The sequence below is a fragment of the Streptomyces sp. NPDC059454 genome (genome assembly GCF_042749965.1).
Taxonomy (GTDB): domain Bacteria; phylum Actinomycetota; class Actinomycetes; order Streptomycetales; family Streptomycetaceae; genus Streptomyces.
Genome location: NZ_JBHYVC010000021.1, coordinates 1 through 56,893 on the forward strand (window position 1 = coordinate 1; position 56,893 = coordinate 56,893).

Here is a 56,893-nt window from a genome sequence, read left to right on the forward strand (position 1 = left end):
TTGAGTTCTCAAGGAACGGACGCTTCCTTTGTACTCACCCTCTCGGGCTTTCCTCCGGGCGCTTCCCTTCGGTCTTGCGTTTCCGACTCTATCAGATCTTCCCGACCCGATTTCCTCGGTGCTTTCCAGGTTCCCGCTTCCGCGTTTCCCTTTCCGGCGGCTCCGACTCTATCAGATCCTTTCGGGCCTGATTCCCGGTCAGAGCGGGTTGCCTTCCCGGCCGTTGGGCCGTTCCGACGTCTCAAACCTTAGCGGACTCTCTCCGCGTTTCCCAAATCGAGGGTTGGAATTGAATTCGGGCACGCCGAAATCGTTCCCACCGGGAGATCGTGCTGAGGTTTTGAGTGCCGCAGTCGCGGCGGAAGGTGCTACCGAAGAACCGTTACGGCCCCGTGGCAACCCGAAGAACCTTACGGATCGACAAGGGGGCTGTCAAGCACCCCTGGCCAAGATCTTTCAGTCCAGGTCGCTGAGGCGTCCGCCGGCGTCCGGTTGGGCGTGTTCCACCCGGCGCAGGAGACGGGTGAGGACCTCGCCCAGCATCGCCCGCTCGTCCGGGTCGAGGTCCTGGAGGAGGTCCTCCTCGAAGACGGTGGCGAGGCGCATCGCCTCGAGCCACTTCTCGCGGCCGGCGGAGGTCAGCTCCACGATCACGCGGACCCGGTTGGTCTCGTCCCGCTCGCGGTCGACCAGCCCTTCGGTGACCATGCGGTCGATCCGGTGCGTCATGGCGGCCGGGGTCAGGCCGAGGCGCTTGGCGAGGTCACCGGGACCCATGCGGTAGGGGGCGCCGGAGAGGACGAGGGCCTTGAGGACCTCCCAGTCGGCATTGGTGATGCCGAGCTCGGCGGTCTGGCGGCCGTAGGCGACGTTCATGCGGCGGTTCAGACGGGACAGTGCGTTGACGATCTTCTCGACCTGAGGGTCGAGGTCCTGGAACTCGCGCTGGTAAGCGGCGATCTGCTCTTCGAGTGTCGGCTCGCCGAGGCCGCCGGAGGTATCGCCCATGGCCGCAGTATGGCACGCCCCTCCTTTGCCTCGAAGTCCTTCACTGTGTACTCTTTAGTATCGAACTTTAGCTTCTAAGTCTTCATTACTAACTACTTGAGAGAGGTGAACGTGACCAGGGCGATGGGCGCGGCGATGCGCCGGATCCACGTGGGCAGCGCACTCAGCTCGTTCGGGCTGGGCTTCACGGTCCCGTACCTGTACGTCTACGTGGCGCAGGTGCGAGGGCTGGGGGCCATGACGGCGGGTCTCGTACTCGCCGTCTTCGCCGTGGCCGCACTGATCGTGCTGCCGTTCACCGGACGGGCGATCGTCCGGCGCGGCCCGCTGCCGGTGCTGCTCGTCGCCCTGGTCACGGCGGCGATCGGGGCACTGAGCCTGGGGCTGTCGAGTGGTGCGGCGACCGTGCTGCTGTCGGCGGCGGCGCTGGGCGCCGGGCAGGCGGTGACGCAGCCGGCGCTCGCGACGATGATCGTGGACTGCTCGACCATGGAGAACCGGTCACGTGCGTTCGCCATGCAGTTCTTCCTGCAGAACCTCGGACTCGGCGTCGGCGGTCTCATCGGCGGTCACCTCGTGGATCCCACGCAAGCGAACTCCTTCGTTCTCCTCTTCGCGATCGAGGCGGCGATGTTCCTGCTGCTGGTCGTGGTGATGGCGACGGCGCGGATGCCGCACGCACCGCGCGTCGAGGGCGTTCCGGCACAGTCGGTCAAGGGCGGCTGGAAGCAACTGCTGGGCAACCGGGCCATGGTGCAGCTGTGTGTGCTGGGCTTCGTGCTGTTCTTCGCCTGCTACGGACAGTTCGAGTCGGGGCTGAGCGCGTACGGCGTCGAGGCCGCCGGGATCTCCACCTCCGCGCTGGGAACCGCCCTGGCCGCGAACACCCTGGTGATCGTGGTCGCGCAGTTCGCGGTGCTGCGGTTCGTGGAGCGGCGCAAGCGCTCGCGCGTGATCGCGTCCGTGGGGCTGATCTGGGCCGTGGCGTGGGCCGTGGCCGGGTACGCGGGGCTGGGCGGCGGGAGCCAGACGATGGCGACCGCCGCGTTCATCTCGACGTACGCGCTGTTCGGGCTCGGCGAGGCGATGCTGTCGCCGACGCTCGCGCCGCTGGTCGCCGATCTCGCGCCGACCGGGATGGTGGGGCAGTACAACTCGGCGTTCGCCTTGGTGAAGCAGCTCGCGCTGGCCGTGGGGCCGGCGGTGGGCGGGCCGCTGGGCGCCTCGCTGCACGCGCCGTACGTCGTGGTCTTCCTGCTGTTCTCGCTGGGCATCACGGTGCTGGCGGTGCGGCTCGGACGACAGCTCACGGACGTGCAGAACCAGCCGTCGGTGGCGCGGAGCCGTGTGGTGGTGCAGGGGGGCGCGACAACGGGGCAGGCTCCGGCGCACGCCTGAGGCACGCGCCGCGGCCCCACTCCTGTACGCCCGGCTCGGCTACGAGCCGGGCGTCTTCGGCAGGAGGAACTCGCACCAGACCGCCTTGCCGCCGCCCGGGGTGCGTCTGCTGCCCCAGCCGGAGGCGATCGTCGCGACGATGGCGATGCCCCGGCCGGACTCGTCGCCGGGTTCCGCGCGGCGGCGCCTCGGCAGGTGGTCGTCGCCGTCGGTGACCTCGATGATCAGGCGGCGGTCGGTGCGGCGCAGCCGCAGCCGCATGGGCGGGGTGCCGTGCTGGAGGGAGTTGGCGACCAGTTCGCTGGCGGCCAGGACGCCCAGGTCGTGCAGCTCGACGGGGAAGCGCCAGCTGGTCAGCACGCCGGAGGCGAAGGCACGCGCGCGTGGGGCCGCCTCGACTCCGCCGAGCAGTTCCAGCGCGGCGTTGCGGAAGAGCTCGCTCTCCGCGCCCTTGCGGGCGGGGTGCTGGAGGACCAGGACGGCGACGTCGTCGTCGTGCTCCGGGGTCACGCCGGCCGAGCGGACCAGGCGGTCGCAGACGACCTGGGGACTGCCGGTGGCTCCGGCGAGGGCGCGCTCCAGGGCGGCGATGCCCTCGTCCAGGTCCTCGTTCCTCCGCTCGACCAGGCCGTCCGTGTAGAGGACGGCGGTGGAGCCGGGGCCGAGGGGGACGGAGCCGGACGTGTGCATCCAGCCACCGGTGCCGAGCGGGGGGCCGGTCGGTTCGTCGGCGCGCCGGACGGTGCCGTTCTCGTCGCGGACCAGGATGGGCAGGTGGCCGGCGGAGGCGTACACCAGGCGGCCCTCGTTGGGGTCGTGGATGGCGTACGCGCAGGTGGCGATCTGGTTGGCGTCGATCTCCATGGCGAGGCCGTCGAGCAGCTGGAGCACCTCGTGCGGGGGGAGGTCGAGCCGCGCGTAGGCCCGTACGGCCGTACGGAGCTGCCCCATGACCGCCGCCGCGCGCACCCCTCGTCCCATGACGTCGCCGATGACGAGGGCGGTGCGGCCGCCGCCCAGGGTGATCACGTCGTACCAGTCGCCGCCGACGGCGGCCTCGGTGCCGCCGGGGTGGTAGGTGGCGGCGACGCGCAGGTCGTCGGGCTCCTCCAGTTCCTGGGGGAGGAGGGAGCGCTGGAGGGTGACGGCGGTCTCGCGCTGACGGCGTTCGCTGGCGCGCAGGCGCTCGGCGGCCTCGGCGTGGTCGGTGACGTCGGTGGCGAAGACCAGCACGCCACGGCCCTCGACCTCGGTGACCGGGGTGCAGGTGAAGGTGTAGGAGCGGCCGCCGGGGGCCTTGCGGGACTTCACCGTGCGGGGCTTGCCGCTGCGCAGGACCTGGTCGAGGAGGGGCAGCAGGCCGAGTGCTTCCAGTTCGGGCAGTGCTCCGCGCGCGGGGGCGCCGATCGGGCGGACGCCGAAGGCCGCCGTATAGGCGTCGTTGACGTAGGCGATGCGGTGGTCGGGGCCGTGGACCAGGGCGACGAGGGAGGGGACGTGGTCCAGGACCTCGCGCGCCTTGAGCTCGTCGACGGCGGGCACGGGTCGTACGTCGTCGGTGAGTTGTTCGGCGCGGGCCCCGGGCACGGAGCCCTCTCCCCGCCGGTCCGGGGAGACCGTCTGCTCGTTCCGCGCTGCGGCGCGGCGCTGCGTTCCGGGGAGCCGGGCGCTCCAGCGCGTGAAGTTCACGAATCCTTGCCTCGTGTAGTGGTCGGCGGCCGGAAACCGGGACCGGCCGGGGTCCCGGGGGCCGCACCGGGGTGGGCGGGGGCCCGCCCGCGGTGGTGGAGCCAGTCTGGCAGGGTGCCGACCGGGCCGGCATCCGTCAGACGCCGGGCCGGCCGGTGGAGTTCCTGGGTCCGGTCAGGACGACCCCTTCGGGTTGCGCGGGGGGCCTTGCGATGGCTTCCCACCGGCCGCCAGTTCGAATTCCGCCCGGGGGTGTTCGAGTGAACCGAGCGAGACGATCTCCCGTTTGAAGAGCCCGGCGAGCGTCCACTCGGCGGCGACCCGGGCCTTCCGGTTGAAGGTCGGAACCCGGCTGAGGTGATAGGTCCGGTGCATGAGCCAGGCGGGGTAGCCCTTGAGCCTGCGCCCGTACACCTGGGCGACGCCCTTGTGCAGCCCGAGGGAGGCGACGGAGCCGGCGTACTTGTGGGCGTACGTCTCCAGCGGTTCCCCCCGCAGGGAGTGGACGACGTTGTCCCCGAGGACCCGCGCCTGGCGGAGCGCGTGCTGCGCGTTGGGGGCGCACTCCCGCCCCGGCTCCCGCGCGGTGACGTCGGGGACGGCGGCGGCGTCCCCCGCGGCCCATGCGTGCGCGGCCCCGTCCACGGCCAGCTCGGCGGTGCACTTCAGCCGCCCTCGCCCGTTCAGCGGCAGATCGGTGGCCGCGAGGACGGGATGCGGTTTGACCCCGGCCGTCCACACGACCGTACGCGTGGGAAAGCGCGACCCGTCGCTGAGCACGGCGACCCGGTCGGCGCAGGACTCCAGACGGGTCTCCAGACGTACGTCGATGTTGCGCCGGCGCAGCTCGGTGACGGTGTACCGGCCCATCTCCTCCCCGACCTCGGGCAGGATCCGTCCGGACGCCTCGACGAGGATCCACTTCATGTCCTCGGGCCGGATGTTGTGGTAGTACCGCGCGGCGTAACGGGCCATGTCCTCCAGCTCGCCGAGTGCTTCGACGCCCGCGTAGCCGCCGCCGACGAAGACGAAGGTCAGGGCGGCGTCCCGGATGGCGGGGTCACGCGTGGAGGAGGCGATGTCCAGCTGCTCCAGCACGTGGTTGCGCAGGCCGATGGCCTCTTCGACGGTCTTGAAGCCGATGGCGTGGTCGGCGAGGCCGGGGATCGGGAGGGTGCGCGACACGGAACCGGGCGCGAGCACCAGTTCGTCGTACACGACCTGCCGCCCTCCCGTGCCCTCCTCGCCGGTGGCGAGCGTGCTGACGGTGGCGGTGCGTCGGGCGTGGTCGATGCCGGTGGCCTCGCCGATGACGACGTGGCACCGGTCGAGGACACGACGCAGCGGTACGACGACATGACGAGGAGAAATGGCACCGGCGGCCGCTTCGGGAAGGAAGGGCTGGTACGTCATGTACGGATCCGGGGTGACGACCGTGATCTCGGTCCCGTCCCGCCCGAGTTCCCGTTTCAGTCTCCGCTGGAGGCGCAGGGCCGTGTACATCCCGACGTAGCCGCCGCCGACAACGAGAATGCGCGCACGTTCCTTCACCATCCCATGACGCACCCGTCGCTCGCGTTTGTCCACAGCCTCGACGAATTGTGTGACCGGAAGACCCGCGCACCCCGGGTTGGCCGATTCACCGCCCTTGCCGGAATCCGCACAGGTCAGCAGTGGTGAACCTGCCCTCGTGCAGGGGTACATTCAGGACGTACACGACCCGTACTCCGATCGAGGGGCGCTCCGTGCGGAACCTGCCCCTTCTGAATTGACTCCCTCTCAACTATGTTCGTCTGTCGACGGGGTGTAGGGGGATGCGCTCATCGGGCTCGCGACGGGCGGGGCCGACAAGCCGGACCCGTTCCACACGCCCCGGCCATCAATGGCGGGGAGAAGTCTCCGGGGGGAGACGTCATTACCGGGGGAATACATATGCATGTTCAGGACTCTCATTGGTCTTCCGCTCTCGCGGCCGGCGCGACGATGAGCACGCCCACGGGCGGCGGACATCCGGGCGGAGCGCGCACGACACCGCTGCGCGTGGACGCCCAGCGCAATCTGGAGCACGTGCTGCGTGCCGCGCGGGAGGTCTTCGGCGAGCTGGGCTACGGCGCGCCGATGGAGGACGTGGCGCGCCGGGCACGGGTCGGCGTGGGCACGGTGTACCGGCGCTTCCCGAGCAAGGACGTCCTGGTGCGGCGGATCGCCGAGGAGGAGACCTCCCGGCTGACCGAACAGGCGCGGACGGCGCTCGGCCAGGAGGACGAGCCGTGGTCGGCGCTGTCCCGTTTCCTGCGCACGTCGGTGGCGTCCGGCGCGGGGCGGCTGCTGCCGCCGCAGGTGCTGCGGGTGGGCGTGGCGGAGGATCACGTTCTGCCGGACCACGCGCGGGTGCCGCAGCAGCGGACGCAGGCCGCCGGTGAGCTGCGGCTGGTGCCGGAGGCGCCGGCGGCCGTGGCGGCGGACGACGCGGGGGCGGCGCAACTGCTGGAGGTCGTGGGGCAGTTGGTGGACCGGGCGCGGGCCTCGGGCGAACTCCGGCCGGATGTGTCGGTGTCGGACGTCCTGCTGGTGATCGCGACGGCGGCGCCGTCCCTGCCGGATGCGGCGCAGCAGGCTGCGGCGTCGGCGCGGCTGCTGGACATCCTGCTGGAGGGTTTGCGTTCACGCCCGGCATAGGGGGTGTTCGGCGGTGCCGGTGGGGCTGCGGCCCCGGCGCTATCGGGTGCTCCGCGTCGGTGTGAGCCGGGGGTGTTCGCGCGTCCCGGCGCCTGCGAGGGGCCTGCGCGGCGGTGTGGACCAGGGGTGGGGTCGCGCGACCCGGCGCCTTCCGGGGTGCTCTGCATCGGTATGGGCCGGGGGTGTCTGCGCGGCCCGGTGCCGTACGGGGTGCCCCGCGTGGGTGCGGGCCGGGGGTGGGTTGCGCGGCCCGGCGCTTGCGGGGCGCCGTCGCGCCCACCCGTGCCGCCCCAGCGGCACGACTGCCCGCGGATGCGGCGGGGACGCGGCAGCGGCAGCCCGCGGATGCGGCGGGGACGCGGCAGCGGCAGTCCGCGAGAACGGTGGCGGTGATGGTAGGTGGTCGCGTACGGCGGGAAGGGGACGGGGCGGGGGTGGCCGCCCGCAGTGGCTGGCGCGTCCGCGCCGTCCAGCCCTCCGAGTCACCGATTTCGCGCCAGTCCGAGGACGGACACCCCGACCCGGCCCCGACCCACCCACCGGCCGTGGGCGCTGCACCAGCCCTCACCCAAGCCGCACAGGCGCCGCAGGCACCCCACCCACCGGACCGGACGCTGCGGCGCGGATGAAGCTCAGCGGGTGCCGGCCGTACCGGCGCCCAGGGCGCCGCGCTGGGGGGCGATTCCGCCCGGCACCGCGCGCTGGCGGGCCGGGGTGCCCGTCCAGCAGGTTCCCCTGCGGGCCAGCAGACGGCGTAGCCACACCTCCAGGGCGACCAGATCCGCCAGGCCGTCCAGTGGCAGCGGCTCGCCCTCCGCCGCGCCCCGCAGCGCCTTCCGCACCACCCGCGCCTCGACCAGTCCCGCCTCCGCCAGCAGCGGCGTGTCGAACAGCGCCACCAGCGAGTCGGCCGCCACCCGCAACCCCGTCCGGGCCGCCGCCGTCGAGCCGGCGGCCCCGGGGGCTCCCCACCCCGCCGGCAACTCCCGCACCCCCGCCCCCTCCAGCACCGACCGCAGAATCGACGCCCGCGCCCCCGGCCGCACCCGCAGCGCCTCCGGCAGCGCCCGGCACGCCCGCACGACCTGGTTGTCGAGGAACGGCGCGTGCAGCCGCTGGGACCGGATCTCGGCCGCCTGCTCCAGCACCCGCAGATCCGCCGCGTGCCGGGCCAGCGCCGCCCGCGCCCGGAAATCACCGGGCCGCTGCCCCGGTCCCACCTCGGAGCGCCGCGTCGACGCCTGCAGACGAACCGATACTTCAGCCAGTGCCTCACCCGTCAGCCAGCGCGCCGCCGGACCGGGTCTCCCCCAGGTCAGCGCGGCCAGCGAGGCATCCGCCGCACCCCCGGGCCCGTCATCGTCCAGCCGTCGCTGCAGCAGCCGCTCGGCGAGGCTCTCCAGCCCCGCCCGGTACGGCGTACGCGCCAGTCGGCGCGCAGCCGCGTACACGCGCGCGGGAACCATCACGGACCCGTCCGCCCTGGCCAGTGCGGCGACCGGCCGCACCAGATGCCGCCGCTTGCGGTCCATCAGCAGATCGGCCAGCCGCGCCGGATGCGCGTCCAGCACCTGCTTCGCCCCGTACCCGGTGAAGTGGTCCGCGCTGCCCGCCGCCAGCCGCGCCCGGTGCCGCGCGGCCGACACCAGCGAGGGCCCGGGCTCGTCCGTCAGCGGCCCGTCCAGCTCGACGTACGGAAGTGTCGACTCCGCACCGGCCACCACCACATGGTGCAACCGCGGATTGGCGGCCAGCGCACCCGCCCGCTCCAGCTCGTCGTCGTCCCGCCCGCCACCGGACCCGGCCGCGAGGTCGTTGAAGGTGACGGCCAGCAGCCGCTCCCCCGCCCCCGTCCCGTGCCCCAGCACGGTCCCCGGCATCCCGGGCAGCCCCGCGGCCAGCAGCGCCAGCGCCCCGGACGCCGGCCCGCCGGACAGATCGGCCCCGATCCCCGGCACGGGCGTGCCCCGGGCCGCCCGCCGCTCGGCGGGCCCCATCCCGGGCACGGGCCCGGGATCGATGCCGGCGCCGGGAACGTGCCGGGGCGCGGCCAGCCGCGTCCGTACGGCCTCGACCAGCGCGTCCCGCACGGCGTCCACCGCGTGGTCGGGGTCGGCCGACGGCGCGGCGACGGCGAGCGAGGCGACGGGTTCGTACCCGGCGATCTCGCGCGCCCCGGCGCGCAGGATCAGCGCATGCCCCGGCGGAATGCGTTTCACGCCGTCGTACGGGGTGGAGTCGTGGAGCGCGGCCGGCACGTCGGGGGCGGCGAGCAGCGCGGCGAGGTGCCCGAAGTCGAGGTTGGCCTCGATGAGGTCGGCGAGCGGCAGCGCGGCGGTCGCGTACGCCGTACCGCCCGCCCACGGGGTGTGGAAGACCGGCCGGGCGCCGGCGAGATCACCGCACACGGTGACCCGGCGCCCCACCTGCACCACCGCCGTATAGCTTCCCGGCCAGGCGGTCAGGTGCCGCAGCGCCCCGCCCCGCGCGGCGAACAGCGCGACGCGCAGTTGCTCGTCGGAGGCCCCGCACGTGCCGAGGACGGCGATCCGGGTCTGCTCGTCGGCCTTGACCACCCGCACCTCGTCGGGGCGCCAGTCGCCGACCGCCCAGAGCGGGTCGGGGTCACCCCACAGCAGCTGGGACCCCACGGGATGCACGGTCTCGCCGTCCGCCCCGGTGGCGCCGGCGGAGCCGGCGGGACCGAAACCCACGGCTCCCGCGGCGGTGCTGCTCCATCCCACCAACCACCGCATCGCCGCCTCCACAGACCGTGGACAAACCAGTGCACCGTACGAACCGGTTCCCCATGCTGCCATGAAGGAGGCGCTCAGGAGGGGTGCCGGAGCCGTATGCGCTCCGTCGGACGCGCCCCGGCGGAGACACTCGCCCCGCTCCGAACAGGCGCCCGTCGCAGAGGAGTCACCGTACTGGCGCCACATGACCGACCACGCCGCCACGACGTGAATGCGCCCCCACAACGCGCCCCCATAACCCCCAACGCGCCGTCAACTACCAGGGTAGAAGCGGGGATACACCCGAAAGAGTGGGGTTGATTTTCGGCCAAATCGAAGCGGTGAGATCCGTCTCGAACACGCTCCGTACAGGCTCTGCGCACCGCTGGGCGGTCGTGCGGTCCGGGAGGCGGAGCACGCCTCCCGGACCGTTCCGCCGCCCGCGGGGATGAAGGCGGCGGTGTCCCCCAGCCCGCTGGATCCAGTACAGCGGGCCGACCCACGCACCGACCATGGAACCGCTCCCGCGATGGCCGGAGAAGAGCGCACGCACGGGCGCACGGCCACACACCGGGAGCGCGCCGCAACTGCGCGTATCGGACCCGCACTTCAGTACGGACCACAATCCCGCCATCCGGAAGAATGCCCCTTAACGCTTGGGATGCGGCGAACTACGCTGGGTTTACGAATGCCGCATGGTTATGCCAGTGCGGCAGCCGTCTGTGTCGAGGGGTGGCGCATGTCCAGGGAGCAACGCGGGCCGAACGAAAAACTCGGCGCCGTTCTCGCCCTCGCGGGAATCTCCAACGCAGGCCTCGCGCGACGCGTCAACGACCTTGGCGCCCAGCGAGGACTGACACTTCGCTACGACAAGACGTCGGTGGCGCGCTGGGTGTCGAAGGGCATGGTGCCGCAGGGCGCCGCCCCGCACCTGATCGCCGCCGCCATCGGCCAGAAGCTGGGCCGGCCCGTGCCGCTCCACGAGATCGGCCTGGCGGACGCGGATCCCGCACCCGAGGTGGGCCTCGCCTTCCCCCGTGACGTCGGACAGGCGGTGCGCTCCGCGACGGAGCTGTACCGGCTGGACCTGGCCGGCCGCAGAGCCGGCGCGGGCGGCATCTGGCAGTCGCTCGCCGGATCGTTCGCGGTGAGCGCGTACGCGACGCCCGCCTCGCGTTGGCTGATAACCCCGGCCGACAGTTCGGTGGCGCGTGAGGCGAGCCCCGCCGACGGCTCCGGCGCACCGGCCAAAGTCGGCCACAGCGATGTGCGGAAACTGCGGGAGGCCGCCGAGGACGCCCGGCGCTGGGACTCCAAGTACGGCGGAGGGGACTGGCGTTCGTCGATGGTCCCCGAATGCCTCCGGGTCGAGGCGGCCCCGCTGCTGCTCGGCTCCTACTCCGACGGCGTCGGCCGCTCCCTCTTCGGCGCGGCGGCCGAACTCACCCGCCTGGCCGGCTGGATGGCCTTCGACACCGGCCAGCAGGAGGCCGCCCAGCGCTACTACATCCAAGCCCTGCGCCTGGCCCGCGCGGCGGCCGACGTGCCGCTGGGCGGCTACGTACTCGCCTCGATGTCGCTGCAGGCGACCTACCGCGGCTTCGGCGACGAGGGCGTGGACCTCGCCCAGGCCGCGCTGGAGCGCAACCGGGGCCTGGCCACCGCCCGCACCCTGAGCTTCTTCCGCCTCGTCGAGGCACGCGCGCACGCACGCGCGGGGGACGCCCAGGCGGCCGGGGCCGCCCTGAAGTCGGCGGAGAGCTGGCTGGAACGCTCCCGCCCCGGTGACAGCGACCCGACCTGGCTCGGCTTCTACTCCTACGACCGTTTCGCCGCCGACGCCGCCGAGTGCTACCGCGACCTGAAGGCACCCCGCCAGGTCCGCCGCTTCACCGAGCAGGCGCTGTCCAGTCCGACGGAGGAGTTCGTGCGCTCGCACGGACTGCGCCTGATCGTCTCGGCGGTCGCCGAACTGGAGTCGGGCAACCTGGACGCGGCCTGTGAGCAGGGCGTCCGCGCGGTGGAGGTCGCGGGCCGCATCTCGTCCGCCCGCACCACGGAGTACGTCAAGGACCTCCTGCACCGTCTGGAGCCCTACGGCGACGAGCCCCGCGTGGTCGAACTGCGCGAACGCGCCCGCCCGCTGCTGATGACGACCGCCTGACCCGATCCGCGCCGAGAACCCGCCTCCCGGGTTTGAAGGCATTGTCAGTGGCGCAGTGCACTATCGGACGCGGGAGGTGGTGCGGGTGGTGACGGGGCGGTCGTACGACTGCGACGTGCTGGTGATCGGCGGCGGGATCGTCGGCCTGTCGACGGCGTACGCGCTCACGCGTGCCGCGCCGGGCACGCGGGTCACGGTGCTGGAGAAGGAGCCCGGTCCCGCCCGGCACCAGACGGGACGCAACAGCGGCGTCATCCACAGCGGCGTCTACTACCGTCCCGGCTCGCTGAAGGCCCGGTACGCGGTGTCGGGCGCCGCGGAGATGGTCGAGTTCTGCGCGGAGCACGACGTCCCGCACGCCGTGACGGGCAAGCTGATCGTCGCCACGGCCCGCGAGGAGCTGCCCCGGCTGCACGCCCTGGTCCAGCGCGGCCGGGAGAACGGCATCGCGGTCCGCGAACTGTGCGGCGCGCAGATCGCGGAGTACGAGCCGGAGGTCGACGGACTGGCGGCCATCCACGTCGGCACCACCGGCGTCTGCGACTTCACCGCGGTGGCCCGTCGGCTCGCGGAAGCGTCGCAGGCGGCAGGCGCGGAGATCCGCTACGGAGCCCGGGTGATACGCGTCGACCGCCGCCCCGACCGGGGAGTCGCCGTCCTGACGGCCGGCGGTGACGTCGTCCGCGGCCGGGTGCTGGTGAACTGCGCGGGTCTGCACTGCGACGAGATCGCCCGCCGCACCGGCGACGAGCCCGGCGCCCGCATCGTGCCGTTCCGCGGCGAGTACTACGAACTGGCCCGGCCGGAACTGGTGCGGGGCCTGGTCTACCCGGTGCCCGACCCGGCGTTCCCCTTCCTCGGCGTCCACCTCACCCGGGGCGTCGACGGCGGCGTCCACGTCGGGCCCAACGCGGTCCCGGCACTGGCCCGCGAGGGCTACGACCGGCGCACGGTGCGTCCGCGCGAGCTGGCGGCGACCCTTGCCTGGCCGGGCTCCTGGCGGCTGGCCCGCCGCCACTGGCGGTACGGCACCGGCGAACTGCACCGCTCGCTGTCCAGGGAGGCCTTCACCCGGGCCGTACGCCGGCTGCTGCCCGCGGTGCGGGAGGACGACCTGGTGCCGGCGGCGGCCGGGGTGCGGGCCCAGGCGGTGCTGCGGGACGGCACCCTGGCCGACGACTTCCTGATCCAGGAGACCACCCGCGCGGTCCACGTGCTGAACGCCCCCTCACCGGCGGCGACGGCATCCCTGCCGATCGGCCGCGAGGTCGCGCGGCGGGCACTGGCGGCGCTGGAGACAGCGGGGCGCTGAGGGCACGGCGGCCGTTTCCCGCGCCCCCGTAAAATCGACAGCATTGTGTCTGACTCCGTGAACGTCTCCGAAGCCCCGCACCCGGCGCACACACCCGGTGTGCCGATCCCCCACACCCGGACCAAGGGGGAGCCCCGGTTCCCGGACGGGCCGAAGGCCGATCCCGCCGGATCGCACTTCGAGCGGCGGATCCGGAGCTTCCAGCCGCGGCGCAGCCGGGTGACCGCCGGACAGGCGGACGCCCTGCAGCGGCTGTGGCCCGCCTGGGGCTTCGACATCGACGGCAGCCGGCGCCTCGACCTCGCGGAGTTCTTCGGCAACGACCACCCCGTCGTCCTGGAGATCGGCTTCGGCATGGGCGAGGCGACCGCGCGGATGGCCGCCGCCGACCCGGCCACCAACATCCTCGCCGTGGACGTCCACACACCCGGCCAGGGCAATCTGCTCAACCTCGCCGACCGGCTCGGACTGACCAACGTACGGGTGGGCAACGGTGACGCGATCATCCTGCTGCGCGAGATGCTCGCCCCCGGCTCGCTCGGCGGGCTGCGCGTCTACTTCCCCGACCCCTGGCCGAAGAAGCGGCACCACAAGCGGCGGCTGATCCAGCCGGAGTTCCTCACCCTCGCCGCGACCCGCCTCGCGCCGGGGGCGGTGCTGCACTGCGCCACCGACTGGGAGCCGTACGCGGAGCAGATGCTGGACGTGCTCACCGCACACCCCGGCTTCGAGAACACCCGGGCGGACGGCGGTTTCGCGCCGCGTCCCGCCTTCCGGCCGCTCACCCGTTTCGAGGGGCAGGGACTGGAGAAGGGTCATGTCGTGAACGACGTGCTCTTCCGCCGCGTATCGCGGGACGAGCAGGCAGCAGACCGAGCCTGATACAGCCCCGCCTCGTTAGGGTCGATCCCGTGGCCACCAGCCCTCCGTACCCGACGCCTCCCGGCGCCGCCCCCGGTGGAGCGCCGCGGCCTGCGCACTGGTGGCAGCGGCCCTGGGTGCGGTACGGGGCGCTGATCACGCTGCTCACGCTCTCCGGGCTGGTCATCCTCGCGCTGGTCAGGGAGCAGACCGGGACGCGGGGGTTCCTGGTCGGGCTCGGTCTCGCCGTCCTGCCCGTGCCGCTGCTCGTCGCCGCCTTCCGGTGGCTGGACCGGGTCGAGCCGGGACCCTGGCGGAACCTGCTGTTCTCCTTCGCCTGGGGTGCCTGTGCGGCGGCGCTGATGGCGATCGTCGCGAACAGCTTCGCCACCCGGTGGATAGCGACGGCGACCGCCGACCCGGCCGGCGCCGACACCCTGGGCTCGACCGTCATAGCGCCGGTGGTGGAGGAGTCCGCGAAGGCCGCGGCCGTCCTGCTGGTGTTCCTGTTCCGCAGACGCGACTTCACCGGGATCATCGACGGCGTGGTGATAGCCGGGGTCACCGCCACCGGCTTCGCGTTCACCGAGAACATCCTCTACCTCGGCACCGCCTTCGGCACCGACCGGCTCACCGGCGACAGCGGCATCGCCTCGGTCACCGCGGCGACCTTCTTCGTCCGCATCGTCATGTCGCCTTTCGCGCATCCCCTGTTCACCGTGCTCACCGGGATCGGCTTCGGCGTCGCCGCGCTGTCCACGGACCGGCAGCGGGCCCGGCGCGTACTGCTGCCGCTGTGCGGACTGCTCCTCGCGATGGGCATGCACGCGCTGTGGAACGGCTCCTCGGCACTCGGCCGGTACGGCTTCCTCGCGGTGTACGCGGCGTTCATGGTGCCGGTGTTCGGGCTGCTGACCTGGCTGGTGGTGTGGACGCGGCAGCGGGAGCTGCGGACCGTGCGGGCGGAGCTGCCCGCGTACGTGGCCGCCGGATGGCTCGACGCGACGGAGCCGTTCGCACTGGGCTCGATGCGGGCGCGGCGCGTCGCCCGGCAGTACGCGCGCCGCCGCGGCGGGAAGGCGGCGGCGCGGTCGGTCGCCGCGTACGAGGCGTACGCGACGTCGCTGGCGTTCCTGCGGCACCGGGGGCGGCTCGGGCGGGCGGGGCCGGACTTCGTCACGCGGGAGCGGGAGCTGCTGCTGGAGCTGTGGCACCGGCGGGGAGCGGCCCGGCCGGCCCTGGAGCACGCGGCCCGTGTCACCGCGCCCCGGGTCCCGGTCGCCGCGGCGCCGTGGGCGGTGTACGGCGGGTACGGGAATCCGTCGTACGGGCACCCGTCGTACGGGCACCCGTACACCGCGTACGACTCGGACGCCCGCCGGTCCTGACGGGTCCGCACCGCCCCGGAGAACACCTGACCGGCAGCCCTGACGTCGGGGGGTCGTCGTCGGGACTGCCGGGGTTCAGGAAGCGGCGGGGCTCAGGGGGTGAGGCCCTTGTCGCGCAGCCACGCCATCGGGTCGATGCCCGAGGCGGAGCCGCCGGGGTGGACCTCCAGGTGGAGGTGGGCCCCGGTGGAGTTGCCGGTGGAGCCGACGCGGCCGATCACATCGCCGGTGTTGACCTTCTGGCCGACGCTGACGCTGATGGAGGACTGGTGGGCGTACCAGATCTCGGTGCCGTCGTCGAGCGTGAGCACGGTCTTGTAGCCGTAGGAGCCGTCATAGCCGGCGGAGGTGATCGTGCCGGTGTGGACGGCCTTGATCAGCGTGCCCGTGGGGGCGGCGAAGTCGAGGCCGGTGTGCTGGCCGGAGGACCAGTAGGCGCCGGCCTGACCGAAGGTCGAGGTGATGGTGTACGAGGAGGTCGGCAGCGCGTACTGCTTGGCCAGCTCGGCGAGGCGCTCGGCCTCGGCCTTCTGCCTGGCCTCCTCCTCCGCCTTCTCCTTGGCGGCCTCGGCCTTGGCCTTGGCCTCCTTCTCCGCCTTGGCGGCGGCCTCGGCGGCCTGCTTCTCGGCGGCGGCGACGGCCTCGGCCTGGGCCTTGCTCTCGGCCTGGTCCTGCTGCTGCTCGACCTGCGCCATGATCCGGGCGCGCAGTGCCTCACCGGCGTCGGCGGCGCCCTGCTCGGTGTCGACGGTGGTCATGCCGAGGGTGCTGAGGGGGGTGGACGATCCCTCGGGGGTTTCCTCGTCGGAGATGAGGGAACCCACATTGGGGAGGTCGGGCACGGAGATCGAGACCGGCGGCTTGCCGGTCTGGGCGCTGGCCATGCCGCCGGCACCGACGGCCGCGATGACGCCGACGCCCAGGACGGTGGAGCTGCGGGCGAGTCCCCCGCCGCGCTGCTTGGAGACGCGATGCCGGCCGCGCACGGGGCGAAGGGACTCCGCGGTGGGGTTCCACTCCTCGAAAGGGCCCTCGTCGGTGTGGCCGGCGCCGTAGGCGAAGGTGTCGCTCGGCTTGAACGGGGCCTCGGGGGCAGGCGGGTTGGACGCCACGTGGGCGCGCTCCTTTCCTTCCGTCTTCGCCTACCGGGTTAGCTGACGGGTTCGGAGCGGGAAGGTCTCCTACGCGCGTATACGCGCCGTGTTGCCACGGCGGTATCCGCGTGATTCACCCCATGGTGGTGGTTCCCCGGTTCCCTTGCGGGATTCGGCGCGTGCGCACGGAGCCGACTTCTGTGACGGCTGGGACGACCGCGCTGCGTTATCGAACGTTAATAGACGCGAGGGCCTGATTCCAAGCTGTTCCTCTTGATCATTAACGATTTCCACGGGGACTTAAGCGCCACGAGCGGCCAAAAACGGGCGAGTTGACCGCGCCCCGAACCCCGGACGGTTTCTGACCGTGCGTCAATTGTCATGCGCTGCGGGGTGGATCGCTCACGTTGAGTGAGAACGGGGAGCGGGGGAACGGGGAGCGGGGGAACGGGAAACACCGAGGGCCGGAATCCTTTGGATTCCGGCCCTCGGCCTTCAGTAGCGGGGACAGGATTTGAACCTGCGACCTCTGGGTTATGAGCCCAGCGAGCTACCGAGCTGCTCCACCCCGCGTCGTTGAAACCAGTGTACGCCATCCGCGGGACATGGCGCACACCCATTACGGGCGGCCCGGTTTCAGCCGCCGAGCAGGTGGCCGTTGGGGGCCTTGGCGCGGTCCTCGTGCTCCGGCAGGACGACGACGACGGCGCCTCCGGCCGCCAGTACCGCGCTGCCGTCGGCTCCCGGCACGAACGTGTCCGGCTCGCGCCAGGCCGTGACCACCCGCCGTACCCCCGCGTCCAGGATCAGCCGGGCGCAGGGCGCCGGCCGGGACGCGCGGCGGGCGCAGGGTTCCAGGCTGGAGTACACGGTGGCGCCGGCGAGCCGGGGGTCCGTGGGATCGGCCTTGGCGAGCGCGGCCTCCTCCGCGTGCACCACCGGGTCGGCGCCCTCCCGGGAGTGGCCGCGCGCCAGCTCCGTACCGTCGGCGGCCACCACGACCGCGCCCACGCTGAACGCCGTCTTGGAGGGCGGGCACTCGGCGGCCAGCTCGCAGGCGAGGGCCAGCCAGTGGTGGTCGGCGGCGGAGGGCAGCGGGCCGGTGCCAGGGGCGGTGGGCTCGTAGCGCATCAGGACGACGTCGCCGATCGGGCGGGTTTCCACCAGCCGCAGCCGGCCGCCCTGGTAGGAGCCGGGGCCGAAGAGGCGGGGGGCCTCCGGGGCGCCGACGAACAGCGGGGCGAGGACCAGCTGGAGCTCGTCGGCCAGTCCTTCGGTGAGGAGCTGGGTGTGGATCGTGCCGCCGCCCTCGACCATGAGCCGCCGGACCCCGCGCTCGGCGTGCAGGTGCTCAAGGAGCCGCCGCCAGTCGAGTTCGGTGCCGAGCGGGACGACGTCGGCGGCGAGACCGAGGGCGTGGGCGCGCCCGGCGCCCTCGTCGGTCGTGTAGAGGACCTTCTCGCCGCCGGTGTGCCAGAACCGGGCCGCCGGGTCCAGGTCGCCGGAGCCGCTGACGGTGACCTTGAGCGGGTACTCGGCCCGGCCCCCGGCGAGGCGGGCGGCGCGCCGCTCGGGCGAGTTGACCAGCAGCCGGGGGTTGTCGGCGCGGATCGTGCCGGCGCCGACCAGGATGGCGTCCACGGATGCCCGTACCTCGTCGACCCGGTCGAAGTCGGCCGGGCTCGACAGCAGCAGCCGCTCGGGGCCGGTGTCGTCCAGGTGGCCGTCGAGGGAGACGGCGGCGGACAGCAGGACGTACGGGTGGGGCATCGGTTCCTACTCCCAGGGGGCGGGCGGGCCTGCGGGGGTCCAGTCTGACAACGGGCGCGACCGGCCCGGGTACCGGTTCAGGGCTCGATCAGCCCCACGCGGATGGCGTACCGGGTGAGTTCCAGGCGGTCCTTCAGGCCGAGCTTGGCCAGCAGGTTGGCGCGGTGCCGCTCCACGGTCCTGGGGCTGATGACGAGGAGACCGGCGATCTGCTGCGAGGTGTGGCCCTCGGCGACCAGCTTCAGGATCTCCTCCTCCCGGTCGGTGATCGCCTTGGACGGCAGGGTGCGGCCCTCCCGCACGAGGTCGAGGTAGTGGTGGATGAGGGCGTTGACGGCGCCTGGGTAGAGGAACGGCTCGCCGCGCATGGTGGCGTGGCAGGCCTCGACGAGGTCGCGGTCGGCGACGGACTTCAGGACGTAGCCGGAGGCCCCGGCGGCGAGGGCCTCGAAGAAGAACTGCTCGTTGTCGTACATGGTCAGGATGAGGACGCGCGTCTCCGGCAGGTCCCGGGAGATCTCACGGGCCGCCTGAAGACCGGTCCGGCGGGGCATCGCGATGTCGAGAATGGCCAGGTCGGGGCGGTGCTCACGGGCCTGTTCGAGGGCTTCGGCACCGTCGGCGGCCTCGGCGGCGACGGTCAGATCCGGTTCGCCGTCGAGGATGAGGCGAACCCCCCGGCGGACCAGCGCGTGGTCGTCGGCGAGCAGGATGCGGGTGGGGGCCGGGTCGGTCATGTGTCAGCGTTTCCGGTCGGGGGACGTCGGTCACGGGGGCGGGGCGTGCGCGGATTCCCGTACGGGGACGAGGGCGTGTGCGGGGAAACGGGCCGGGACGGGAACGGCCAGGCGTACCTCGGTGCCGCCGCCGGCGGCGTGGTCCACGGTCAGCCGGGCGCCGACCAGCAGGGCGCGCTCCCGCATCCCGCGGATGCCGGCGCCCTCCTGGGCAACGCCGATGCCGCGGCCGTCGTCGCGGACGCGGAGTTCGACACCGCCGGGCACGCGGTGCAGGGCGAGCTCGGCGCGGCGGGCCCCGGCGTGGCGGACGGTGTTGGTGAGGCCCTCCTGGGCGACCCGGTAGATGACCAGTTCCGTCTCCCGGTCCAGTTCGGGCAGGTCCGCGTCGAGGCGGTGCCGGACGCTCAGCCCGGGTCCGCCGAACTCGGTGGCGAGGGCCCTGAGCGCGCTGGCCGGCCCGAGCTCGTCCAGCACCCCGGGGCGCAGCCGGCGGGCGATGCGCCGGATCTCCTCGAGACTCGCCCGGGTGGTCTCCTGCACCTGGCGCAGTTCCTCGCCCAGGCCGGGCGGGGCGTGGTCGGCGGCGCGCTTGAGCTGGAGCAGTACGGCGGTCAGGGACTGGCCGACCTCGTCGTGCAGTTCGCGGGCGACGCGACGGCGCTCGGTCTCCTGCGCGGACAGGGCGCGGGCGCTGCTCGTGGCGCGCTCGTCCTCCAGCCGGTCCAGCATGGTGTTGAACGTGGTGATCAGCTCGGCGATCTCGCCGCGCCCGCCGACCGCGGGGCGGTGTCCGGGGCGGAGCAGGTCCGTCGTCGTCATCGCGCGGGCCAGGCGCCGCAGCGGGGCGAGACCCACGCGGAGCAGCAGCGCGTTGGCGACGAGCATGGCGGCCAGCCCCACCGTGAGGACCGCGGCCTCGGTGAGCAGCACCGGCGTGGACACCGTGACGGGCCCCAGCAGCAGGGCCGTGGCCACGGTGAGCACGACGGCGTTCAGCAGGAAGATCCGCCAGAACAGAGGCACCCGTACCGCCTCCTCGCCGTCGGCCGCTCGCCACGGGCTCCCGGTGCGGGGGAGCCGACGGCCCGCGGTCCGGGGGCGCGGCGCGGGCCGTCACCCCCAGCCTGTGCGCCGGTCGAGCCTCGCGCCATCGGTGACAGCCCCCATTTTCCCCCGGAACCACGGCCGGCCGGGCGGCTCGTGTACGCACCGGCACCCAGGGGGGATGGGGCCCGCGACGGATGGCGGCGGGCGGTGGCGGTGGGCGACGCTGGAGTCTGCCGTACCGGGTGGGTGACGACATCGGCACACGGGCAAACTCCCTTGTACCGGGCCGAGTTCATGGCAGGCCGACGGTTCACCCTGTGACGCCCGGCGTCACGGAGCGATGGCCGCCGGCGGTGCCACCGGGTGACCGCCCCCTGGGAAGGAGGAGCCGTGCCCCAGTCCGACGACGAGCGCCTGGTCGACCTCGCGGCCCGTCTCGAACACGAGGACCCCCGTTTCGTCCGCTCACTCTCCGAAGGCCGTCCGGCGCGCCCCCGCGAGTACCGGCGCACGAGCGCCTGGTGCGCGCTGGCCATCGGGGTGACCATGCTGACCGCGGGTGTGCTCGTCCCCGACGGACTGCTCATCGCGGCGGGCCTGGTCCTCGCCGGGATCGCCGTGCAGCTCCTCGACCCGAACCGGGACGAGCGCCCCGTGAAATGACGCGGCGGCCGAGCCGGCCGAAGCCGATTCGAGCGCCGCGCCGCAGGTCAGCGGTGATGTGCCGCTCCTGCGAGCGAAACGCCGGTGGAATCTCCTTCTCGTCCTCGTCCCCGCGCGCCACAGCACGGCCGTGCGCGGGTGCGAGGGTCCGCCGATACCGGCGGGCACGCTCACCTCGGACCGCGGCCGACGCACTGGACGATCCGCGGGCGCGGCGGTGTTCGGCGTTGCCGCGCTGGGCTCCTTCGAGCTGGTCCTCCAGGATGATGACCCGGCATACGGCCTCGATCGGGGTGTCCTGGTCGACGAGCTCACGCGCGCGGGCCGCGATGCGCAGTGGGCGGCGGGAGCAGCGGCGGTGCCCGCCCTCGGAGCGTGGAGGCGTGATCAGTCGCGCCTCGCCGATGGCGCGGAGAAAGCCGGGAGCGGTACCGAGCGACTCGGCGGCCCGGCCCCTCGTGCGGTCGGGGTGGTCGTCGTCGAGACGGCCCGGCGACTCGCCTCTCCGTGGAACACGTGGAGGGGCCTTGGTGCCGTACGACACCAAGGCCCCGAAGGAACTACGACACCATCTGCCGGCCCTAGTGCTGCGCCGGCCTTCTGTTTCCGCACAGCCGCCCGATACTCCGACGGGGGTGCGGGGATCGCGTATGCGTGACCGGAGACCACCTGCCTATCGATGTCCTGCGGTACCCGGGCTCACGTCCTCCGCCCGGGCGATCCTGATGGCGCTCGACTCCTCCGTTCTTCCCTCTGAACCGATCACTTGCAAACGGGGGACTGCGTACTGCTTGTACTGCTGATACCGCAACCGCGGTCCTGCTCACGGCGGCCCCTCATCACTGCGGGCCGCCCGGTCCGGTCGTCAGTCCCGTCGCCGTCATACGACAACCTGGCTTCGAAACTCCACCACCGCACCGTCACGCGGGTACTGCTGCCCGGCAGTTCGTGTCTGCCGGGCCTTGCTCGATCTCGGCTACGAGAGAAACCATAATCATGGGATCAGCGAATGTCTACTCCAGCAAGCACAGATTTCGGTGCGCCCGGCGATGAGGTGTCTCCCCGGCCCGGCCTGTGAACGCTTGGGCCGTCCGCGGCGCGGGCCCGGCGCACGGGTGGGCCCCGGAGCCGCCCGCCTGGCTTCCCGTGACGCCGCCGACCGGCGCGGCGACTGCGCTCCTCAGCCCCTCCGCGGTCCTGATCGTGTCCGGAGCCCGTCACCAACGCCCTGCGCCGCGGAGGAGACACCTGCACACCGGGACCGAAGGCCCGCCCCTTCACCATCGAGGTGGCCGTCCACGACCCCGGCTCGCAGGCGCCGCACATGCTCACCCCCCGGCCTGTACTACGGCACCCGGGGAGCCGTGTGCGCCCCGTCCCGCCCGGTGGTGCCACCGGGCGGGACGCCCGGACGGGCCGGCGCATAGAATTCGCTCTCATGCCGAAGCCTGACGAGCTGATCGTTGACATCGCCGCCCTTGTGGAGTCCGGACAGAGCAATCAGATGTCCCTGACCGTGGTCACCGGTGGTGCCGTCATCACCGGTCGCCTGGCTCCCGAAGCCGTGTGGAGGCAGAGGGTGTCAGAGGTGCTGACGGACTCCGCGCACCTGGGCGATTTCTCCGCCGTCTTCGAGACCCCCGCGAAGGAGGACGGCCCACCCACGCATCTGCACTTCCATGTCGCCCGGATCCTTCAGGGCACGGTGGGCATCCCGGAGACGGGCGGAATGTACCGCATCGCGATCGAGGACGTCAGTGCCTGGACCGTGGGCGACTTCAGCTACTCCGACCACTGACCCACCGCCGCGCCGGGAGCGGCGCGGCACGCAGTGAGGGCCCTACCGGCGTACGCCGGTAGGGCCCTCATGCTCTGTTCGGCTCCCGCCTGCCCTGCCGGTCAGCCGGACAGGGGGGTGCCGAGCATCGCGGAAGCCCGCTGCAACGGGCTTTCCACGCGCGCGGGTGCGGCCTCGGGAAGGGCGCGACAGGTGAAGCCGAGCCGGGACATGGCCCGGAGGACTTCACCGGCGCTGAAATCGCGACGGTCCTGGCGGGTGACGACCTCGCCGACCTGCTTGACGGGGTAGTGGCGTCGCCCGATGATCACGGACTCGCCGGTGACCGGTTCGGGCTTGATGCCCTTCATCGATTCCAGCACTCCGCTCTTGGTCAGGTCGAACGGGAAGCGGGCGATGACACAGCGCATGATGCCTCACGGGGAGAAGGAGGGACGGGGCCGACCGCCGTGAAGCGGTTCAACGGGAGAGAGCGACGACGCCCAGAGCGTTGCCCTGTTCGTCGACCACGGGCAGGGTCCCGAGCCGGCGGTGCCGCATCGCACGTTCGGCTTCGGCCCTCGTGGTCAGCGGCGAGGCGAAGGGAGCGATGACGTCGGCGATGTCACGCAGCCGGATCCGGTCCGTGTATCCGGAGTTGTGACGAACGGCCGTGAGCCGGGCCCGGGTGACCAGGCCGGTGCACAGACCGTCATCGTCGCAGACGACCAGATGCCCCGTACGGGCGGCGGCCATCACGGACAGTGCCACCTCTACGGTCATGTCCTCCCAGACCTGCGGTCCGGCCGCGTCCATGGTGTCGGCCACCGTGCCGTGCGCGGAGTGGGCACTCGCCGGGCGGAACTGCGTCTGGACCAGCGTCAAAGGGTGCCTCCTGCGGAGATGGGCCGGCTTCCTGATCACGGAGGTTCTATGCCGCCGTACCGGCGGTGGACTGCCGTGCGGACGCGCGGCGGGCCGCCGAGGCGGGGCCGCGCCGGCCGCGTGAGGTCCCGCCGCGCTTCTTGGGGCGTTCGGCCACTGGCGCGGTGATGACGACCGGGACGCCGGAGGGGGTCTGGGCGCCGGTGATGCGGTGCAGGGCCTCCTCGCCGGCGCGGACCTGCGTGGTCTGCGGGACGATGCCGGCCGCCGCCATGAGGCGGGTCATGGCGCGGCGCTGGCTCGGGACGACCAGGGTGACGACGCTGCCGGACTCCCCGGCGCGGGCCGTACGGCCGCCGCGGTGCAGGTAGTCCTTGTGGTCGGTGGGCGGATCGACGTTGACGACCAGGTCGAGGCTGTCGACGTGGATGCCGCGCGCCGCGACGTTGGTCGCCACCAACACGTTGACGTGCCCGGTCTTGAACTGCGTCAGTGTGCGGGTGCGCTGCGGCTGTGACTTCCCGCCGTGCAGGGCGGCGGCCCGTACCCCGCTGTTCAGGAGGTGCTCGGTGAGGCGGTCGACAGCGTGCTTGGTGTCGAGGAACATGATCACGCGGCCGTCGCGTGCGGCGATCTCGGTGGTGGCCGTGTGCTTGTCGGCGCCGTGGACGTGCAGCACATGGTGTTCCATCGTCGTGACCGCGCCGGCCGAGGGGTCGACGGAGTGCACGACGGGATCGCTGAGGTAGCGGCGCACGAGCAGGTCGACGTTGCGGTCGAGGGTGGCGGAGAACAGCATGCGCTGGCCCTCGGGGCGGACCTGGTCCAGGAGTGCGGTGACCTGCGGCATGAAGCCCATGTCGGCCATCTGGTCGGCCTCGTCGAGGACGGTGACGGAGACCTGGCTCAGCCGGCAGTCACCGCGGTCGATGAGGTCCTTGAGGCGTCCCGGTGTGGCGACGACGACCTCGGCGCCACCGCGCAGCGCGCTCGCCTGCCTGCCGATCGACATCCCGCCCACCACCGTGGCCAGCCGCAGCTTGACGGAGCGGGCGTACGGGGTGAGCGCGTCGGTGACCTGCTGCGCCAGCTCACGCGTCGGTACGAGGATCAGCCCCAGCGGCTGCCGGGCCTCGGCGCGCTGCCCGGCCGTACGGGCCAGCAGCGCCAGACCGAAAGCGAGGGTCTTGCCGGAACCGGTGCGGCCACGGCCGAGGACGTCCCGCCCGGCGAGGGAGTTCGGCAGGGTCGCGGCCTGGATCGGGAACGGTACGGTCACACCTTGCGAACCCAGCGCGGCCAGCAGCTCCCGGGGCATGTCGAGATCGGCGAAACCCTCCACGGCGGGAAGCGCGGGAGTGATCGCCTCGGGGAGGGCGAACTCTCCGTGGATCGCGGCAGGCCGGCGGCCGTAACCGCCGGAACGGCTCGGGCTGCCCGACCGGTTCGGGGCCGACGGGCCGAATCGGCTGCCACCCCTTCCGGAGTCGGCACTTCCCTTACGGGTACGGGCGAAACGGTCGTTCGTACGTGTGCGGTTCATGCGGAACCTTCCTCGATGCGGCACATATCAAGGAACTCCCGCAGCGATGAGCAGCACGGAGAATTGCAAGAATGGGCCGGTGGAACGCGACAGCGAATCTGGCCGGCGGGAAATACGCGCGGGCGCAGGAGCTTGAATGAGTGATGCGATGCGGACGCACTGTTCGGGCGTCCACGGCGATGCAGCCGTGAAGGGATGCGCCTGCACCCCTGAAGGACGATCCGTGTGCGGTGAGCCCACGGATTCCCTGATCGTTGTCCGCAGGTGAAACCACTGCGGAAAACGCGAGCAGCTGGGACCCGCACCCCAAAGGATGCGGGTCCCAGCTACGAATTACGCGCCGGCGTCAGGCGAGAACGATGTTCTCGGCCGTCGGGCCCTTCTGACCCTGCGCGATGTCGAAGGTCACCTTCTGGCCCTCGAGCAGCTCGCGGAAGCCCTGGGCGGCGATGTTCGAGTAGTGGGCGAACACGTCAGCGCCGCCACCGTCCTGCTCGATGAAGCCGAAGCCCTTTTCCGCGTTGAACCACTTCACGGTACCAGCAGCCATGTCATTTCTCCTTTGGGGCAGTGCATCGGGGTCCGCACTGCGCGGACACCGTGTCGCCGCGATGATCACCCCATCCGGAAAAAGACCGGATATGCAAAAGCGCTTCCAGCGGCACAGAAACCGACCGAAGAGCATTTGAAATTTCGGGAACCACAACTGCAACTGAGATCGACAGTAGCATGCCGCAACGGCCTGTGCGTGGTGAAGAATCCCACCCCTCTTATTGCAGCAGAGAATCTGTCTGCATGTTCCGTTAAAATCTCAGCTCCCGGGCACAGCTATTGATTAATCCGGAGCGCAACGTTTCGGGGAGCATGGGCGTGCTCAGCGCAAGGACCGTCCCCCGAAGGGGTTCTGTCCGCCTCGCGGGAGAGGGCCCGGAAGGGAGGGCCGGTCCGCTGCACCCCCGCCACGACCGACCTGCCTCCCGTCCCCCTGCGTGACCTGCGCCACGTCTCCGCGACGCGCACACAGGGAGGCGGCGACATCCATGCGGTGGAGGAGATGCTCCGGCACTCCACCATCACGCCGGCCTTAGACACGTGCACGAGCCCGCTCCCCGCGCCGGACCGCGAGATCGCAGCAGAACTCGTCCCTCGGTCGCGTCCGGCGGCTGCCGGATCGTCCGCCCGAACCGCAGCCGGTCCGCCGGCACCTCCGCTCACGCAAGGGCCCGAAAACGACGCGGCGCCCGGGCCGACCGAAGCCGGCCCGGGCGCTGCACAGCAGGTCGGAGAGGGTGTCCTCTCCCCCGCAACGGTAGGCCCTGTGGGACTCGAACCCACAACCAATGGATTAAAAGTCCACTGCTCTGCCAATTGAGCTAAGGGCCCTTGGCGATGTTGCTTCCCCGAGCATAGCCGGACGTGGCCGGGACTCCGATCGGGTATCGCCGAGGTGGGTCCGGACGTGTCCCGCGCGGAACGCGGGAGGGCCCGCACGACGGGTGTCGTGCGGGCCCTCCCGGCCGGCCGGGTGAGGCCGTGTCAGCCGTTGCGCTTCCAGCGCGGCTTGTCGTCGCGGCGGCCGAAGGAGCCGCCGCCGCGGTGCTCGTCACGACGGCCGTACGGGCGGTCGTGGGAGCCGGAGTGGAAACCGGGGCGGTCGCCCTGGCGGTCACGGTTGAACGGACGGTCACCGCCGGGGCGGTCGCCCTGACGGTCACGGTTGAACGGACGGTCACTGCCGGGACGGTCGCCCTGGCGGTCACGGTTGAACGGACGGTCACTGCCGCGGTGGCCGCCGCGGTCGTCACGGCGCTCGTCACGACGGAAGCCGCCACGGTCGTCACGACGGTCACCGCGGTCACGGTTGAAGCCACCACGGTCGTCACGACGCTCGAAGGAACGCCCACCGCGGTCGTCACGGCGCTCGTCACGACGGAAGCCGCCACGGTCGTCACGACGGTCACCGCGGTCACGGTTGAAACCGCCACGGTCGTCACGACGCTCGAAGGAACGCCCACCGCGGTCACCGCGGTCGTCACGGCGCTCGCGCCGCTCGTACGGCGCCGGTGCCTCCGTACGCTCCACGCGCTCGGTCCGCTCGACGTCCCGCGCGGTCGGCTGCTCCGGCAGCGAGACCTCGGCCTCGGCCGCCGCCTCGGCGACCACCGTCTCGACGTCCTCGCCCCGCTCCCGCGCCACCCGGGCCAGCAGCCGGTCGGCCTCGTCGCGCAGCTCGGAGGCGCGGCGCTGGGCCCGCTCCAGCTCCTTGGTGAGCTGGGCGACCTCACGCTCGGCCTGCTGCGCCGCGTTGCCCGCGGACTCGGCCTGGACCTCGGTCATCGACCGGGCCCCGGTGATCTCGGCGACCTCGGGCTCGAAGGCCGTACCGGAGTTGATGATGTGACGCCCGGCGTCGACGCCCGCATCCTCCATCAGCCGGAAGATCTGGCGGCGCTGGTGCGGCAGGGAGAGGGAGACCACGGTGCCGGTGCGGCCGGCACGGGCGGTACGGCCCGCGCGGTGCAGGTAGTCCTTGTGGTCGCCGGCCGGGTCCACGTTCAGGACCAGGTCGATGCCGTCGACGTGGATGCCGCGGGCGGCGACGTCGGTCGCGACGAGCGCGTTGACGTAGCCCTTCTTGAAGTCCTCCAGCACACGGGTACGCGCGCCCTGCGTCATGCCGCCGTGCAGCGCGTCGGCCCTCACGCCGGAGTCGCGGAGCTGCTCGGCGATGCGGTCGGCGCCCAGCTGGGTGCGGACGAAGATGATCGTGCGGCCCTTGCGGGAGGCGATCGCGGCGGTGACCGGCGCCTTGTCCTTGGGCTTCACGATGAGGATGTGGTGCGACATGGTCGTCACGTTGCCCTGGGCGCTGTCGACCTCGTGCGTGACCGGGTCGGTCAGGTAGCGCTTGACCAGCGTGGAGATCTCGTTCTCCATCGTGGCCGAGAACAGCATGCGCTGGCCGCCCGCCGGGATCTGGTCGAGCAGTTCGGTGACCTCGGGCAGGAAGCCCAGGTCGGACATCTGGTCGGCCTCGTCGAGGACGGCGATCTGCACGTTCTCCAGCGAGCAGGCGCCGCGGTTGATGATGTCCCGCAGCCGACCCGGGGTGGCGACCAGGATGTCGACGCCGCGCTCCAGGGCGTAGATCTGGTTGCCCATGGACGTACCGCCGCAGACGACCTTCATCTTCAGGCCGAGGACGTCACCGTACGGCTGGAGCGCGTCGGCGACCTGCATGGCCAGCTCACGCGTCGGCGTCAGGATGACGGCGCGCGGCTTGTGCTTCTCGGTCCGGCCGCCGGCCAGCGTGGCCAGGGTCGGCAGGCCGAAGGAGAGGGTCTTGCCGGAGCCGGTGCGGCCACGGCCGAGGATGTCCTTGCCGGCCAGGGCGTCCGGGATGGTCGCGGCCTGGATCGGGAAGGGGGTGGTCACGCCGTTCTGCGCGAGCTTGCGCACGACGCCCTCGGGCAGGCCGAGGCCGGTGAAGGTGATCTCGGGGGCCGCCGCCTCGGTGGTGACGTCGGTGTCGGTCTCGGTGGTGACGTCGGTGATGGTGGTGGTGACGTCGGTGTTGGTGTCGGTGTCCTCGATGTTCTCGGGCACGACGACGTGATCAGTACTGGCGATGGGCATACGAATGCGAAACCTTCCGGAGTCTCTTCGGCACGCGCCCGTCAACTCCGTGATTCGCAGTTCGCAATTACGACCGCCTCGATGCGGTCCACCACGGTAAGGGAGAGAGTACGCGCCACACGGCGCGCTCTGCAGTGGCGCCGGGCAAATAGGATCAAACGATCTGCCACCATACGCACCCGGGACCCCCTAAAGCAAACCCGCAGGTGAGCGCGGGGTCCGACGGGTGGGGAAGCACGGAGGACGATGCCTAGACCGGCTCCCCCGCTTCCGGCGCCGGCTCCCGCTGCGCCAACTGCGTCTCGGGCGGCTGGTGCGCCGACGAGGACGGCTCCGCCTGTGTCGGCTCCGGTGTGACCGACGGCTCGGGCGGCGTCGGCGAGGGCTGCGGATCCGGCGTCCCAGAGGGCTCGGGGGGATCGGGCCGGTCGTCCGGAGTCGGCTCCGCGGGACCGTCCGGCCCGCCGTCGGCCGGCGCGGGCCGGCTCGCCCCCGCGGACGGCGAGGCCTCGGCGGACGCCGTCTTCCCCGCCCCGTCCTTCTTCCCCTTGTCCTTGCGCCCCTCGCCCTTGCCGTCCCCGCGTGACCCGTCGGCCGACACGGCGCCGTACCCGGCACCGTCGCCGGACACCGCGGTACCCCCGTCCGGCGCCTCACCGCCCGGCCTCCCCGCGGAGCGCGACGGTCCGGCGCTCCCGCCCGCACCGTCCTCACCCACGCTCATGCAGCCGGCGGCAGCGGCGACGGCGACGACCGTGGCGGTCAGGCGGACGGGTACGTACAAGCGGCGCACGGGGCCACCTCCGGTTGGAGTACAGGGTCAACAACCCCAACTCCCACCACCCGCAAGAAGACACGCGCACGGCCTATCCGTAGCCGAGCGCGTGCAGCCGGGCGTCGTCGATCCCGAAGTGGTGCGCGATCTCGTGCACCACGGTGATCTCCGTCTCCGCGACGACGTCCTCCCGGGACTCGCACATCCGCAGCGTCGGCCCCCGGTAGACGGTGATCCGGTCCGGCAGCACCCCCGCGTACCACTCGCCCCGCTCCGTCAGCGGAGTCCCCTCGTACAGCCCGAGCAGCTCCGGATCGTCCGCCGGCGGCTCGTCCTCCACGAACACCGCGACGTTGTCCATCAGTCGCGTCAGCTCCGGCGGGATCCGGTCCAGCGCCTCGGCGACCAGCTCCTCGAACATCTCGCGCGTCATCTCCAGCACGAAGCCATTGTCGGGCACGAGCCGTCCGTACGAGTTGCGCGCGGGCCCCGCATATCCGGCCATCGGCTTGGGCATACGGGACCAATGGTCCGCGTCCCCTCCGCCGCCCTGAACGCCCTCCATCGCCTCCCCCGGGTCCCGCGGGCCCTCGTCCCCCGCCACCGCTCCCGCCGGCCCGCCACCGCGACGCTCACCCTCACCCCGCAGCCGCGCCCCTGGACGCGCGCGGCCGGCCTCGTCGCCGTGGTCGTCCTCGGCGCCTGGCTCGGCCTGCTGATCGTCGGCAACGTCCGGGTCCCCGTGGGCCCCATGAACACCACCATGACCCTGCGCCCCTCCGTCACCGGCGGCACGAAGATCAACATTTCCCCGCTGGGCGCCCTCCAGCTCGACAGCCACATCGCGCCCGTCCGCCTGGACGTCAACGTCGACCAGCTCGACCCCGAGCGCTCCCAGGCCCTCGTCGACCACCCCGAACGCCTCTCCGGCCTCCAGGACGAGGTCACCGAGGACATCGCCCACGGCACCGCCGATCTCGCCGTACGCTCCTGTGTCGCCGTGGTCACCGGCGCCACCGCCCTCGGCCTCGCCGTCTACCGCCGCCCCCGCCGCGCCCTCGCCGCCGGCGGCCTCGCCCTCGGCCTGCTGGCCGCGTCCGGCGGCACGGCGTACGCCACCTGGAACCCCGACTCCGTCCTGGAACCCAGGTTCTCCGGCCTGCTCTCCTCCGCCCCGTCCCTGGTCGGCGACGCGCGCAGCATCGTCACGGAGTTCGACGTCTACCAGAAGGAACTGGCACGCCTGGTCACCAATGTGACCAAGCTCTACGACGCCACCTCCACCCTCCCCACCTACCAGCCCGACCCGACCACCATCCGCGTGCTGCACGTTTCCGACATCCACCTCAACCCGGCCAGCTGGAAGATCATCGCCTCGCTGGTGGAGCAGTACCGGGTGGATGTGATCGTCGACTCCGGCGACACGATGGACCACGGGAGCGCCGCCGAGAACGGCTTCCTGGACCCCGTCGAGGACCTGGGCGCCCCTTACGTCTGGGTCCGCGGCAACCACGACTCGCTCGTCACCCAGCGCTACCTCGAAGGCCTGAAGAACGTCCACGTCCTCGACGACGGCAGGGCGAAGACCATCGCCGGCCTGCGCTTCGCCGGCATCGGCGATCCGCAGTTCACCCCCGACCGCTCGGAGAGGACCGGGGCCGAGCAGTCCCAGGAACTGGCGGGCGCCCGTCTCGCCTCCGCCCTGCGCGACCAGCGGGCCGCCGGCACCCCGGTGGACGTGGCGATCGCCCACGAACCGTCCGCGGCCCGCGAGGTCGACGGAACCGTGCCGCTGGTGCTGGCCGGTCACATCCACCACGAGGAGACGGAGGTCATGGAGTACGGCACCCGGCTCCGCGTCGAGGGTTCCACCGGCGGCAGCGGCCTGCGCGCCATCGAGGGGAAGTACCCGGACCCGATCGAGACGTCGATCCTCTACTTCGACCGCGACACCCGCCGCCTCCAGGCCTGGGACTCGATCGAACTGGGCGGCCTCGGCCTGACCACGGCGGAGGTCAGCCGCCACCTCCCGAAGGAGAACCAGCCGGGCGCGACCGCCTCGCCGTCCCCCTCCGGAACCCCGTCGGCCACCCCCTCGACGCCCGCGCCGTAAACCGTTTTGGCGATCCTCCCGACACCACGTATGCTTCTCACGTCCCCGACGCGCTGAGAAGCGCCCAGGCGGGCCGATAGCCCTCATCGTCTAGCGGCCTAGGACGCCGCCCTTTCAAGGCGGTAGCACGGGTTCGAATCCCGTTGGGGGCACGCACCACCCTGTGCGACACTGTCGTACGACACGCTTGGTCCTGTGGAGCAGTTTGGAGTGCTCGCCACCCTGTCAAGGTGGAGGCCGCGGGTTCAAATCCCGTCAGGACCGCTGGTGTTTCACGTGAAACACCGCGGCTGGGTAGCTCAGTTGGTACGAGCGATCGCCTGAAAAGCGATAGGTCGCCGGTTCGACCCCGGCCCCAGCCACAGCAAAGGCCCCGATCCTCGATCGGGGCCTTGTTGTGTGCCCCCGCACATGTGCCCCGGCAAAATCATTGGCCGCGATTTTTCGCGGGATGAGATCCTGGAGTCCGTATGTCTACGCACTCTGCCCCCGCTCTCGGCTCCCTGGCCTCCCGCCTCACCGAGCTGTCGCTGCGCGACGCGCACCGGCTCGGGCGCAGGCTCGAAGGTGCCCGCAAGATCCGTAATCCGGAGGCCCGCGCCGCCGTGCTCGCCGAGATCGAGGCGGAGGTCGCCGCGTCCGAGGAGCGGATGGCCGGGCGGCGCACCCGGGTGCCGGCGGTCACGTACCCCGAGCAGCTGCCCGTCAGCCAGAAGAAGGACGTGATCGCCGAGGCGATCCGTGATCACCAGGTGGTGATCGTCGCGGGTGAGACCGGGTCCGGCAAGACCACGCAGATCCCGAAGATCTGCATGGAGCTGGGCCGGGGCGTCCGGGGCATGATCGGGCACACGCAGCCCCGCCGGATCGCCGCGCGTACGGTCGCGGAGCGGGTGGCGGAGGAGCTGGACACGCCGCTGGGTGAGGCCGTGGGCTGGAAGGTCCGCTTCACCGACCAGGTGAACCCGGACGCCACGTTCGTCAAGCTGATGACCGACGGCATCCTGCTCGCGGAGATCCAGACCGACCGTGAGCTGCGCGCCTACGACACGATCATCATCGACGAGGCGCACGAGCGGTCGCTCAACATCGACTTCCTGCTCGGCTATCTCGCGCAGCTGCTGCCGAAGCGCCCGGACCTCAAGGTCGTCATCACGTCCGCGACCATCGACCCGGAGCGTTTCTCCCGGCATTTCGGGGACGCGCCGATCATCGAGGTCAGCGGGCGCACGTATCCGGTGGAGGTGCGGTACCGGCCGCTGCTTGAGGAGGACTCGGAGGACGCCGACCGCGACCAGATCACCGCGATCACCGATGCCGTCGAGGAACTGATGGCGGAGGGACCGGGCGACATCCTGGTGTTCCTCTCCGGTGAGCGGGAGATCCGGGACACGGCGGACGCGCTGACGAAGAAGCGGTACCGGTCGACCGAGGTGCTGCCGCTGTACGCCCGGCTGTCGCACGCCGAGCAGCACCGGGTGTTCCAGCAGCACAGCGGCCGCCGGATCGTCCTGGCGACGAACGTCGCCGAGACGTCCCTGACCGTGCCGGGCATCAAGTACGTCATCGATCCCGGGTTCGCCCGCATCTCCCGCTACAGCCACCGCACCAAGGTGCAGCGGCTGCCGATCGAGCCGGTCTCGCAGGCCAGCGCCAACCAGCGCAAGGGCCGCTGCGGCCGTACGTCGGACGGCATCTGCGTCCGGCTGTACAGCGAGGACGACTTCCTGTCCCGTCCGGAGTTCACGGACGCGGAGATCCTGCGCACCAACCTCGCCTCGGTCATCCTGCAGATGACGGCGGCCGGTCTGGGGGAGATCGAGAAGTTCCCGTTCATCGACCCGCCGGACCACCGCAACATCCGCGACGGCGTGCAGCTGCTCCAGGAGCTGGGCGCGCTCGACGCGGCGCAGAAGGACCCGCGCAAGCGGCTGACGGAGACCGGGCGGAAGCTGGCGCAGCTGCCGGTGGACCCGCGGCTGGCGCGGATGGTGCTGGAGGCGGACAAGAACGGCTGTGTCCGCGAGGTGATGGTCATCGCCGCCGCGCTGTCCATCCAGGATCCGCGGGAGCGGCCCGCCGACAAGCAGACGCAGGCCGATCAGCAGCACGCCCGGTTCCGGGACGAGTCCAGCGACTTCCTCGCGTACCTCAACCTGTGGCGGTACGTCCGCGAGCAGCAGAAGGAGCGCGGTTCGTCGTCGTTCCGCCGGATGTGCAAGCAGGAGTACCTGAACTTCCTGCGGATCCGCGAGTGGCAGGACATCTATACGCAGTTGCGCACGGTCGCCAAGCAGATGGGCATCCACCTCAACGAGGAGGACGCCGCCGGCGACCGCGTCCACGTCTCCCTGCTGGCCGGTCTGCTGTCGCACATCGGCATGAAGGACGTGAAGGAGTCCAAGGACTCCGCTCCGGGCGCCGGCCGCAAGGACGGCGGGCGGAACGAGTACCTGGGCGCGCGGAGCGCCAAGTTCGCGATCTTCCCGGGCTCGGCGCTCTTCAGGAAGCCGCCGCGGTTCGTGATGTCGGCCGAGCTGGTGGAGACGTCCCGGCTGTGGGCGCGGGTCAACGCGAAGATCGAGCCGGAGTGGGTGGAGCCGCTCGCGGAGCACCTGCTCAAGCGCACGTACAGCGAGCCGCACTGGGAGAAGGACCAGGCGGCCGTGATGGCGTACGAGAAGGTGACGCTGTACGGCGTGCCGATCGTGGCGCAGCGCAAGGTGAACTACGGCCGGATCGACCCGGAGATCTCCCGGGAGCTGTTCATCCGCAACGCGCTGGTCGAGGGCGACTGGCGGACGCACCACAAGTTCTACGCCGACAACCGGAAGCTGCTGACCGAGGTCGAGGAGCTGGAGCACCGCGCCCGGCGCCGGGACATCATGGTCGACGACGAGACCCTGTTCGACTTCTACGACCAGCGGATCCCCGAACACGTGGTGTCGGGGGCGCACTTCGACTCGTGGTGGAAGCACAAGCGGCACGAGCAGCCGGACTTCCTCGACTTCGAGCGCGAGATGCTGATCCGTGAGTCGGCGGAGGCGGTCACCAAGGCGGACTACCCCGACTCGTGGCGGCAGGGCCCGCTCAAGTTCCGGGTCACGTACCAGTTCGAGCCGGGTGCGGACGCCGACGGTGTGACGGTCCATGTGCCGCTCCAGGTCCTGAACCAGGTGACGGACGAGGGGTTCGACTGGCAGATTCCGGGGCTGCGCGAGGAGGTCGTCACGGAGCTGATCCGTTCGCTTCCCAAGCCGGTCCGGCGGAACTACGTGCCGGCGCCGAACTACGCGAAGGCGTTCCTGGAGCGGGCGGTCCCCTTGCAGGAGCCGCTGACCGTCACGATGGCCCGTGAGCTGAAGCGGATGGTCGGAGTGCCCTTCGAGGCGGAGGACTTCGACTGGTCCCGTGTTCCCGACCACTTGAAGGTGACGTTCCGGATCGTCGACGAGCGGCGCCGCAGGATCGCCGAGGACAAGGACCTGGAGGCGCTCAGGCTCAGGCTGCGGCCGAAGGCCCGCCAGGCGCTGTCACAGGCGGCCGCCGCCACGGCGCAGCGTGAGGGGGGCGAGTCCCTGGAGCGCAAGGGGCTGACGGACTGGACGATCGGTTCGCTCACCCGCGTGTTCGAGACGCGCCGGGCCGGTCAGCCGGTGAAGGCGTATCCGGCGCTGGTCGACGACGGTGACACGGTGTCGGTCCGGCTGTTCGACACGGAGGCCGAGCAGGCGGAGGCGATGTGGAAGGGCACGCGCCGGCTGATCCTGCTGGGGATTCCGGTGAACCCCGCGAAGTTCGCGTCCGAGAAGCTGACGAACGCGCAGAAGCTGGCGCTGTCCGCGAATCCGCACGGTTCGGTGCAGGCCCTGTTCGACGACTGCGCGACGGCCGCGGCGGACAAGCTGATCGCCGACTTCGGCGGGCCGGTGTGGGACGAGGAGTCCTATCGGAAGCTGTACGACAAGGTCCGCGCGGAGATCGTCGACACCACGGTCCGCGCGGTGGGCCAGGTGCAGCAGGTGCTGGCGGCGTGGCAGGCCTGTGAGCGCCGTCTGAAGGGCGTACGGAGCCCCGTGCTGCTGCCCAACCTCCAGGACGTGCGGGGGCAGCTGGACGGGCTCGTGCGGCCCGGTTTCGTGACGGAGGCGGGGCTGCGGCGGCTGCCGGACCTGATGCGCTACCTGGTGGCCGCGGACCGGCGCCTGCAGCAGATGCCGGCGAACGTGCAGCGGGACACCACGCGCATGGCGAAGGTCCATGAGATGCGGGACGAGTACGCGTGGCTGCTGGAGCAGCTGCCGCAGGGGCGGCCGGTGCCGCGGCAGGTGCTGGACATCCGCTGGATGATCGAGGAACTGCGGGTCAGCTATTTCGCCCACGCGCTCGGTACGGCGTACCCGGTGTCGGACAAGCGGATCGTGAAGGCGATCGACGCGGCGGTGCCGTGACAGGCCCCGCACACAGGGTGAGTTCGACCAGGGGGCTCCACCTCCTGTACAGTCCTTCTCGCAGCGCAACGCACGAATAGCGCCGCGAAACCTGGTCCTGTGGAGCAGTTTGGAGTGCTCGCCACCCTGTCAAGGTGGAGGCCGCGGGTTCAAATCCCGTCAGGACCGCAGTTACCGGAAGGCCCGCATCCCGCAAGGGACGCGGGCCTTCCGCATGAGCACACCCGCACCCCGCAGCGAGGCCGCGAGCGGACACGGCAGGTCCCGTCAGGACCGCAGTTGGCGGAAGGGCCCGGGCCCTCGGGCCCGGGCCCTTCCGCGCGTGCGGGACGCCGTGTGCCCTTCTGCCGTCTTGACGGGTTCACCGCCCCCCCGGTACTCCAGGAAGCGGGGCACCGCTCCGCGTGACCCCCTGGAGGTGGCGCATGGCGGCGTCGGCCGAGCACGAGACACGGGCGCCGCTCCGTGCCCATCCGTCGGCCGCGTCGTCGTACCGGCACTTCACCCGCAACTGCCCGATCCGCCACCGGCTCCTGCGGCCGGCGCCGGACTCCGCGCCCCGCCCCTCGAACGCCTCCCCGCCCGCCGGGGAACAAGCCGGCCCTCGCACCCGTTCCCTCTAGCGCATATGCCGCAGGCTCAACAAGCCGACTGGTATGTGACGGGTGTCACCGCATGAGTTTTGGGAAGTGCGGTACTTACACCTCTCCTACAACAGGTCAATTTAATATGTGCAATTGCACCACTCGGAGAGGTCCTCGCCGGCCGGCACACAGATGACCCCCCACCCGTCCCCAGAGTCCGACAAGCCCGCGCACAGAGCGCCCCCCGGCGCCCGCCGGGGCCGGGCCGGTCCCCCATGAGCGCACAAAAAAGATCGCGCTGGACTCGGCGGAGTCCAGCGCGATCGACGACGCACCCTTGTTCAGTTGCCTGGAAAGCTCTGATCAGCTTGGGCGAGGGGCCTGTTGGGGCAGTCCCCGCGTCGCTTGGAGCCAGGGTTCCCGGGTGTCTCGGCCGGTGGGGGACCAGCCGGTTGCGCCCGGTTCATGCGGTTGTTCAGGCCTCGCTGCGCTGCTGCGGAATGCCCGCGAGCAGTGCGCGGACCTCGGCTTCGCGGTAACGGCGGTGCCCGCCGAGCGTGCGGATCGACGTGAGCTTGCCAGCCTTCGCCCAGCGCGTGACCGTCTTCGGGTCGACGCGGAACATGGTGGCGACCTCAGCCGGGGTCAGCAGCGGCTCGGCATCAGGGGTGCGAGCGGTCATGAGCGGCCTCCTCGGGAGAACCGAACCTTCTCGGTTCTTTCCTCTAAATTCTGCACCTTGACCCGCGTTGCCCGAAATGGCGGACGCGAGTCGAGTCGGTTATAGGACGAACGGCTTGTCCTCGGCACTACAACTACACCATCTGTCCAACCACGTCGGCCAAACCGATGGAATTGCCCTCCCAGGTGTTCATCAGCCGCGGAAGCCGATGGACCGTGCCATAGCGGACAGTCACGCTGCTGTGACGATCAGTCACAGCAGCGATCAGGAGTCACCAGACCCCCCAAAGCGTGCAATGCCGAGATTCCGCCCATAGTCGAGCACATCAGGACGGAGGAGTCCTCCCCGGACTCCTTGTCCTATTTTGGCACGAGGGCGGGCAAGGGGCGCAAGGGCCTCGTAAGTGCGGTCCGTCACGCTTGACGCGCTTGGGACATACGCCCGGATCGGTGTCTACGTCCGTTCCCGGGCCCGCGCTGACGGAACCTCAGGCACCTCAGGGCGAAGACGAAACCCCAAGAACGGCGTTTGGTCAAACGTCAGTTCGCCGAGCGCAGGTCGCGGACCGACCGCCAGCGCTCCACGAGGCGCCTGTAGGCCTCCCCTGCGCCCTCCTCGTCACCGCGCCGCAGCGCCGCGATCCCTTCGGCCACGTCCGCCGCCGAGTGGTCGCCCTCGAGCGTGCCGGCCGGCAGGGCGTGCACCAGTCCGCCGTAGTCCAGTTCGACCAGCGAACGCGGATGGAACTCCTCCAGCCAGCGCCCGACGTCCACGAGGCCGTCGATCAGCGGGTTCTCGTCCACGGCGTCCCGCAGCGCCCGCAGCCCCCGCGCCACCCGCCGACGGGCCTGGACCATCGGGGTCCGGTAGCGCAGGACGGGCGCCTCGTCGGCGGAGCCCTTGCCGTACTCCCGCTCGTCGTCCGCGAACAGCACGAACCAGTTGATCGGCACCTGCCAGGTCGCGGTGCGGATCCACGGCCGGGCGTCGGGGTGGTCGGCCAGCCAGCGCTCGTAGTCCCGGGTCGCCTGGTGTCGTACGACCGGGGGCAGGAGGGCGTCCAGGACCGGCAGCGGGAAGTCCTCGGCGAGCTCGCCCAGGGCCTGCCAGCCGCGCAACCGGGTGCGCCAGGGGCAGACGCGGACCACGCCGTCGGACTCCAGCACGAACGCGTCGTCGCTCTCGTGCACCGGCACCGGCACCGGCGGGGTGGGCGCGAGGTCGGCCAGGGCCCGGCGGAGCTCGTCCTGGTAGGAGGGGCGGCCGGGACGGCGGGCGTAACGGGCCCAGTGGCCGCGTTCCGGTTCCGGGAAGGCGGCCAGCGGTTCGTACACGCGCAAGTAGGTCGCGTAGGGGACGATCACCGAGGACACCTTGGGCACGCCTGCTCCCTCCCCCAAGGACCGCCGGGAAAACCTGCCGGGCCCCCGCCCGGACGGGTGGGAAACCCCTGCAAACCGTGGCACGGCGGTACTCCGGACGGAGGTGATCCGGGACACGGTGCCGCCGGTGGGCACATAAGGATTTAATCTCGTGCCACAGCCCCCGCCACCTCTACGAGGGCCGAACCCGCCCGCCGCTACTTACTCAGGAGTCACCACAGTGACCGACGTATCTGACGGCGTCCTGCACACCCTGTTCCGCTCGGACCAGGGAGGCCATGAGCAAGTCGTGCTCTGTCAGGACCGCGCCACCGGCCTCAAGGCCGTCATCGCCATCCACTCCACCGCGCTGGGCCCCGCCCTCGGCGGTACGCGCTTCTACCCGTACGCCTCCGAGGAGGAGGCCGTCGCCGACGCGCTGAACCTCGCGCGCGGAATGTCGTACAAGAACGCCATGGCCGGGCTCGACCACGGCGGCGGCAAGGCCGTGATCATCGGCGACCCGGAGCGGATCAAGTCCGAGGAACTGCTGTTGGCCTACGGCCGGTTCGTCGCCTCGCTCGGCGGCCGGTACGTCACCGCCTGCGACGTCGGCACCTACGTCGCCGACATGGACGTCGTGGCCCGCGAGTGCCGCTGGACCACCGGCCGCTCCCCGGAGAACGGCGGCGCGGGCGACTCGTCCGTGCTCACCTCCTTCGGCGTCTACCAGGGCATGCGGGCCGCCGCCCAGCACCTGTGGGGCGACCCCTCGCTGCGCGACCGCAAGGTCGGTGTCGCGGGCGTCGGCAAGGTCGGTCACCACCTGGTGGAGCACCTGCGCGCCGAGGGCGCCCAGGTCGTGATCACCGATGTGCGCGAGGACGCCGTGCGACGGATCCTCGACCGGCACCCCCAGGGCGTGTCCGCCGTCGCCGACACCGGGGCGCTGATCCGCACCGAGGGCCTGGACATCTACGCCCCGTGCGCGCTCGGCGGGGCGCTCAACGACGACAGCGTGCCGGTGCTGACCGCCAAGGTGGTCTGCGGCGCCGCCAACAACCAGCTCGCCCACCCGGGCGTGGAGAAGGACCTCGCCGACCGCGGGATCCTCTACGCGCCGGACTACGTGGTGAACGCCGGCGGTGTCATCCAGGTCGCCGACGAGCTGCACGGCTTCGACTTCGACCGGTGCAAGGCGAAGGCCGCGAAGATCTTCGACACCACGCTCGCGATATTCGCACGTGCGAAGGAGGACGGGATTCCGCCGGCCGCGGCGGCCGACCGGATCGCCGAGCAGCGGATGGCGGAGGCACGCCCGGTGCGATGACGCGTACGCGGGCGGCCCGGCTCGGGCCGCCTTCGTACAGGTGAGCGGTACCCGCCGGGGGCACTTGGAGAGAACTCTCACTTCTCCCGGCGGGTCGACCGTCGATAAGTGGTTAAAATCGCGGTTGACCAGCGAGGACGGGGCGCCTCGATGGTTCTGGGCGCGGGCACGTCATGCGGGCGACGTACCGGATGGGCGCGGGCTCAGGTACCGTGGAAGCCCTACGGACCGGACTCTCCGCGGAGAGTCCGTTCTGGACCATGAACGCGTGTCAAGACTCTGGGGCCGTCGAGCCCCGTCGTTGAGGGGGTCGAGCCATGGGGCGCGGCCGGGCCAAGGCCAAGCAGACGAAGGTCGCCCGCCAGCTGAAGTACAACAGCGGTGGGACTGATCTCTCCCGCCTGGCCGAGGAGCTGGGCGCATCGCCATCGAACCAGCCACCGAATGGTGAGCATTTCGAGGACGATGAGCAAGACGACGACCTGTACGCACGGTACGCCGACCTCTATGAGGACGACGACGAGGACGAGGACGGCCCGTCCTCGCAACAGCGTCGCGGCGCTTGACCTTGCGCTGAACACCAGCCCGGTCGGTGACTCCGGTCACCGACCGGGTTTAGTGCTGCCTCGGCCGGCCGTACCGTCCGTGCGATGGGTGCTGCCCGCATGTTCACCGCGCGGGCAGCACCCCGTCGCTCACTTCGCGTAGTCACCGACGAGGGCAGCGCCCGTGGTGTGCTCGCCGCGGTCGGTGATCTCACCGGCCACCCAGGCGTCCACCCCGCGGTCGGCCAGCGTCGCCAGCGCCACGTCGACGGACTCCTGTGGCACGACCGCGATCATGCCGACGCCCATGTTCAGCGTCTTCTCCAGCTCCAGCCGCTCGACCGCACCGGTCCGGCCGACCAGGTCGAACACCGGTGCGGGGGTCCAGGTGGAGCGGTCGACGGTCGCGTGCAGCCCGTCGGGGACGACCCTGGCCAGGTTGGCCGCGAGTCCGCCGCCGGTGACGTGGCTGAAGGCGTGCACCTCGGTGGTGCGGATCATGGCCAGGCAGTCCAGCGAGTAGATCTTGGTGGGCTCCAGGAGCTCCTCGCCGAGGGTGCGGCCCAGCTCGTCGATCCGGGCCTCCAGGGCGAGTCCCGCCCGGTCCAGCAGCACGTGCCGGACGAGGGAGTAGCCGTTGGAGTGAAGCCCGGAGGACGCCATGGCGATCACCGCGTCACCCGTACGGATGCGGTCCGCGCCGAGCAGCCGGTCGGCCTCCACGACGCCCGTACCGGCCCCGGCGACGTCGAAGTCGTCCGGACCCAGCAGACCGGGGTGTTCGGCCGTCTCGCCGCCGACCAGGGCACATCCGGCCAGCACACAGCCCTCCGCGATGCCCTTGACGACGGCGGCGACGCGCTCCGGGTGGACCTTGCCGACACAGATGTAGTCGGTCATGAACAGCGGCTCGGCGCCGCACACCACGATGTCGTCCATGACCATGGCGACCAGGTCGTGGCCGATGGTGTCGTACACGCCCAGCTGCCGCGCGATGTCGACCTTGGTGCCGACGCCGTCCGTGGCGGAGGCGAGCAGGGGCCGTTCGTAGTTCTTCAGGGCGGAGGCGTCGAAGAGGCCGGCGAAGCCGCCGAGGCCGCCGAGGACCTCGGGGCGCCGGGTCTTCCTCACCCACTCCTTCATCAGCTCGACGGCGCGGTCGCCCGCCTCGATGTCGACGCCCGCGGCTGCGTAGCTGGCACCAGTGTTCTGGGACATGACTGTGAGAGCTTTCGTGTCGTCCGTCAGGGCTTACGGGCGGCGGATCGCGTCGACCGAGGCCGGGGCGGCGGTGCCGGCGGCCAGCTCGGTCTCCAGGAGCTGCTTGCCGAGAAGCTCGGGGTCGGGCAGGTCCATCGGGTACTCGCCGTCGAAGCAGGCGCGGCACAGGTTCGGCTTGGCGATGGTGGTCGCCTCGATCATGCCGTCGATGGAGATGTACGACAGGGAGTCGGCGCCCAGCGAGGTGCCGATCTCGTCGATCGTCATGCCGTTGGCGATGAGCTCCGCGCGGGTGGCGAAGTCGATGCCGAAGAAGCAGGGCCACTTCACGGGCGGCGAGGAGATCCGGATGTGGACCTCGGCGGCGCCCGCCTCACGGAGCATCCGGACCAGGGCGCGCTGGGTGTTGCCGCGCACGATCGAGTCGTCGACGACGACCAGGCGCTTGCCCTTGATGACTTCCTTGAGCGGGTTCAGCTTCAGGCGGATGCCGAGCTGCCGGATGGTCTGCGAGGGCTGGATGAACGTACGTCCGACGTACGCGTTCTTGACCAGGCCGGCGCCGAAGGGGATGCCGGACGCCTCCGCGTAGCCGATCGCGGCCGGAGTGCCGGACTCCGGGGTCGCTATGACCAGGTCGGCCTCGGCCGGGGCCTCCTTCGCGAGGCGGCGGCCCATCTCGACCCGCGAGAGGTACACGTTCCGGCCGGCGATGTCGGTGTCCGGGCGGGCCAGGTACACGTACTCGAAGACACAGCCCTTGGGCTTCGCTTCCGCGAACCGGGAGGTGCGCAGCCCGTTCTGGTCGATGGCGACGAACTCGCCCGGCTCGATCTCGCGGACGTAGCTCGCGCCGCAGATGTCGAGGGCGGCGGACTCGGAGGCGACGACCCAGCCCCGCTCCAGGCGGCCGAGGACCAGCGGGCGGATGCCCTGCGGGTCGCGGGCCGCGTACAGGGTGTTCTCGTCCATGAAGACGAGGCTGAAGGCGCCCCTGACCTTGGGGAGGACCGCGTGCGCGGCCTGCTCCACGGTCACCGGCTCGCCGTCGGCGGCGCGCTGGCCGGCCAGCAGGGCGGTGATCAGGTCGGTGTCGTTGGTGGCCGCCACCTTGGGGGCGCGGCCGTTCTCCTTGGGGAGTTCGGCGACCATCTCGGCGAGCTGCGCCGTGTTGACCAGGTTGCCGTTGTGGCCGAGCGCGATGGATCCGTGCGCGGTGGCGCGGAACGTCGGCTGGGCGTTCTCCCACACGGAGGCACCCGTGGTCGAGTAGCGGGCGTGTCCGACCGCGATATGACCCTGGAGCGAACCGAGAGAGGTCTCGTCGAAGACCTGGGAGACCAGGCCCATGTCCTTGAAGACGAGGATCTGGGAGCCGTTGCTGACCGCGATACCCGCGGATTCCTGGCCCCGATGCTGGAGGGCGTAGAGCCCGAAGTACGTGAGCTTGGCGACCTCTTCACCCGGAGCCCAGACACCGAAGACGCCACAAGCGTCCTGGGGGCCCTTCTCACCGGGGAGCAGGTCGTGGTTGAGTCGTCCGTCACCACGTGGCACGCCTCCGAGTGTAGGCGAGGTCGACCACTGGTCCGAATGCGGGATATGCCCCCGGCTGTGGATCAGCGCTGTGCGACGGCCCGGACACTGGTGCCGTTTTCGCTGGTCAGCGTGAGGGTTCGGCCTTCGAGCTCGTAGTCCACGGTGCCTGCGAACAGCTTCGTCAGCGCCTTCTCGCCGTCCATGAGTGAGTCTTCGCACATCATTCGGGTCAGGGACGGCACCCCGAGGGTGATATGGCCGTCGCGCACGGTGGCGTCGGCGTTCACGTGGTTGCAGCCGAGGCGGCCGGAGACGGTGCCCTCCTTCTTGTCGAAGGTGAGGTGGGCGCGGTTGTCGACGGCGGGAGTGGTGACGGTCCACTTGGTGCCGTACAGCGGGGAGTCCTCGGCCTTGCTCAGGCGCACGGTGTCGCCGGACTCGGTGGTGAGGGTGAGGCGGTCGTCGTTCACCTCGGACTGCAGGGTGCTGCCGGAGAGGGTGCGGGAGAGGGCCCGTTCGACGTCCATGGGCTTGTCGTCGCAGGCCATCTCGGTGGACGCGGTGTCGCCGAGCGTGATCCGGTCGCCGTCGACGGCGGCGTCGGCGCCGAAGGTGTTGCAGCCGTAGCTGCCCTCGGCCCGGCCGCTGTCGTCGAGGGTGAGGTGCGCTCCGTCGGGGGCGCGGTGGGTGGTGCCGTCGACGGTGAGGCTGTCGATGGTCCAGCGGATGCCGGTGACCGGTTCCTCCGCCTTCGCGGTGCCGCTGCCGGCGCCCGCCTTCTCGCCGCCACAGGCCGCCGCGAACGGGACGACGAGCACGGCGACGGCCGTCAGGGTCATGCGCTGCTTGTGCTTCTGCCTGTACATGCCGATTCGACGAGGGCGGGGAGCGGACGGTTCCCCTTCCGCCCCGGACTCATCCCAGCAGCGGCAGATACGGTCCGAGGTCCGCCCGCTCCCCGCTCGCGCTCACCTTCGCGTCGGCCACCGCGTCCTGCCAGGCCGTCCGTCCGCCGGCCAGCCGGATCCAGGTCAGCGGGTCGGTCTCGACGACGTTCGGCGGGGTGCCCCGGGTGTGCCGCGGCCCCTCCACGCACTGCACGACCGCGTACGGCGGGATCCGCACCTCCGTGGAGCCGCCGGGGGCCTTCGCGGCGAGCGCGTCGGCCAGCAGCCGGGTGCAGGCGGCCAGGGCCTGACGGTCGTACGGGACGCCGAGGCCGGGCACGGCGGCGTTCAGGTCGTCGGTGTGGACGACGAGCTCGACGGTGCGGGTGACGACGTAGTCGGCCAGTGGCAGGGCGCCCGCGCTGGTGGGGAGCAGCCGGCCGCCGGGGGTCTCGTCGAGGCGGGCGGTGAAGCGCCGCTCGACGTCCGCGAGGTGGGCGTCGAGGTCGGGGTGGTCCGCCGCGAGCCGGCGGGCGGTGCCGGCGATGGCGTCCGCGTCGGCGGCGACGGCGGACGGCCAGTCGAGCAGCCGCCCGTCCTGCCGCGCGGGCACGGGCTCCTCCAGCAGGCGGTCCACGGCGGTCAGCGCCATCCCGACGTGCGCCACCAGCTCCCGTACGGTCCAGTCGCCGAGCCGTGCCGGCAGCGCGAGCTGCTCGGGGGTGAGGGTGCGCACGGCCTCCCGTACGTTCCCGAACTGCGCCAGCACGGCGGCGCGGGTCCTGGCGGGGTCGTAGGAACGGGCGCGCTTCTTGGCCGGGGGCATGGCGGCAGCCTATGCGGTCAGGCGGAGGCGGACGGCGCCGGATCGGGTGCGTCGAACACCTCGCCGTTGCGCGGGACGCCCATGCCGCGCCAGGTGAACGGTATGCCGCGCGCGGCGTCCGGGTCGGGGCCGTCCATCAACTGGAAGTGCAGGTGCGGTTCGGTGGAGTTGCCGGAGTTGCCGACGCGGGCGAGTGTCTGTCCGGCGCACACCCTGTCCCCCTCGCGGACGGCGAGGGAACCGTGCCGCAGGTGGGCGTAGGCCGCGTAGGTGCCGTCACCGAGGTCCAGCACGACGTGGTTGCCCAGGATGCGGCGGACTCCGGACATCTCGCGCACCGAGCCCTCGATCAGTGTCAGGTACAGCAGCGCGGGCAGCGAGGTGCGGCTGAGGTGGTCGCGCTGCCGGTCGTCGGCGCGGACGACGGTGGCGTCGGCGACCGCGTGCAGCGGGGCGCCGAACGCCGGGAAGTCGGAGGCGCGGCGGAGCAGCGGCCACAGGAGGGAGAACCCGGGGCGGGCATCCGGCTCGGCGACGAGGTCGATGGCGTACGTCTGTCCGTATGCGTGGACGCCGTGGCTCGGGGTGCGGTCGGCCGGGCTGTTCAGCGCGGACCAGCGGCCGGTGACGGGCGGGGCGACCTCGACGGGCTCGCGGGCGGCACGCGGGGCGTCCGGTGCGCCGCCGCCCCACCGGTTGACGACGGCGACCAGGACGTAGGCCAGGGCCAGGGGCAGGAGGTTCCACCACCAGGCGTAGCCCCAGCCCAGGACGATGTGTGCGGTCATCAGGGCGATGAAGCCCAGCTGGAGGCCCCGGAAAACGATCATGGCGAGTTTGCGTGCGGACATGTTTCCCCCTTGTCCCCGGTGTCGGACGGTGCTCAGGAACGCGCCGCCGCCAGCGTCACCAGCAGCGGTACGACCCGGCCGGGCGGCACCTCGTAGCGGCCCCGGCCGGTGGTGTGCAGCCAGCCGCTGCCGGTGAGCTGGCGCAGATGGTGGTAGATCTGGCCGGTCGTGCCGATCCCCTCCAGTTCCGCCAGCTCCGCCGCGGTGCGCCGACCACCGACTGTCTCGCGGAGCAGCCGGAGGCGCACCGGGTGACCGAGCGCGGCGAGCGCGTCGGCGGCGTCCGGCCACTCGTAGGCCAGCAGGCCCTCGGTGAGCGCGCCGTGCTGCCACTCGTACTGCTCTCCGGTCGGCAACCGGACCGCCCCGGTGAACAGCACGCCTCCGTCGGCCGCCTTCAGCTCGGCGAGCTGCTCCTTCAGCCCCTCCAGGGCCCAGAAGTCGCCCTCACCGAGGCGGGGTGCGGCGCGGTCGGCCGCCTCCAGGGCCGCCAGCCTGCGTTCGAGGTCGGTCATGCGCTCTTCGAGTTCCACGCCTTCGACTTTACGTAATTACGTAAAGTCGCGCAAGGGGTGGGGCGACGGCACCGCGATACGCCGAAGCCCCCGCCCGGCGGACCGGGCGGGGGCTTCGTTCCCGTGCGGGAAGGACGCAGGGGTCAGGCCAGCAGGGCCGGGATCGTCGCCTCGTGGGCCTCGCGCAGCTCGGCCAGGGTGAGGGTGAACTCGCCCTGGAGCTCCACCGTGTCGCCGTCGACGACGCCGACGCGGGTGGCCGGGAGGCCGCGGGCGCCGCACATGTCGTTGAAGCGGACCTCCTCCGAGCGCGGCACGGCGACGATCGCGCGCCCCGCCGACTCGGAGAACAGGAAGGTGAAGGCGTCGAGCCCGTCGGGGACGACCAGACGCGCGCCCTTCTCCCCCAGCAGCGCCGACTCGACCACGGCCTGGATCAGGCCGCCGTCGGACAGGTCGTGCGCGGAGTCGATCATGCCGTCGCGGGAGGCGGAGATCAGGATCTCGGCCAGCAGGCGCTCGCGCTCCAGGTCGACCTTGGGCGGCAGGCCGCCGAGGTGGTCGTGGACGACCTGGGACCAGGCCGAGCCGCCGAACTCCTCGGTGGTGTCGCCGAGGAGGTAGAGCAGCTGGCCGTCCTCCTGGAAGGCGACCGGCGTGCGGCGGGCCACGTCGTCGATGACGCCCAGCACGGCCACCACGGGCGTGGGGTGGATGGCCGCCTCACCCGTCTGGTTGTAGAGCGAGACGTTGCCGCCGGTCACCGGGGTGCCGAGCTGCCGGCAGCCGTCCGCCAGACCGCGGACGGCCTCCGCGAACTGCCACATGACGGCCGGGTCCTCGGGCGAGCCGAAGTTCAGGCAGTCGGAGACCGCGAGGGGCTTGGCGCCGGTCGTCGCCACGTTGCGGTACGCCTCGGCGAGGGCCAGCTGGGCGCCCGTGTACGGGTCGAGCTTGGCGTACCGGCCGTTGCCGTCGGTGGCGATCGCGACGCCGAGGCCGGACGCCTCGTCGATGCGGATCATGCCGGAGTCCTCGGGCTGGGCGAGGACGGTGTTGCCCTGCACGAAGTGGTCGTACTGCTGCGTGATCCACTGCTTGGAGGCCTGGTTGGGCGAGCCGACGAGCTTCAGGACCTGGTCCTTCAGCTCGTCGGACGTCTGCGGCCGGGGCAGCTTGTTCGCGTCGTCCGCCTGGAGCGCGTCCTGCCAGGACGGGCGGGCGTACGGGCGCTCGTAGACCGGGCCGTCGTGGGCGACCGTGCGCGGGTCGACGTCGACGATCTTGCCGCCGTGCCAGAAGATCTCCAGGCGGTCGCCGTCGGTCACCTCGCCGATGACGGTGGCGATGACGTCCCACTTGTCGCAGATCTCGAGGAAGCGGTCGACCTTCTCCGGCTCCACGACCGCGCACATGCGCTCCTGGGACTCGCTCATGAGGATCTCCTCGGGCGAGAGCGTGGAGTCGCGCAGCGGGACGTCGTCGAGGGTGACGCGCATGCCGCCGGAGCCGTTGGAGGCCAGCTCGCTGGTCGCGCAGGACAGACCCGCGGCTCCCAGGTCCTGGATGCCGACGACCAGCTTCTCGGCGAACGCCTCCAGGGTGCACTCGATGAGGAGCTTCTCCTGGAAGGGGTCGCCGACCTGGACGGCGGGGCGCTTCGAGGGCTTGGCGTCGTCGAAGGTCTCGGAGGCCAGGATGGAGGCGCCGCCGATGCCGTCGCCGCCGGTGCGGGCGCCGTACAGGATGACCTTGTTGCCCGCGCCGGACGCCTTGGCGAGGTGGATGTCCTCGTGCCGCATGACGCCGATGGCCCCGGCGTTGACCAGCGGGTTGCCCTGGTAGCAGGCGTCGAAGACGACCTCGCCGCCGATGTTGGGCAGGCCCAGGCAGTTGCCGTAGCCGCCGATGCCGGCGACGACGCCGGGCAGGACGCGCTTGGTGTCCGGGTGGTCCGCCGCGCCGAAGCGCAGGGGGTCCACGACGGCGACCGGACGGGCGCCCATCGCGATGATGTCGCGGACGATGCCGCCCACGCCGGTGGCCGCGCCCTGGTAGGGCTCGACGTAGGAGGGGTGGTTGTGCGACTCGACCTTGAAGGTGACCGCGTAGCCCTGGCCGACGTCGACGACGCCGGCGTTCTCGCCGATGCCGACGAGGAGGGCGTCGGACTCGGGGGCCTTCTCGCCGAACTGGCGGAGGTGGACCTTGCTGCTCTTGTACGAGCAGTGCTCGGACCACATGACGGAGTACATGGCGAGTTCGGCGCCGGTCGGGCGGCGGCCGAGGATCTCCACCACCCGCTCGTACTCGTCCTTCTTCAGGCCCAGCTCGGCCCAGGGCAGCTCGACGTCGGGGGTCGCGGCCGCGTGCTCGACCGTGTCCAGAGGCGTCCGGCTCATGCGTTGACCAGCTTCTTGAGGATCGAGGTGAAGAACGGCAGGCCGTCGGTACGGCCCGTACCGATCAGCGACTCGACGGCGTGCTCGGGGTGCGGCATCAGACCGACGACGTTGCCCGCCGCGTTGGTGATGCCGGCGATGTCGTTGAGCGAGCCGTTGGGGTTGACGTCGAGGTACCGGAAGGCGACGCGGCCCTCGGCCTCCAGCTCGTCCAGCGTCCGCCGGTCGGCGACGTAGCGGCCGTCCATGTTCTTCAGCGGGATGTGGATCTCCTGGCCGGCCGTGTAGTCGGCGGTCCAGGCGGTGTCCGCGTTCTCCACCCGCAGCTTCTGGTCGCGGCAGATGAAGTGCAGGTGGTCGTTGCCCAGCATGCCGCCGGGGAGCAGGTGCGCCTCGGTGAGGATCTGGAAGCCGTTGCAGATGCCGAGCACGGGAAGCCCGGCCTTGGCCTGGTCGATGACGGTGTCCATCACCGGCGAGAAGCGCGCGATGGCGCCGGCGCGCAGATAGTCGCCGTAACTGAAACCGCCGCAGAGCACCACGGCGTCGACCTGCTTGAGGTCCTTGTCCTTGTGCCAGAGGGCGACGGGCTCGGCGCCGGCGACGCGGATCGCGCGCTGCGTGTCCCGGTCGTCCAGGCTGCCCGGGAAAGTGACGACGCCAATACGAGCGGTCACTTCGCGGCCTCCGCGACTTCCTCGACCCGTACGGTGAAGTCCTCGATCACGGTGTTGGCGAGGAAGGATTCCGCAAGGTCGTGGATGCGGGCGAGCGCGGCCTCGTCGACCGGCCCGTCAACTTCCAGTTCGAATCGCTTTCCCTGACGGACGTCCGAGATCCCTTCGAAACCCAGCCGCGGCAGTGCGCGCTGCACCGCCTGGCCCTGGGGGTCGAGGATCTCCGGCTTGAGCATGACGTCGACTACGACGCGTGCCACTGGCACTCCCGGTGTGTGGTGCTGAGCAGGTTCCTTCAGACTACCCGCACAAAATTTCTACGCGGGTAGAGTTGGAGGAATCTACGTGATGGTCATCACGATTCGGCATCGTGAGGAGACGTCAGGGAAAAGATCCGGGAAAGATCTCCGTTTGCTCGCACATCTCTATTGCGCCCGGACACGCGGACAGATTTAGTCGGGCTTCACATTGCATTGCCGGGCACTGTACAAATGAATTGTCATTAGCAGATACTTTGCCCGATTACAGGCGGACAGCCGACATCTCGACGATGTCCCGGCACGTCATCACGGACGTCCGGACGAGAGGTGTCGCACGAAGGGACCGATATTCGTGGCGCAGAAGGTCGTGGTCACGCTCTTTGACGACATCGACGGCTCGGAAGCGGCGGAAACGATCGCCTTCGGACTGGACGGCAAGTCGTACGAGATCGACCTCAATGAAGCCAATGCCAGGAAACTGCGGCAGGCTCTCGAGCCCTACGTGGACGCCGGCCGCAAGCGGTCGCGCTCCGGCAGGGCGTACCGGCAGACGGAGGTCGCCCCGGACCCGGCTGCCGTCCGCGCCTGGGCACAGGCGAACCGGATGGACGTGCCCGCGCGCGGGCGGATCCCCAAGAAGGTCTACGAGGCGTTCACCGCGGCGCAGTGAGCCGATGGAGTGACCCGCCCCGGCGGCCGGTCACCCATCCCTCGCGGCAACCGACTTGCGCAGCACCCCCGCTGATCAGCTAGAGTCTGGAGCACGCCGAGGGGCAAGGCCGAAAGGCCCGGCTCACGGAGTACTTGCGGGTGTAGTTCAGTAGTAGAACATCCCCCTTCCAGGGGGAAGGCGCAGTGTGCAATTCCTGTCACCCGCTCCGCACCGCCGTACCGATCATCCTTGAGGATCGGGTAGGCTGGTGAACGCGCCGATCGGTGAGAGCCGGTCGGAGGCAATGCGGACGTAGCTCAGTTGGTAGAGCGCAACCTTGCCAAGGTTGAGGTCGCGAGTTCGAGCCTCGTCGTCCGCTCTGTGATCAAAGGCCCCGGTCATCGACCGGGGCCTTTGTCGTGCCCTCGATGAGGGCCCGTCTGACATTTGTCATGTCCGGTGATGACAGCCCGCACTGACGTACCGCCCCGGCCGCCGGAATGATCGAAGCATGGAAGCGAACGAACACGAACACGTGATTGAGGTCACCGGCCTGCGACGTGTCTACGGGGGCGGGTTCGAAGCGGTACGCGGGATCGACTTCTCCGTACGGCGCGGAGAGGTCTTCGCCCTGCTGGGCACCAACGGCGCCGGCAAGACCTCCACCGTCGAGCTGCTGGAAGGGCTCGCCGCTCCGGCCGGCGGGCAGGTCCGGGTGCTCGGCCACGACCCGTACACCGACCGTGCCGCCGTACGGCCCCGCACCGGCGTGATGCTCCAGGAAGGCGGATTCCCCTCCGAGTTGACCGTCGCCGAGACCGCCCGGATGTGGGCGGGGTGCGTCAGCGGGGCCCGCCCCGAGCGGGAGGTGCTGGCGCTGGTCGGGCTGGAGGCGAAGGCCGGCGTCCGGGTGAAGCAGCTGTCCGGGGGCCAGCGGCGCCGCCTGGACCTGGCGCTCGCGCTGCTCGGCGACCCCGAGGTGCTCTTCCTCGACGAACCCACCACCGGGCTCGACGCCGAAGGCCGCCGGGACACCTGGGAGCTGGTGGGCGCGCTGCGCGACGGCGGTACGACCGTACTGCTCACCACGCACTACCTGGAGGAGGCCGAGAACCTCGCCGACCGGCTCGCGATCATGCACGACGGACGCATCGCCGCCACCGGCACCCCTGCCGAGGTGACCGCGAGCGAGCCGTCCCGGATCACCTTCGAGCTGCCCGAGGGCTACTTCGTGGGCGACCTGCCGCCCCTCGCCGAACTGGGCGTGAGCGACCACACGGTCGACGGCCGGACCGTCCGGCTGCGCACCCGCGAACTGCAGCGGGCGGCCACCGGACTGCTGATGTGGGCGCACGGCGCCGGAGTGGAACTGCACCGGCTGGACGTGCGGTCGGCATCCCTGGAGGAGGCGTTCCTCGGGATCGCCAAGGACGCGTCGGCGGGGACGACGGCGCCGAAGGAGTACGCGGCATGAGCACGACCACGACCACGACCACGACCAGGACCACGACCACGCCGGTGAGCCGGATGACCTCCCTCGCCCGCGCCGAACTGACGCTGCTGGGGCGGAGCAAGGGCACGCTCGTCGCCGCGCTGTTCGTGCCGCTGGTGCTGCCGCTGAGCGTGCGGTCGGCGGCCGAGGAGATGGACCTCGCCGAGGCCGGCCTGACCCCCGGCACCGTCGTGCTGCCCGCCGCCGTCGGCTTCTCCCTGCTGTTCGCCGTGTACTCCGCCCTCGTCGGCGTCTTCGTCGTCCGCCGCGAGGAACTCGTCCTCAAGCGGCTGCGCACGGGCGAGCTGCGGGACGCCGAGATCCTCGGCGGGTCCGCGCTGCCGTCCGTCCTCACCGGGCTGACGCAGTGCCTGGTGCTGATCGCGGCCTGCGCGGTACTGCTGGACATGTCCGCGCCGTCCGCGCCGCATCTGGCCGTCCTGGGCCTGCTGTTGGGGCTCGCGATGTGCGCCGCGCTCGCGGCCGTCACCGCGGCCTTCACCCGGACCGCCGAGAGCGCGCAGGTCACACCGATGCCCCTGCTGATCATCTCGATGCTCGGCTCCGGCATGTTCGTCCCGCTGGAGCTGCTCCCCGACCGGCTGGCCTCCGTCTGCGAACTGCTGCCGCTGACCCCGGTCATCACCCTGGTGCGCGGCGGCTGGACCGGCGACCTGTCGGCGTACGAGGCGCTGGGCGCCGTGGCGACGGCGGTGGCCTGGACCCTGCTGGCGGTGTTTGCTGTACAGCGGTGGTTCCGCTGGGAGCCGAGGCGCTGACGTACGCGAGGGCGGGGGCACGGGACATGAGCAGGCCGGGCGGCTGGTGGGGGCGCAAGAGCACACCGGCGAAGGTCGAGACGTACACGCGGTGGTCGTTCCACTCGTTCGCGCTGATCGAGCTGGTGTGCGCCGGCGGCCCGGTGATCGGGCAGGTGGGGCCCCGGCTGGCGACGCTGCTGATGTTTCTGACGGCCGTGCACAGCGTGTTCTGCGCCGTGACCGTCTCCCGCGCCCTGGACTGGCTGCGCGGCGGGCGCGCACAGCCCGTCCGTACCCTGTGGGCGCTCGGCGCCACCACCGCGGCGATGGGCGTCATCGCCCTCCTCGTCGCCGAGCACGGGCCCGCCGGTAAGAGCGTCGACGGAGCGGCCGGCGGGGTCTTCGCGATCGTGATGCTCTTCGGCGCCGGCGCGATCGCCATCGGCGTCCGCGGCCGGCGGCGGGTGTCCGCCTGCGTGACCGGCTTCGCGGTGGGCACGGCGGTGGTGTCCTCCGCCCTCGGCATGCCCCTTGCCGTCGCGCTGTTCACCGCCCTGGTCGTGCTGGCCGGCGGCGGCTTCTTCGCCTTCACCTACCTCTTCTCCATCTGGCTGCTCAACGCCGTCTACCAACTGGACGAGGCCCGCGAGACCCGCGCCCGGCTCGCCGTCGCCGAGGAACGGCTGCGGTTCGGGCGGGACCTGCACGACGTGATGGGACGCAACCTCGCCGTGATCGCGCTGAAGAGCGAGCTGGCCGTGCAACTGGCCCAACGGGGACGGCCGGAGGCCGTGACCCAGATGGTCGAGGTGCAGCGCCTCGCGCACGAGACGCAGCGGGAGCTGCGGGAGGTCGTACGCGGCTACCGCGAGGCCGATCTGGCCGGTGAGCTCGGCGGCGCCCAGGGTGTGCTGACGGCGGCCGGCATCGACTGCGCGGTCACCGGCCCGCCGGCCGGGCTGCCGGCCCCGGTGCAGTCCGCGCTCGGCTGGGTCGTACGGGAGGCGGCGACGAACGTCCTGCGGCACGGGGACGCACGGCGGTGCACGGTGGGGGTGCGGGTGTCGCAGGGGCGTGTGGTGCTCACGGTGGAGAACGACGGCGTGCCGGACGGCGCCGGACCGGGCCGGGGATCCGGTCTCGTCGGGCTGCGGGAGCGGCTGGCGGAGATGGGCGGGACCCTGCGGGCCGGGCCCGCGGGGGACGGCCTGTTCCGGCTGACGGCCGAGGTCCCGCTGCCGTCGGACGCCGGGCGGGTCACCGTCGTGTCCGCTCCCCGCTCCGTGAACGAGGTCACCTCATGACGTCATCAAGGCCCCTGCGCCTGCTGCTCGCCGACGACGAGCACCTGATCCGGGGCGCGCTCGTCGCGCTGCTGTCGCTCGAGGACGATCTGACGGTCGTCGCCGAGGCGGCCTCCGGACCGGAGGCGCTGGCGATGGCACGGGCGCACGCCCCCGATGTCGCCGTACTGGATCTGCAGATGCCCGGCGCCGACGGTGTGAAGGTCGCCACATCCCTGCGGGCCGAACTGCCCGACTGCCGGGTGCTGATCGTGACCGGTCACGGGCGGCCCGGGCATCTGAAGCGGGCGCTCGCGGCGGGTGTGCGCGGGTTCGTCCCCAAAACCGTCAGCGCCCAGCGGCTCGCGGAGATCATCCGCACGGTGCACGCGGGAAACCGTTACGTCGACCCCGAGTTGGCCGCCGACGCGATCGCCGCCGGCGACTCCCCGCTGACCGCGCGCGAGGCCGAGGTGCTGGAACTCGCGGCGGACGGGGCGCCCGTGGCGGAGATCGCGGAGCGGGCCGCGCTGTCCCAGGGGACCGTGCGGAACTACCTCTCCTCGGCCGTCTCGAAGCTCGGGGCGGAGAATCGCCATGCCGCGGTCCGTCTCGCACGGGAGCGGGGTTGGGTATAGTGGGTGTCGCGCCACGGCGCATGCGAACGTAGCTCAGTTGGTAGAGCGCAACCTTGCCAAGGTTGAGGTCGCGAGTTCGAACCTCGTCGTTCGCTCAGGATCAAGGCCCCGGTCATCGACCGGGGCCTTCGTCGTGCGGCCCGGGGTGCTCAGCTCCAGGTGGTGCCGGTGAGCCGCTCGTACGCCTCCACGTACTTGGCGCGGGTGGCGTCCACGATGTGCTCCGGCAGCGGCGGCGGGGGCTGCTCGCTCCTGCGGTCCCAGCCCGACTCGGCGGAGGTCAGCCAGTCCCGCACGAACTGCTTGTCGTACGACGGCTGCGCGCGGCCCGGCTTCCACTGCTCGGCCGGCCAGAAGCGGGAGGAGTCCGGGGTGAGCACCTCGTCCGCGATGACCAGCCTCTCGCCGTCGAAGCCGAACTCGAACTTGGTGTCCGCGAGGATGATCCCCCGGTCGCGGGCGATGTCCCGGGCGCGGGAGTACGCGGCGAGGGTCGCCTGGCGCAGCTGGGCGGCGGTCTCCGCGCCGACCTGGCGGGCGACCTCCTCGTAGGAGACGTTCTCGTCGTGCTCGCCGACGGCGGCCTTGGTGGCCGGGGTGAAGATCGGGGCGGGCAGTTCGGAGCCGTCCACCAGTCCCTCGGGGAGGGCGAGGCCGCAGACCGTACGGGACGCCTCGTACTCGGCCAGGCCCGAGCCGGTGAGGTAGCCGCGGGCCACGCACTCCACCGGGACCATGTTCAGGGACTTGCAGACCAGGGTGCGGCCCGCCCAGTCGGCGGGGGCGCCGGCCGGGAGTTCGGTGCTCAGGACGTGGTGGGGCAGCAGGTCGGCGAGCTGGTCGAACCACCACAGGGAGAGCCGGGTGAGGACCCTGCCCTTGTCGGGGATCTCGGTCGGCAGCACCCAGTCGTAGGCGGAGATGCGGTCGCTGGCGACCATCACGAGGTCGCCCGCCTCGCTCCGGTACAGCTCGCGCACCTTGCCGGTGTGCAGATGCACCAGACCCGGAACCTGGATCGGCTCGGGCTTTTCGACGAATCCGGACACGGTTCCTCCCCGTGGTTCTGTCCTAGTGCGTCGATTCTCCCGTACGGGGCGGACGGTCGTGGCCGCGGGTCAGTCGCGTTTGCAGATGCGGTCCAGGAGATGGGCCGTGGCGCGCTGGACGCGGGGGTCGGTGTGGCCCGGGCGGTCCAGGGCGGGGGACCAGGCGAAGGTGCCGGAGGCGAAGACCCAGGCGCCGGAGGGGGCCCGGTAGAGGGACGTCTCCTGGTGGCGGCGGACGCCCCGGCGGTCGGTGTACGGGGAGTGGGCGAGCAGGACGCGCTCCTCGTGCGCGGGCAGCGGGGTGCGCGGGTAGTAGCGGTCGGCCTCGGCCGCGACCATGCCCTCGATGCCGTCGCCCTCGTGCGCGCCGGTCGCCTCCCACATCCAGTGGCCGGCGTTGCGGACGATCAGCGGATGCGGCTCGGGGACGGGGCCCGCGTACTGGATGCCGAGCAGCTGCTGCTCCGCGCGGTCGTGTTCCCGCCACAGCGTGGGCTTGCCCGGGCCCCGGCGCTTGCGGCAGGTCAGCAGGCGGGCGGGGCCGGACGGGGAAGGGGCGAGCTCCACCTGCCAGTACAGGGTGTTGGCGGAGAGGAAGACGAGGGACGTGCCGTGCTCACGGGCGCGTTCCACGGCGGTGCGCATGGGCACCGACCAGTACTCGTCGTGGCCGGGGAAGATCAGGCCCCGGTAGCGGGTGGGGTCGATCCGGCCGGTGTGCAGGTCGCGGGCGTCGGCGTAGGCGAGGTCGTAGCCGTAGCGCTCGGCCCAGCGGATGACGTCGTAGGCGTGGCCGACGTGCAGCGGGAGGCCGGCGCCCGCGTACGGGCGGTCGAAGGAGACGGTGGTGGCGGCGTCGGCCTCGCCGAGCAGCCGGCCCTGCTCGTCCCAGGCGTGGTAGAGGCTCGCGCCGGTGCGGCCGTCCTCCGGGTAGAGGTTGTACGCCTGCCAGGTGACGTCGGGCAGGACCAGGAGGAGGTCGGCCGGGCGGCTGTCGCGGACGGTGAACGGGATGTGCGAGCGGTGGCCGTCGGCGGTGGTGAGGACGGCGACGTACGCGCCGACGCTCCAGTACGACGGGATCGGTAACCGCCAGGACAGCCACCAGTGGTGGCAGGAGACGGTGCGGTCGGCGGTGAGCGGCGCCGGCTGCACGATGCCGGAGAGACGGGGGCTGGAGGTGATCTTGGTGGCGCCGTGGCCGCTGTAGTGGCCGATGCGGTAGACGTCGACGTCGAACGGCTGGGGCGGGTCGACGGTGATGTGGAAGTCGATGGACTCACCGGGGGCGACCGCGCCGGTGGAGGCGAAGCCCTTGATCTGGCGGCGCACGTCGTCGGCGGCCCGGGGGCCGACCGAGCCGGAGGAGCGGGGGGCGGGGATGGTGCGCCGGCCCTGCTTCGGAACGCGGGCGGCGGCCCGCTCCGGGTTCGCGTACGGCTCCGGGTCCACGTACCAGGGGACGACCTGGCCGCTGTCGCCGAAGTACGTCTCGCTGCCGCGCAGCCAGGGGAGGGGGCCCTGTCCGAAGGGATCGTTCACGGCGTGCGCCAGTGCTCCCGACTCCCAGCGGCGGATCTGCTCCGAATCCATGATCGCTCCCCTCCCTC

The 56,893-nt window shown here is 71.5% G+C and carries 46 protein-coding genes, 9 tRNA genes, 1 pseudogene and 1 riboswitch; of the genes and pseudogenes, 25 read left to right on the forward strand and 31 right to left on the reverse strand.

The genetic code is table 11. The features are described 5' to 3' along the window. Positions 1 to 456: 456 nt before the first annotated feature. Positions 457 to 1,008 (reverse strand): MarR family winged helix-turn-helix transcriptional regulator, encoded by a 552-nt coding sequence (locus ACFXAE_RS16745; protein ID WP_384714585.1) that lies wholly within the window; start codon positions 1,006 to 1,008, stop codon positions 457 to 459. A gap of 123 nt (positions 1,009 to 1,131) precedes the next feature. On the opposite strand from ACFXAE_RS16745, the gene ACFXAE_RS16750 reads away from it, so the two are divergent. After that, a complete protein-coding gene (locus ACFXAE_RS16750) occupies positions 1,132 to 2,406 on the forward strand; it encodes an MDR family MFS transporter (RefSeq protein WP_384714817.1) in 1,275 nt (424 codons plus the stop codon). A gap of 39 nt (positions 2,407 to 2,445) precedes the next feature. On the opposite strand, the gene ACFXAE_RS16755 is transcribed toward ACFXAE_RS16750, so the two are convergent. Further along, on the reverse strand, positions 2,446 to 4,095 hold the full coding sequence (locus ACFXAE_RS16755) for a SpoIIE family protein phosphatase (RefSeq protein ID WP_384714588.1): 1,650 nt from the start codon (positions 4,093 to 4,095) through the stop codon (positions 2,446 to 2,448). Between the two features lie 174 nt (positions 4,096 to 4,269). After that, on the reverse strand, positions 4,270 to 5,649 hold the full coding sequence (locus ACFXAE_RS16760) for an NAD(P)/FAD-dependent oxidoreductase (protein WP_384714591.1): 1,380 nt from the start codon (positions 5,647 to 5,649) through the stop codon (positions 4,270 to 4,272). A gap of 378 nt (positions 5,650 to 6,027) precedes the next feature. Between ACFXAE_RS16760 and ACFXAE_RS16765 the strand changes: the two genes are divergently transcribed. Continuing rightward, positions 6,028 to 6,774 (forward strand): TetR/AcrR family transcriptional regulator, encoded by a 747-nt coding sequence (locus ACFXAE_RS16765; protein WP_384714594.1) that lies wholly within the window; start codon positions 6,028 to 6,030, stop codon positions 6,772 to 6,774. A gap of 632 nt (positions 6,775 to 7,406) precedes the next feature. Here the strand turns inward: ACFXAE_RS16765 and ACFXAE_RS16770 are convergent. Further along, positions 7,407 to 9,530: an asparagine synthase-related protein gene (locus tag ACFXAE_RS16770; protein WP_384714597.1), complete on the reverse strand. Its 2,124-nt coding sequence runs from the start codon at positions 9,528 to 9,530 to the stop codon at positions 7,407 to 7,409. Positions 9,531 to 10,248: 718 nt separating this feature from the next. On the opposite strand from ACFXAE_RS16770, the gene ACFXAE_RS16775 reads away from it, so the two are divergent. The 4 genes from ACFXAE_RS16775 to ACFXAE_RS16790 are packed head-to-tail and all read left to right on the forward strand — an operon-like array spanning position 10,249 to position 15,234. Next, positions 10,249 to 11,673: an MFS transporter gene (locus tag ACFXAE_RS16775; protein WP_384714600.1), complete on the forward strand. Its 1,425-nt coding sequence runs from the start codon at positions 10,249 to 10,251 to the stop codon at positions 11,671 to 11,673. Positions 11,674 to 11,728: 55 nt separating this feature from the next. Then, complete coding sequence (gene lhgO, locus ACFXAE_RS16780; RefSeq protein WP_384714603.1) at positions 11,729 to 12,985, forward strand: L-2-hydroxyglutarate oxidase; 1,257 nt, start codon at positions 11,729 to 11,731, stop codon at positions 12,983 to 12,985. Positions 12,986 to 13,030: 45 nt separating this feature from the next. Further along, positions 13,031 to 13,867: a tRNA (guanosine(46)-N7)-methyltransferase TrmB gene (gene trmB, locus ACFXAE_RS16785; RefSeq protein WP_384714606.1), complete on the forward strand. Its 837-nt coding sequence runs from the start codon at positions 13,031 to 13,033 to the stop codon at positions 13,865 to 13,867. Between the two features lie 29 nt (positions 13,868 to 13,896). Continuing rightward, positions 13,897 to 15,234: a PrsW family intramembrane metalloprotease gene (locus tag ACFXAE_RS16790; RefSeq protein ID WP_384714609.1), complete on the forward strand. Its 1,338-nt coding sequence runs from the start codon at positions 13,897 to 13,899 to the stop codon at positions 15,232 to 15,234. A gap of 92 nt (positions 15,235 to 15,326) precedes the next feature. On the opposite strand, the gene ACFXAE_RS16795 is transcribed toward ACFXAE_RS16790, so the two are convergent. From ACFXAE_RS16795 to ACFXAE_RS16815, 5 genes are all read right to left on the reverse strand, one after another. Continuing rightward, positions 15,327 to 16,346, reverse strand: coding sequence for a M23 family metallopeptidase (locus ACFXAE_RS16795; RefSeq protein WP_384714612.1), 1,020 nt, complete (start codon positions 16,344 to 16,346; stop codon positions 15,327 to 15,329). A gap of 12 nt (positions 16,347 to 16,358) precedes the next feature. Then, positions 16,359 to 16,516: riboswitch (cyclic di-AMP (ydaO/yuaA leader) on the reverse strand. Between the two features lie 311 nt (positions 16,517 to 16,827). Next, a tRNA-Met gene (locus ACFXAE_RS16800) sits at positions 16,828 to 16,901 on the reverse strand. Positions 16,902 to 16,964: 63 nt separating this feature from the next. Continuing rightward, positions 16,965 to 18,098, reverse strand: coding sequence for a dihydrofolate reductase family protein (locus ACFXAE_RS16805; RefSeq protein ID WP_384714615.1), 1,134 nt, complete (start codon positions 18,096 to 18,098; stop codon positions 16,965 to 16,967). A gap of 77 nt (positions 18,099 to 18,175) precedes the next feature. Beyond that, positions 18,176 to 18,835, reverse strand: coding sequence for a response regulator (locus ACFXAE_RS16810; RefSeq protein ID WP_384714618.1), 660 nt, complete (start codon positions 18,833 to 18,835; stop codon positions 18,176 to 18,178). A 30-nt stretch (positions 18,836 to 18,865) separates the two neighbouring features. Next, a complete protein-coding gene (locus ACFXAE_RS16815) occupies positions 18,866 to 19,861 on the reverse strand; it encodes a HAMP domain-containing sensor histidine kinase (RefSeq protein ID WP_384714620.1) in 996 nt (331 codons plus the stop codon). A gap of 414 nt (positions 19,862 to 20,275) precedes the next feature. Between ACFXAE_RS16815 and ACFXAE_RS16820 the strand changes: the two genes are divergently transcribed. Beyond that, a complete protein-coding gene (locus ACFXAE_RS16820; protein WP_384714623.1) occupies positions 20,276 to 20,548 on the forward strand; it encodes a DUF3040 domain-containing protein in 273 nt (90 codons plus the stop codon). Between the two features lie 181 nt (positions 20,549 to 20,729). On the opposite strand, the pseudogene ACFXAE_RS16825 reads toward ACFXAE_RS16820, so the two are convergent. Next, positions 20,730 to 21,092, reverse strand: a pseudogene (locus tag ACFXAE_RS16825) (MerR family transcriptional regulator); the annotation flags it as partial. A gap of 894 nt (positions 21,093 to 21,986) precedes the next feature. Here ACFXAE_RS16825 and ACFXAE_RS16830 point away from each other — a divergent pair. Beyond that, positions 21,987 to 22,346 carry a hypothetical protein gene (locus tag ACFXAE_RS16830; protein ID WP_384714626.1) on the forward strand — a complete coding sequence of 120 codons (360 nt, stop codon included), beginning with the start codon at positions 21,987 to 21,989 and terminating at the stop codon, positions 22,344 to 22,346. Between the two features lie 101 nt (positions 22,347 to 22,447). Here ACFXAE_RS16830 and ACFXAE_RS16835 read toward each other — a convergent pair whose 3' ends face one another. From ACFXAE_RS16835 to ACFXAE_RS16870, 8 genes are all read right to left on the reverse strand, one after another. After that, on the reverse strand, positions 22,448 to 22,756 hold the full coding sequence (locus ACFXAE_RS16835; RefSeq protein ID WP_384714629.1) for an SCO5918 family protein: 309 nt from the start codon (positions 22,754 to 22,756) through the stop codon (positions 22,448 to 22,450). Between the two features lie 49 nt (positions 22,757 to 22,805). Next, on the reverse strand, positions 22,806 to 23,210 hold the full coding sequence (locus tag ACFXAE_RS16840) for a CBS domain-containing protein (protein ID WP_384714632.1): 405 nt from the start codon (positions 23,208 to 23,210) through the stop codon (positions 22,806 to 22,808). Positions 23,211 to 23,256: 46 nt separating this feature from the next. Further along, the gene (locus ACFXAE_RS16845; protein ID WP_384714636.1) at positions 23,257 to 24,753 is read right to left on the reverse strand and encodes a DEAD/DEAH box helicase; all 1,497 of its coding nucleotides are present in this window, start codon (positions 24,751 to 24,753) and stop codon (positions 23,257 to 23,259) included. 346 nt (positions 24,754 to 25,099) lie between these two features. Further along, positions 25,100 to 25,303 (reverse strand): cold-shock protein, encoded by a 204-nt coding sequence (locus ACFXAE_RS16850; RefSeq protein WP_014145516.1) that lies wholly within the window; start codon positions 25,301 to 25,303, stop codon positions 25,100 to 25,102. 760 nt (positions 25,304 to 26,063) lie between these two features. Beyond that, positions 26,064 to 26,136: transfer RNA gene (locus ACFXAE_RS16855), tRNA-Lys, on the reverse strand. Positions 26,137 to 26,289: 153 nt separating this feature from the next. After that, positions 26,290 to 28,389, reverse strand: coding sequence for a DEAD/DEAH box helicase (locus ACFXAE_RS16860; RefSeq protein ID WP_384714641.1), 2,100 nt, complete (start codon positions 28,387 to 28,389; stop codon positions 26,290 to 26,292). 250 nt (positions 28,390 to 28,639) lie between these two features. Next, entirely contained in the window at positions 28,640 to 29,182 is a 543-nt protein-coding gene (locus ACFXAE_RS16865; protein ID WP_384714644.1) for a hypothetical protein, read from the reverse strand. Positions 29,183 to 29,255: 73 nt separating this feature from the next. Then, a complete protein-coding gene (locus tag ACFXAE_RS16870) occupies positions 29,256 to 29,606 on the reverse strand; it encodes a metallopeptidase family protein (protein ID WP_073933509.1) in 351 nt (116 codons plus the stop codon). 84 nt (positions 29,607 to 29,690) lie between these two features. On the opposite strand from ACFXAE_RS16870, the gene ACFXAE_RS16875 reads away from it, so the two are divergent. The 7 genes from ACFXAE_RS16875 (at position 29,691) to ACFXAE_RS16905 (ending at position 36,351) form a co-directional block, all read left to right on the forward strand. After that, a complete protein-coding gene (locus ACFXAE_RS16875) occupies positions 29,691 to 31,277 on the forward strand; it encodes a metallophosphoesterase (RefSeq protein WP_384714647.1) in 1,587 nt (528 codons plus the stop codon). 79 nt (positions 31,278 to 31,356) lie between these two features. After that, positions 31,357 to 31,429 (forward strand) — tRNA-Glu (locus tag ACFXAE_RS16880). Between the two features lie 37 nt (positions 31,430 to 31,466). Further along, positions 31,467 to 31,541: transfer RNA gene (locus tag ACFXAE_RS16885), tRNA-Asp, on the forward strand. A 24-nt stretch (positions 31,542 to 31,565) separates the two neighbouring features. Beyond that, a tRNA-Phe gene (locus ACFXAE_RS16890) sits at positions 31,566 to 31,639 on the forward strand. Positions 31,640 to 31,747: 108 nt separating this feature from the next. Further along, positions 31,748 to 35,728 (forward strand): ATP-dependent RNA helicase HrpA, encoded by a 3,981-nt coding sequence (hrpA, locus tag ACFXAE_RS16895; RefSeq protein WP_384714650.1) that lies wholly within the window; start codon positions 31,748 to 31,750, stop codon positions 35,726 to 35,728. A gap of 93 nt (positions 35,729 to 35,821) precedes the next feature. Then, positions 35,822 to 35,896, forward strand: a tRNA-Asp gene (locus ACFXAE_RS16900). A gap of 257 nt (positions 35,897 to 36,153) precedes the next feature. Continuing rightward, positions 36,154 to 36,351, forward strand: coding sequence for a DUF6274 family protein (locus ACFXAE_RS16905; RefSeq protein WP_384714653.1), 198 nt, complete (start codon positions 36,154 to 36,156; stop codon positions 36,349 to 36,351). Positions 36,352 to 36,787: 436 nt separating this feature from the next. Here the strand turns inward: ACFXAE_RS16905 and bldC are convergent, their stop codons facing one another. Further along, the gene (bldC, locus tag ACFXAE_RS16910; RefSeq protein WP_003949541.1) at positions 36,788 to 36,994 is read right to left on the reverse strand and encodes a developmental transcriptional regulator BldC; all 207 of its coding nucleotides are present in this window, start codon (positions 36,992 to 36,994) and stop codon (positions 36,788 to 36,790) included. 539 nt (positions 36,995 to 37,533) lie between these two features. After that, entirely contained in the window at positions 37,534 to 38,376 is an 843-nt protein-coding gene (locus tag ACFXAE_RS16915; protein WP_384714656.1) for a hypothetical protein, read from the reverse strand. Between the two features lie 220 nt (positions 38,377 to 38,596). On the opposite strand from ACFXAE_RS16915, the gene ACFXAE_RS16920 reads away from it, so the two are divergent. Further along, positions 38,597 to 39,685 (forward strand): Leu/Phe/Val dehydrogenase, encoded by a 1,089-nt coding sequence (locus ACFXAE_RS16920; RefSeq protein ID WP_384714659.1) that lies wholly within the window; start codon positions 38,597 to 38,599, stop codon positions 39,683 to 39,685. 317 nt (positions 39,686 to 40,002) lie between these two features. Beyond that, positions 40,003 to 40,251 carry a DUF3073 domain-containing protein gene (locus ACFXAE_RS16925; RefSeq protein ID WP_073933448.1) on the forward strand — a complete coding sequence of 83 codons (249 nt, stop codon included), beginning with the start codon at positions 40,003 to 40,005 and terminating at the stop codon, positions 40,249 to 40,251. A gap of 129 nt (positions 40,252 to 40,380) precedes the next feature. On the opposite strand, the gene purM is transcribed toward ACFXAE_RS16925, so the two are convergent. From purM to purS, 9 genes are all read right to left on the reverse strand, one after another. Next, positions 40,381 to 41,448, reverse strand: coding sequence for a phosphoribosylformylglycinamidine cyclo-ligase (purM, locus tag ACFXAE_RS16930; protein WP_384714662.1), 1,068 nt, complete (start codon positions 41,446 to 41,448; stop codon positions 40,381 to 40,383). Positions 41,449 to 41,481: 33 nt separating this feature from the next. Continuing rightward, the gene (gene purF, locus ACFXAE_RS16935) at positions 41,482 to 43,008 is read right to left on the reverse strand and encodes an amidophosphoribosyltransferase (RefSeq protein ID WP_384714666.1); all 1,527 of its coding nucleotides are present in this window, start codon (positions 43,006 to 43,008) and stop codon (positions 41,482 to 41,484) included. Positions 43,009 to 43,070: 62 nt separating this feature from the next. After that, the gene (locus tag ACFXAE_RS16940) at positions 43,071 to 43,856 is read right to left on the reverse strand and encodes an META domain-containing protein (RefSeq protein ID WP_384714669.1); all 786 of its coding nucleotides are present in this window, start codon (positions 43,854 to 43,856) and stop codon (positions 43,071 to 43,073) included. Between the two features lie 49 nt (positions 43,857 to 43,905). Then, positions 43,906 to 44,703, reverse strand: a complete 798-nt coding sequence (locus ACFXAE_RS16945) for a sterol carrier family protein (RefSeq protein WP_384714672.1) — start codon at positions 44,701 to 44,703, stop codon at positions 43,906 to 43,908. A gap of 17 nt (positions 44,704 to 44,720) precedes the next feature. Next, positions 44,721 to 45,554 (reverse strand): M23 family metallopeptidase, encoded by an 834-nt coding sequence (locus tag ACFXAE_RS16950; protein ID WP_384714675.1) that lies wholly within the window; start codon positions 45,552 to 45,554, stop codon positions 44,721 to 44,723. 32 nt (positions 45,555 to 45,586) lie between these two features. Next, positions 45,587 to 46,087, reverse strand: coding sequence for an ArsR/SmtB family transcription factor (locus ACFXAE_RS16955; RefSeq protein ID WP_384714678.1), 501 nt, complete (start codon positions 46,085 to 46,087; stop codon positions 45,587 to 45,589). Positions 46,088 to 46,212: 125 nt separating this feature from the next. Continuing rightward, complete coding sequence (gene purL / locus ACFXAE_RS16960) at positions 46,213 to 48,471, reverse strand: phosphoribosylformylglycinamidine synthase subunit PurL (RefSeq protein ID WP_384714681.1); 2,259 nt, start codon at positions 48,469 to 48,471, stop codon at positions 46,213 to 46,215. Further along, on the reverse strand, positions 48,468 to 49,148 hold the full coding sequence (purQ, locus tag ACFXAE_RS16965; protein WP_384714684.1) for a phosphoribosylformylglycinamidine synthase subunit PurQ: 681 nt from the start codon (positions 49,146 to 49,148) through the stop codon (positions 48,468 to 48,470). The genes purL and purQ overlap by 4 nt, the downstream gene beginning before the upstream one ends. Beyond that, the gene (gene purS, locus ACFXAE_RS16970; protein WP_006133353.1) at positions 49,145 to 49,408 is read right to left on the reverse strand and encodes a phosphoribosylformylglycinamidine synthase subunit PurS; all 264 of its coding nucleotides are present in this window, start codon (positions 49,406 to 49,408) and stop codon (positions 49,145 to 49,147) included. The genes purQ and purS overlap by 4 nt, the downstream gene beginning before the upstream one ends. A 352-nt stretch (positions 49,409 to 49,760) precedes the next feature. On the opposite strand from purS, the gene ACFXAE_RS16975 reads away from it, so the two are divergent. The 8 genes from ACFXAE_RS16975 to ACFXAE_RS17010 all read left to right on the forward strand — a co-directional run bounded on the left by ACFXAE_RS16975 (position 49,761) and on the right by ACFXAE_RS17010 (position 54,329). After that, positions 49,761 to 50,078 (forward strand): Lsr2 family protein, encoded by a 318-nt coding sequence (locus ACFXAE_RS16975; protein ID WP_384714687.1) that lies wholly within the window; start codon positions 49,761 to 49,763, stop codon positions 50,076 to 50,078. A 136-nt stretch (positions 50,079 to 50,214) separates the two neighbouring features. Continuing rightward, positions 50,215 to 50,286, forward strand: a tRNA-Gly gene (locus ACFXAE_RS16980). Positions 50,287 to 50,366: 80 nt separating this feature from the next. After that, a tRNA-Gly gene (locus tag ACFXAE_RS16985) sits at positions 50,367 to 50,439 on the forward strand. 132 nt (positions 50,440 to 50,571) lie between these two features. Continuing rightward, a complete protein-coding gene (locus ACFXAE_RS16990) occupies positions 50,572 to 51,534 on the forward strand; it encodes an ABC transporter ATP-binding protein (protein WP_384714690.1) in 963 nt (320 codons plus the stop codon). Beyond that, on the forward strand, positions 51,531 to 52,331 hold the full coding sequence (locus tag ACFXAE_RS16995) for an ABC transporter permease (protein ID WP_384714693.1): 801 nt from the start codon (positions 51,531 to 51,533) through the stop codon (positions 52,329 to 52,331). Before ACFXAE_RS16990 ends, ACFXAE_RS16995 begins: the two co-directional genes overlap by 4 nt. Before the next feature lie 26 nt (positions 52,332 to 52,357). Further along, positions 52,358 to 53,617, forward strand: coding sequence for a sensor histidine kinase (locus ACFXAE_RS17000; protein ID WP_384714820.1), 1,260 nt, complete (start codon positions 52,358 to 52,360; stop codon positions 53,615 to 53,617). Continuing rightward, positions 53,614 to 54,234 (forward strand): response regulator, encoded by a 621-nt coding sequence (locus tag ACFXAE_RS17005; protein ID WP_384714696.1) that lies wholly within the window; start codon positions 53,614 to 53,616, stop codon positions 54,232 to 54,234. Before ACFXAE_RS17000 ends, ACFXAE_RS17005 begins: the two co-directional genes overlap by 4 nt. Before the next feature lie 22 nt (positions 54,235 to 54,256). Beyond that, positions 54,257 to 54,329: transfer RNA gene (locus tag ACFXAE_RS17010), tRNA-Gly, on the forward strand. A gap of 54 nt (positions 54,330 to 54,383) precedes the next feature. On the opposite strand, the gene ACFXAE_RS17015 is transcribed toward ACFXAE_RS17010, so the two are convergent. Together ACFXAE_RS17015 and ACFXAE_RS17020 are read right to left on the reverse strand one after the other, a co-directional pair. After that, positions 54,384 to 55,283: a phosphoribosylaminoimidazolesuccinocarboxamide synthase gene (locus ACFXAE_RS17015; protein ID WP_384714699.1), complete on the reverse strand. Its 900-nt coding sequence runs from the start codon at positions 55,281 to 55,283 to the stop codon at positions 54,384 to 54,386. A gap of 69 nt (positions 55,284 to 55,352) precedes the next feature. After that, positions 55,353 to 56,876, reverse strand: coding sequence for a N,N-dimethylformamidase beta subunit family domain-containing protein (locus tag ACFXAE_RS17020; RefSeq protein WP_384714701.1), 1,524 nt, complete (start codon positions 56,874 to 56,876; stop codon positions 55,353 to 55,355). Positions 56,877 to 56,893 lie beyond the last annotated feature (17 nt).

Bases quoted from the DNA above. Each gene is read 5' to 3' on its own strand.
- ACFXAE_RS16745 (WP_384714585.1), bottom strand. From the start codon at position 1,008: ATGGGCGATACCTCCGGCGGCCTCGGCGAGCCGACACTCGAAGAGCAG.
- ACFXAE_RS16750 (WP_384714817.1), top strand. From the start codon at position 1,132: ATGGGCGCGGCGATGCGCCGGATCCACGTGGGCAGCGCACTCAGCTCG.
- ACFXAE_RS16760 (WP_384714591.1), bottom strand. From the start codon at position 5,649: ATGGTGAAGGAACGTGCGCGCATTCTCGTTGTCGGCGGCGGCTACGTC.
- ACFXAE_RS16765 (WP_384714594.1), top strand. From the start codon at position 6,028: ATGCATGTTCAGGACTCTCATTGGTCTTCCGCTCTCGCGGCCGGCGCG.
- ACFXAE_RS16770 (WP_384714597.1), bottom strand. From the start codon at position 9,530: ATGCGGTGGTTGGTGGGATGGAGCAGCACCGCCGCGGGAGCCGTGGGT.
- ACFXAE_RS16775 (WP_384714600.1), top strand. From the start codon at position 10,249: ATGTCCAGGGAGCAACGCGGGCCGAACGAAAAACTCGGCGCCGTTCTC.
- ACFXAE_RS16805 (WP_384714615.1), bottom strand. From the start codon at position 18,098: ATGCCCCACCCGTACGTCCTGCTGTCCGCCGCCGTCTCCCTCGACGGC.
- ACFXAE_RS16810 (WP_384714618.1), bottom strand. From the start codon at position 18,835: ATGACCGACCCGGCCCCCACCCGCATCCTGCTCGCCGACGACCACGCG.
- ACFXAE_RS16830 (WP_384714626.1), top strand. From the start codon at position 21,987: ATGCCGAAGCCTGACGAGCTGATCGTTGACATCGCCGCCCTTGTGGAG.
- ACFXAE_RS16835 (WP_384714629.1), bottom strand. From the start codon at position 22,756: ATGCGCTGTGTCATCGCCCGCTTCCCGTTCGACCTGACCAAGAGCGGA.
- ACFXAE_RS16845 (WP_384714636.1), bottom strand. From the start codon at position 24,753: ATGAACCGCACACGTACGAACGACCGTTTCGCCCGTACCCGTAAGGGA.
- ACFXAE_RS16850 (WP_014145516.1), bottom strand. From the start codon at position 25,303: ATGGCTGCTGGTACCGTGAAGTGGTTCAACGCGGAAAAGGGCTTCGGC.
- ACFXAE_RS16860 (WP_384714641.1), bottom strand. From the start codon at position 28,389: ATGCCCATCGCCAGTACTGATCACGTCGTCGTGCCCGAGAACATCGAG.
- ACFXAE_RS16875 (WP_384714647.1), top strand. From the start codon at position 29,691: ATGGTCCGCGTCCCCTCCGCCGCCCTGAACGCCCTCCATCGCCTCCCC.
- hrpA (WP_384714650.1), top strand. From the start codon at position 31,748: ATGTCTACGCACTCTGCCCCCGCTCTCGGCTCCCTGGCCTCCCGCCTC.
- ACFXAE_RS16905 (WP_384714653.1), top strand. From the start codon at position 36,154: ATGGCGGCGTCGGCCGAGCACGAGACACGGGCGCCGCTCCGTGCCCAT.
- bldC (WP_003949541.1), bottom strand. From the start codon at position 36,994: ATGACCGCTCGCACCCCTGATGCCGAGCCGCTGCTGACCCCGGCTGAG.
- ACFXAE_RS16925 (WP_073933448.1), top strand. From the start codon at position 40,003: ATGGGGCGCGGCCGGGCCAAGGCCAAGCAGACGAAGGTCGCCCGCCAG.
- purM (WP_384714662.1), bottom strand. From the start codon at position 41,448: ATGTCCCAGAACACTGGTGCCAGCTACGCAGCCGCGGGCGTCGACATC.
- ACFXAE_RS16940 (WP_384714669.1), bottom strand. From the start codon at position 43,856: ATGTACAGGCAGAAGCACAAGCAGCGCATGACCCTGACGGCCGTCGCC.
- ACFXAE_RS16945 (WP_384714672.1), bottom strand. From the start codon at position 44,703: ATGCCCCCGGCCAAGAAGCGCGCCCGTTCCTACGACCCCGCCAGGACC.
- ACFXAE_RS16950 (WP_384714675.1), bottom strand. From the start codon at position 45,554: ATGTCCGCACGCAAACTCGCCATGATCGTTTTCCGGGGCCTCCAGCTG.
- purL (WP_384714681.1), bottom strand. From the start codon at position 48,471: ATGAGCCGGACGCCTCTGGACACGGTCGAGCACGCGGCCGCGACCCCC.
- ACFXAE_RS16990 (WP_384714690.1), top strand. From the start codon at position 50,572: ATGGAAGCGAACGAACACGAACACGTGATTGAGGTCACCGGCCTGCGA.
- ACFXAE_RS16995 (WP_384714693.1), top strand. From the start codon at position 51,531: ATGAGCACGACCACGACCACGACCACGACCAGGACCACGACCACGCCG.
- ACFXAE_RS17000 (WP_384714820.1), top strand. From the start codon at position 52,358: ATGAGCAGGCCGGGCGGCTGGTGGGGGCGCAAGAGCACACCGGCGAAG.
- ACFXAE_RS17005 (WP_384714696.1), top strand. From the start codon at position 53,614: ATGACGTCATCAAGGCCCCTGCGCCTGCTGCTCGCCGACGACGAGCAC.
- ACFXAE_RS17020 (WP_384714701.1), bottom strand. From the start codon at position 56,876: ATGGATTCGGAGCAGATCCGCCGCTGGGAGTCGGGAGCACTGGCGCAC.